General features: G+C 64.0%; 45 protein-coding genes and 1 pseudogene (2 of these 46 cut by a window edge). 31 read left to right on the forward strand and 15 right to left on the reverse strand.

From position 1 onward, the window contains the following. Together P7C00_RS19760 and P7C00_RS19765 are read left to right on the forward strand one after the other, a co-directional pair. Window positions 1-532: the 3' end of an NfrA family protein gene (locus tag P7C00_RS19760; RefSeq protein ID WP_404937173.1), read on the forward strand. Its footprint begins 2,633 nt before the window's first position; only the last 532 of its 3,165 coding nucleotides appear in the window; the start codon falls outside the window, past its left edge; its stop codon occupies window positions 530-532. Then, entirely contained in the window at window positions 532-1,401 is an 870-nt protein-coding gene (locus P7C00_RS19765) for a DUF4434 family protein (protein ID WP_404937174.1), read from the forward strand. The genes P7C00_RS19760 and P7C00_RS19765 overlap by 1 nt, the downstream gene beginning before the upstream one ends. A 13-nt stretch (window positions 1,402-1,414) precedes the next feature. Here the strand turns inward: P7C00_RS19765 and P7C00_RS19770 are convergent, their stop codons facing one another. The 3 genes from P7C00_RS19770 to P7C00_RS19780 all read right to left on the reverse strand — a co-directional run bounded on the left by P7C00_RS19770 (window position 1,415) and on the right by P7C00_RS19780 (window position 4,655). Continuing rightward, window positions 1,415-2,977: a TerC family protein gene (locus tag P7C00_RS19770; protein WP_404937175.1), complete on the reverse strand. Its 1,563-nt coding sequence runs from the start codon at window positions 2,975-2,977 to the stop codon at window positions 1,415-1,417. A 343-nt stretch (window positions 2,978-3,320) separates the two neighbouring features. Further along, window positions 3,321-3,698 (reverse strand): VOC family protein, encoded by a 378-nt coding sequence (locus tag P7C00_RS19775; RefSeq protein ID WP_404937176.1) that lies wholly within the window; start codon window positions 3,696-3,698, stop codon window positions 3,321-3,323. A 75-nt stretch (window positions 3,699-3,773) separates the two neighbouring features. Beyond that, window positions 3,774-4,655 (reverse strand): LysR family transcriptional regulator, encoded by an 882-nt coding sequence (locus P7C00_RS19780; protein WP_185073525.1) that lies wholly within the window; start codon window positions 4,653-4,655, stop codon window positions 3,774-3,776. Between the two features lie 104 nt (window positions 4,656-4,759). Here P7C00_RS19780 and P7C00_RS19785 point away from each other — a divergent pair, with 104 nt between their 5' ends. The 8 genes from P7C00_RS19785 (at window position 4,760) to P7C00_RS19820 (ending at window position 17,286) form a co-directional block, all read left to right on the forward strand. After that, window positions 4,760-5,257 carry a heme-binding protein gene (locus P7C00_RS19785; protein WP_404937177.1) on the forward strand — a complete coding sequence of 166 codons (498 nt, stop codon included), beginning with the start codon at window positions 4,760-4,762 and terminating at the stop codon, window positions 5,255-5,257. Further along, complete coding sequence (locus P7C00_RS19790) at window positions 5,254-6,867, forward strand: MFS transporter (protein WP_404937178.1); 1,614 nt, start codon at window positions 5,254-5,256, stop codon at window positions 6,865-6,867. Before P7C00_RS19785 ends, P7C00_RS19790 begins: the two co-directional genes overlap by 4 nt. Window positions 6,868-6,923: 56 nt before the next feature. After that, on the forward strand, window positions 6,924-7,988 hold the full coding sequence (locus P7C00_RS19795; protein ID WP_404937179.1) for an NAD(P)/FAD-dependent oxidoreductase: 1,065 nt from the start codon (window positions 6,924-6,926) through the stop codon (window positions 7,986-7,988). A gap of 86 nt (window positions 7,989-8,074) precedes the next feature. Then, window positions 8,075-9,817, forward strand: coding sequence for a ubiquinone-dependent pyruvate dehydrogenase (gene poxB / locus P7C00_RS19800; RefSeq protein ID WP_346636207.1), 1,743 nt, complete (start codon window positions 8,075-8,077; stop codon window positions 9,815-9,817). A 282-nt stretch (window positions 9,818-10,099) separates the two neighbouring features. Further along, entirely contained in the window at window positions 10,100-12,085 is a 1,986-nt protein-coding gene (locus tag P7C00_RS19805; RefSeq protein ID WP_404937180.1) for a type VI secretion system tip protein VgrG, read from the forward strand. A 26-nt stretch (window positions 12,086-12,111) separates the two neighbouring features. After that, on the forward strand, window positions 12,112-12,561 hold the full coding sequence (locus tag P7C00_RS19810) for a DUF1795 domain-containing protein (RefSeq protein ID WP_346636205.1): 450 nt from the start codon (window positions 12,112-12,114) through the stop codon (window positions 12,559-12,561). A 43-nt stretch (window positions 12,562-12,604) separates the two neighbouring features. Next, complete coding sequence (locus tag P7C00_RS19815; RefSeq protein ID WP_404937181.1) at window positions 12,605-16,774, forward strand: RHS repeat-associated core domain-containing protein; 4,170 nt, start codon at window positions 12,605-12,607, stop codon at window positions 16,772-16,774. A 2-nt stretch (window positions 16,775-16,776) separates the two neighbouring features. Beyond that, complete coding sequence (locus tag P7C00_RS19820; protein WP_404937182.1) at window positions 16,777-17,286, forward strand: hypothetical protein; 510 nt, start codon at window positions 16,777-16,779, stop codon at window positions 17,284-17,286. A 62-nt stretch (window positions 17,287-17,348) separates the two neighbouring features. On the opposite strand, the pseudogene P7C00_RS19825 reads toward P7C00_RS19820, so the two are convergent. Beyond that, window positions 17,349-17,504: pseudogene (locus P7C00_RS19825) on the reverse strand (IS630 family transposase); the annotation flags it as partial. 87 nt (window positions 17,505-17,591) lie between these two features. On the opposite strand from P7C00_RS19825, the gene P7C00_RS19830 reads away from it, so the two are divergent. The 5 genes from P7C00_RS19830 to P7C00_RS19850 all read left to right on the forward strand — a co-directional run bounded on the left by P7C00_RS19830 (window position 17,592) and on the right by P7C00_RS19850 (window position 23,945). Then, window positions 17,592-18,266, forward strand: a complete 675-nt coding sequence (locus P7C00_RS19830; protein WP_404937183.1) for an RHS repeat domain-containing protein — start codon at window positions 17,592-17,594, stop codon at window positions 18,264-18,266. A 153-nt stretch (window positions 18,267-18,419) separates the two neighbouring features. After that, window positions 18,420-18,938: a sigma-70 family RNA polymerase sigma factor gene (locus P7C00_RS19835; protein WP_346635366.1), complete on the forward strand. Its 519-nt coding sequence runs from the start codon at window positions 18,420-18,422 to the stop codon at window positions 18,936-18,938. Continuing rightward, window positions 18,931-19,929, forward strand: a complete 999-nt coding sequence (locus P7C00_RS19840; RefSeq protein ID WP_346635365.1) for a FecR domain-containing protein — start codon at window positions 18,931-18,933, stop codon at window positions 19,927-19,929. Before P7C00_RS19835 ends, P7C00_RS19840 begins: the two co-directional genes overlap by 8 nt. Window positions 19,930-20,047: 118 nt before the next feature. After that, window positions 20,048-22,843: a secretin and TonB N-terminal domain-containing protein gene (locus tag P7C00_RS19845; RefSeq protein WP_346635364.1), complete on the forward strand. Its 2,796-nt coding sequence runs from the start codon at window positions 20,048-20,050 to the stop codon at window positions 22,841-22,843. A 1-nt stretch (window position 22,844) separates the two neighbouring features. Next, entirely contained in the window at window positions 22,845-23,945 is a 1,101-nt protein-coding gene (locus P7C00_RS19850) for a cytochrome-c peroxidase (RefSeq protein WP_404937184.1), read from the forward strand. Between the two features lie 46 nt (window positions 23,946-23,991). Here the strand turns inward: P7C00_RS19850 and P7C00_RS19855 are convergent, their stop codons facing one another. Together P7C00_RS19855 and P7C00_RS19860 are read right to left on the reverse strand one after the other, a co-directional pair. Beyond that, window positions 23,992-25,146, reverse strand: a complete 1,155-nt coding sequence (locus tag P7C00_RS19855; RefSeq protein WP_404937185.1) for an L-lactate dehydrogenase — start codon at window positions 25,144-25,146, stop codon at window positions 23,992-23,994. Window positions 25,147-25,238: 92 nt separating this feature from the next. Further along, window positions 25,239-26,156: a LysR substrate-binding domain-containing protein gene (locus P7C00_RS19860; RefSeq protein WP_346635361.1), complete on the reverse strand. Its 918-nt coding sequence runs from the start codon at window positions 26,154-26,156 to the stop codon at window positions 25,239-25,241. Between the two features lie 228 nt (window positions 26,157-26,384). Here P7C00_RS19860 and P7C00_RS19865 point away from each other — a divergent pair, with 228 nt between their 5' ends. Further along, window positions 26,385-26,765, forward strand: coding sequence for a hypothetical protein (locus tag P7C00_RS19865; protein WP_404937186.1), 381 nt, complete (start codon window positions 26,385-26,387; stop codon window positions 26,763-26,765). An 83-nt stretch (window positions 26,766-26,848) separates the two neighbouring features. Continuing rightward, a complete protein-coding gene (locus P7C00_RS19870) occupies window positions 26,849-27,298 on the forward strand; it encodes a PTS sugar transporter subunit IIA (RefSeq protein WP_346635359.1) in 450 nt (149 codons plus the stop codon). 35 nt (window positions 27,299-27,333) lie between these two features. On the opposite strand, the gene P7C00_RS19875 is transcribed toward P7C00_RS19870, so the two are convergent. Together P7C00_RS19875 and P7C00_RS19880 are read right to left on the reverse strand one after the other, a co-directional pair. Beyond that, window positions 27,334-28,638, reverse strand: coding sequence for an NtaA/DmoA family FMN-dependent monooxygenase (locus P7C00_RS19875; protein ID WP_404937187.1), 1,305 nt, complete (start codon window positions 28,636-28,638; stop codon window positions 27,334-27,336). A gap of 75 nt (window positions 28,639-28,713) precedes the next feature. Then, window positions 28,714-30,807 (reverse strand): TonB-dependent receptor, encoded by a 2,094-nt coding sequence (locus P7C00_RS19880; RefSeq protein ID WP_404937188.1) that lies wholly within the window; start codon window positions 30,805-30,807, stop codon window positions 28,714-28,716. Window positions 30,808-31,079: 272 nt separating this feature from the next. On the opposite strand from P7C00_RS19880, the gene P7C00_RS19885 reads away from it, so the two are divergent. Beyond that, window positions 31,080-31,865, forward strand: a complete 786-nt coding sequence (locus tag P7C00_RS19885) for an IclR family transcriptional regulator (RefSeq protein ID WP_404940047.1) — start codon at window positions 31,080-31,082, stop codon at window positions 31,863-31,865. Here P7C00_RS19885 and P7C00_RS19890 read toward each other — a convergent pair. Further along, window positions 31,854-32,687: an ABC transporter ATP-binding protein gene (locus P7C00_RS19890; RefSeq protein ID WP_346635356.1), complete on the reverse strand. Its 834-nt coding sequence runs from the start codon at window positions 32,685-32,687 to the stop codon at window positions 31,854-31,856. The two genes, P7C00_RS19885 and P7C00_RS19890, sit on opposite strands and share 12 nt — an antisense overlap. Before the next feature lie 175 nt (window positions 32,688-32,862). Here P7C00_RS19890 and fepB point away from each other — a divergent pair, with 175 nt between their 5' ends. The 3 genes from fepB to P7C00_RS19905 are packed head-to-tail and all read left to right on the forward strand — an operon-like array spanning window position 32,863 to window position 35,846. Continuing rightward, a complete protein-coding gene (gene fepB, locus P7C00_RS19895; protein WP_404937189.1) occupies window positions 32,863-33,765 on the forward strand; it encodes a Fe2+-enterobactin ABC transporter substrate-binding protein in 903 nt (300 codons plus the stop codon). A 3-nt stretch (window positions 33,766-33,768) separates the two neighbouring features. Beyond that, window positions 33,769-34,818 carry an iron ABC transporter permease gene (locus P7C00_RS19900; protein WP_346635354.1) on the forward strand — a complete coding sequence of 350 codons (1,050 nt, stop codon included), beginning with the start codon at window positions 33,769-33,771 and terminating at the stop codon, window positions 34,816-34,818. Beyond that, window positions 34,815-35,846: a FecCD family ABC transporter permease gene (locus P7C00_RS19905; protein ID WP_404937190.1), complete on the forward strand. Its 1,032-nt coding sequence runs from the start codon at window positions 34,815-34,817 to the stop codon at window positions 35,844-35,846. The genes P7C00_RS19900 and P7C00_RS19905 overlap by 4 nt, the downstream gene beginning before the upstream one ends. Before the next feature lie 30 nt (window positions 35,847-35,876). Here P7C00_RS19905 and P7C00_RS19910 read toward each other — a convergent pair whose 3' ends face one another. Then, window positions 35,877-37,496 carry a serine hydrolase domain-containing protein gene (locus tag P7C00_RS19910; protein ID WP_404937191.1) on the reverse strand — a complete coding sequence of 540 codons (1,620 nt, stop codon included), beginning with the start codon at window positions 37,494-37,496 and terminating at the stop codon, window positions 35,877-35,879. A gap of 239 nt (window positions 37,497-37,735) precedes the next feature. On the opposite strand from P7C00_RS19910, the gene P7C00_RS19915 reads away from it, so the two are divergent. Beyond that, entirely contained in the window at window positions 37,736-38,518 is a 783-nt protein-coding gene (locus P7C00_RS19915; RefSeq protein WP_404937192.1) for an ATP-grasp domain-containing protein, read from the forward strand. 7 nt (window positions 38,519-38,525) lie between these two features. Here the strand turns inward: P7C00_RS19915 and P7C00_RS19920 are convergent, their stop codons facing one another. The 3 genes from P7C00_RS19920 to P7C00_RS19930 all read right to left on the reverse strand — a co-directional run bounded on the left by P7C00_RS19920 (window position 38,526) and on the right by P7C00_RS19930 (window position 40,629). After that, window positions 38,526-39,068, reverse strand: a complete 543-nt coding sequence (locus P7C00_RS19920) for a TetR/AcrR family transcriptional regulator (protein ID WP_346635350.1) — start codon at window positions 39,066-39,068, stop codon at window positions 38,526-38,528. After that, a complete protein-coding gene (locus P7C00_RS19925; protein WP_346635382.1) occupies window positions 39,061-39,609 on the reverse strand; it encodes a dihydrofolate reductase family protein in 549 nt (182 codons plus the stop codon). The genes P7C00_RS19920 and P7C00_RS19925 overlap by 8 nt, the downstream gene beginning before the upstream one ends. A gap of 114 nt (window positions 39,610-39,723) precedes the next feature. Continuing rightward, entirely contained in the window at window positions 39,724-40,629 is a 906-nt protein-coding gene (locus tag P7C00_RS19930; RefSeq protein ID WP_404937193.1) for a LysR family transcriptional regulator, read from the reverse strand. A 92-nt stretch (window positions 40,630-40,721) separates the two neighbouring features. Here P7C00_RS19930 and P7C00_RS19935 point away from each other — a divergent pair, with 92 nt between their 5' ends. Beyond that, entirely contained in the window at window positions 40,722-41,675 is a 954-nt protein-coding gene (locus tag P7C00_RS19935; protein WP_404937194.1) for an SDR family oxidoreductase, read from the forward strand. 7 nt (window positions 41,676-41,682) lie between these two features. Here the strand turns inward: P7C00_RS19935 and P7C00_RS19940 are convergent, their stop codons facing one another. Beyond that, on the reverse strand, window positions 41,683-44,751 hold the full coding sequence (locus P7C00_RS19940; protein WP_404937195.1) for an autotransporter outer membrane beta-barrel domain-containing protein: 3,069 nt from the start codon (window positions 44,749-44,751) through the stop codon (window positions 41,683-41,685). A gap of 215 nt (window positions 44,752-44,966) precedes the next feature. On the opposite strand from P7C00_RS19940, the gene P7C00_RS19945 reads away from it, so the two are divergent. Genes P7C00_RS19945 through P7C00_RS19960 form a run of 4 tightly spaced genes read left to right on the forward strand, consistent with a single transcriptional unit; the run spans window position 44,967 to window position 52,917 of the window. Then, window positions 44,967-47,789 (forward strand): ATP-binding protein, encoded by a 2,823-nt coding sequence (locus P7C00_RS19945; protein WP_404937196.1) that lies wholly within the window; start codon window positions 44,967-44,969, stop codon window positions 47,787-47,789. Further along, window positions 47,786-49,066 carry an EAL domain-containing response regulator gene (locus tag P7C00_RS19950; RefSeq protein WP_346635345.1) on the forward strand — a complete coding sequence of 427 codons (1,281 nt, stop codon included), beginning with the start codon at window positions 47,786-47,788 and terminating at the stop codon, window positions 49,064-49,066. The genes P7C00_RS19945 and P7C00_RS19950 overlap by 4 nt, the downstream gene beginning before the upstream one ends. 8 nt (window positions 49,067-49,074) lie before the next feature. Then, entirely contained in the window at window positions 49,075-52,206 is a 3,132-nt protein-coding gene (locus P7C00_RS19955; protein WP_404937197.1) for an ATP-binding protein, read from the forward strand. A gap of 57 nt (window positions 52,207-52,263) precedes the next feature. Next, on the forward strand, window positions 52,264-52,917 hold the full coding sequence (locus tag P7C00_RS19960; RefSeq protein ID WP_346635343.1) for a response regulator: 654 nt from the start codon (window positions 52,264-52,266) through the stop codon (window positions 52,915-52,917). 12 nt (window positions 52,918-52,929) lie between these two features. Here P7C00_RS19960 and P7C00_RS19965 read toward each other — a convergent pair whose 3' ends face one another. Next, window positions 52,930-53,418 (reverse strand): Lrp/AsnC family transcriptional regulator, encoded by a 489-nt coding sequence (locus P7C00_RS19965; protein WP_170004083.1) that lies wholly within the window; start codon window positions 53,416-53,418, stop codon window positions 52,930-52,932. A 133-nt stretch (window positions 53,419-53,551) separates the two neighbouring features. Between P7C00_RS19965 and P7C00_RS19970 the strand changes: the two genes are divergently transcribed. From P7C00_RS19970 to P7C00_RS19985, 4 genes are all read left to right on the forward strand, one after another. Next, the gene (locus P7C00_RS19970) at window positions 53,552-54,580 is read left to right on the forward strand and encodes a histone deacetylase family protein (protein ID WP_346635342.1); all 1,029 of its coding nucleotides are present in this window, start codon (window positions 53,552-53,554) and stop codon (window positions 54,578-54,580) included. Between the two features lie 57 nt (window positions 54,581-54,637). Continuing rightward, on the forward strand, window positions 54,638-55,699 hold the full coding sequence (locus P7C00_RS19975; protein ID WP_404937198.1) for an ornithine cyclodeaminase: 1,062 nt from the start codon (window positions 54,638-54,640) through the stop codon (window positions 55,697-55,699). 155 nt (window positions 55,700-55,854) lie between these two features. Continuing rightward, window positions 55,855-57,270, forward strand: a complete 1,416-nt coding sequence (locus tag P7C00_RS19980) for an amino acid permease (RefSeq protein ID WP_346635340.1) — start codon at window positions 55,855-55,857, stop codon at window positions 57,268-57,270. 130 nt (window positions 57,271-57,400) lie between these two features. Next, on the forward strand, window positions 57,401-57,671 hold the 5' end (the start) of the coding sequence (locus P7C00_RS19985) for a hypothetical protein (RefSeq protein WP_404937199.1). It continues 899 nt past the right edge of the window; only the first 271 of its 1,170 coding nucleotides appear in the window; its start codon is at window positions 57,401-57,403; its stop codon lies beyond the right edge, outside the window.

The raw sequence follows: 57,671 nt of genomic DNA on the forward strand, positions 1-57,671 counted from the left end.
GTTCGACGACCAGGACAACCACGGCCTGAGCCTGGGTCAGATGCTCGACCCCGTGCGCCTGCTGGACCAGCTCAACGACCATCGCAAACGCGGCCACACCAGCACCGACTACCTGCTGCGGGGCACCGCCTCGTTCCTCGACCAGGGCCAGTACCGCAATGACTGGCGGATCGACGAGAGCGACTGGGACGAGCGCTTCCTCTACCTGGACGCCGCCTGGTGGACCAAGGCAGGTGACCATCAATGGCTGTCGCGCTACCAACAGGGCCACGCCTGGAAACTGCCGGTCAGCACTGCCCAGACCCTGATGCCCTACGGGTTTCTCGAATTGGCCGCCCAGGACCCGCGCAACCACTGGCGCCAGGACCTGCGTACCGGGGTCGGCCTGCGCTGGCAGTACGGGTTCGACGATGACCAGTACAACGCCTATCGCAGCCGCCTGACGATACGCGCCGAATATCAACAATCCCTGGGAGGCAACCTGTACGAAGGGAGCAACGGCGTCCTGGTGGGCGTGGAGCTGAATTTCTGATGAAACGACTGACGTTGATCACCCTGTTGTACCTGGGCCTGAACCTCGGCGCCCAGGCCGAGGAGCGGCTGTTCTACCAGCCGCTGAACAGCGATGCGGCGCTGAGCCGCGAACAGTGGCGCGAGATCTGGCAGGCCAGCGCCCGCCAAGGCGTACGCACCCTGATCGTGCAGTGGACCGCCTACGGCGACTCGCACTTGGGCAATGCTCACGGCTGGCTCGCCGACAGCCTGCGCCAGGCTCGGGAACAAGGCCTGCAACTGGTCCTTGGGCTGTACATGGACCCGGCTTATTACCAGCGCATCGAGCAACTGGACAGCGCCGGTCTGGAAACCTATTGGCAAGCGCAGTTGGCCGGGTCCCTGGAGCGCCAGCACAGGCTGCGCAAAGACTGGAAGCTGCCGGTCAGCGGCTGGTACCTGCCCATGGAACTGGACGACCTGCGCTTCCAGGCCGCGGAGCGGCGTAGCACCTTGCAGCACCAACTCCAGGACTTCGCCCATCAGCTCGATGCGCCGCTGCACCTGAGCGCCTTCAGCGCCGGGCACCTGGCGCCCCGGGTCAATGGCGCCTGGCTCGGCGAACTGGCCGCCGGCGGCATACAGGTCTGGTGGCAGGACGGCGCCGGTACCGGGCGCCTGGCGCCGGGGGTGCGCGACAGCTACGCCGCCGCCCTGCCCTGCGGGGTCGGCATCGTCCGGGAGGCCTTCCGCCAGACCAGCGCCGAGGGCCAGCCGTTCCGTGCCGAACCGGCGGCGCCTGACGCCCGCCCCGGCGCCTGCCATGCCACCGCGGTGTTTTCCCTGCGTTACCGCCCGTGGGGCAAACCGCTACTGGATCAGTTGCTCATGACCAAGGCGGGCCAGTGAAAGCCCTCATCCGTCAGGCAGGCGCCTGGCGGGACAGCAGGACCTGGGTCACGCGGCGCTCTTCCACCGCCATCACCTGAATGCTCCAACCATCCCATTCCAAGCGGTCGCCCTTGACCGGCAGACGATCCAGCAGGCTCATTACCAGGCCGGCCAGGGTCTGGTAGTCCTCGGTAGGCTCGGCGCCAAAGCCGGTACGCTGGCGCACCTGGGGCAGGTTCAGGGCGCCATTGACCAGGAACCCACCCTCTTGCTCCACCACATCCGGCCCTTCGACCTCGCTGGCATCCGGCAGCTCGCCGGCAATGGATTCGAGAATGTCGGTCATGGTCAGGATGCCCATGAAGTCGCCAAATTCATTGATCACGAAGGCGATGTGCGTCGACGCCTTGCGCATCTGTTCCAGGGCGTTGAGGATCGAAAAACTGTCCAGCAGGTTGATGGTCTTGCGCGCCAGGTGCTCAAGGTTCGGCTCGTTGCCGGCCAGGTATTCCTTGAGCAATTCCTTCTTGTGCACGAAGCCCAGCGGCTCATCCACCGCACCATCGCGAATCAGCGGCAGGCGCGAATAGGACGAGTGCATCAGCTTGGTCCGGATGCTCTCCGGGCTGTCCGTCAGGTCGATGGAGTCGACCTCGGCCCGCACCGTCATCAGCGTACGGATCGGCCGCTCCGCCAACTGCAGTACGCCGCTGATCATCACCCGTTCGCGGCGGTCGAACAGCTCGCTGCTCGGCGCATCACCGTCCTCCAGCAAGTCGGCGATTTCCTCACCCACCTCTTCCGCCGCCAGCTTACGACCACCCAGCAGGCGCATCACCGCATAGGCCGTGCGCTCACGCATCGGGCGCAGGCCCTGCATGGACTTCTTGCGTCGGGCCCGGGCGATCTGGTTGAACACCTCGATCAGAATCGAGAAGCCGATGGCCGCGTACAGGTAGCCCTTGGGAATATGGAAGCCCAGGCCTTCGGCGGTCAGACTGAAGCCGATCATCATCAAGAAGCCCAGGCACAGCATGATCACCGTCGGGTGTTCGTTGACGAAACGGGTCAGCGGCTTGCTGGCGACGATCATCACGCCGATGGAAACCACCACCGCAATCATCATCACCGACAGATGTTCCACCATGCCCACGGCGGTAATCACCGCGTCCAGGGAGAACACTGCATCAAGCACCACGATCTGCGCCACGATCGGCCAGAACAAGGCGTAAGTGGCACTGCCGGCGCGCTGGCTGACATGGCCCTCCAGACGCTCATGCAACTCCATGGTGGCCTTGAACAGCAGAAACACACCACCGAACAGCATGATCAGGTCGCGGCCGGAAAAGCTCTTGTCGAACACCTCGAACAGCGGCTGGGTCAGGGTCACCATCCAGGAGATGCTGGCCAGCAGGCCCAGGCGCATCAGCAGTGCCAGGGACAGGCCGATCAAGCGGGCGCGGTCACGCTGCTCCGGCGGCAGCTTGTCGGCAAGGATGGCGATAAACACCAGGTTGTCGATGCCCAGCACCAGCTCCAGGACGATCAGGGTCAAAAGGCCAAGCCAGGCCGTGGGGTCTGCGATCCATTCCATAACGACTCAAGTTCTCCAGAACATTCAAACGGCCAGGCGCGACGAAGCGCCAAGGTGCAGGGCATGCGCAACCTTGGTGGCGGGCTGGTCAGGGCGGGAAGTGGCAAAAGCCGGGGAAGTACGGCCGGGAGAATGACTGCCTGAGCGTCTGCGTCTCAATGTGGCCGGAGGGCGCGAGAAGTCATGGGGCAAAGCGAAGGAAGAGCGCCGACTGGGGGGCTCCGAGAGCGTGTTCATGCAAGTCCTGAGTGAAAAAACGGACTTGGAGGTTACAGGGGCGGCGGCGCTTTCCCCCAGCGGGAAATCATTACAAAAGTTTATCCGTACCGCCCCCGTAGCCGCCCTACACCCGCTCGGCAATCTCGATGAGGTTCAGGTCCGGGTCCCGCAGGTACACCGAGCGGATCGGCCCTGTGGCTCCGGTGCGCAACACGGGGCCTTCGATGATCGGCCAGTTGACCCGCTGCAGATGGGCAATCACCTGCTCCAGGGGCACGCTGGCGATGAAGCACAGGTCCAGCGCGCCCGGTACCGGCAGGTGGGCCTTGGGTTCGAATTCCTGGCCACGCACATGCAGGTTGATCTTCTGCCGGCCGTACTTGAAGGCCTTGCGCCCGCCGGCAAAGGTCTCCAGTTGCATGCCCAGCACGCGGACGTAGAAGTCCTCGGCGGCAACCGGGTCGATGGTGGTCAGTACCAGGTGGTCAAGGTGGTCGATCATCGAAGGCGCAGCTCCTGAAGCTAGAAGAATGGCCCGGGAATTATGCAACCCGGACCGTCGCTTGAACATGCCGCTTCAGGCCTTGCTGCGGTACTCGCGCCGTACCTGTTCGATGTAGCGCACCACTGCCGGTGCCTGTTCAAAACGCCGGTGGATCAGCGACAGCCAGGACGTCGCCGAGCTGCCGCCAATCGGCCGGTACAACACATGGGGCAGGCTGATGTGGCCCACCACCGACTCCGGCACCACCGCCACGCCCTGCCCCAGGGACACCAGGGCCAGCACCGCTACCAGGCCGCCGGGCTGGGGCCCCAGTTTGGGGGCGTAGGCGCCCTGGGCCGCCACCTGCAAGGTGCCGCTGATCTGCTCCGGAAGAATGAAGGTTTCATTGAGCAGGTGTTCGGAGGCGATCTGCGGCAGGCGGCACAGCCAGGATTCATCGGACAGCGCCAGGACAAAGCCCTCGGCATCCAGGCGAATGGCCTCGACGCCTTCCGGCAGGGTCATGGGCGAGCGGATGTAGCCCACGTCCAGGCGGCCATCGGCAATCCGCGCCGGCAGCGTCGCCATTGGGCACTCGCGCACGTTGAGGCTGACGTCCGGGCAGTCGCGGCCAAAGCCCTGCACCTGCTTCTGCAACAGCCCGGAATACACCGCCGAGGCCACGTAGCCCAATTCGATATGGCCGATCTCACCGCGTCCGGCGCGCTGGGCGTTGCGCTGGGCGAACTCGAACTGGCGCACCGTGGCCTCGGCCTCCAGCAGCAGGGTGGCGCCGGCCTCAGTCAGGCTGACCTCACGCTGCTGACGCAGGAACAGCCGGGTGCCGAGGGCTTTTTCCATGTCCTGGATCTGTCGGCTGAGGGTTGGCGGGGCGATCCCCAATTGCTCGGCGGCGCGGGTGAAATTGCGCTGCCGGGCCACTGCCAGGAAGTAGCGAAAGTGACGAATTTCCATGATTGGCATTAGCTCAAAGGTAATGAACTGCTCGCCAGCGGCTAACAAAGACCGCTAAAGGCCGGGATAAGCTGAGCAAACCTTCACAGTAGAGAGCCTCTGCCATGCGCGTCAAACCCCTGTTTCTGGCAATGATCAGCTGCTGCGTGCTGCAGACCGCGGCAGCCGAGGAAAGCCGGCCTGTCGTTGCCCACAAGGCAATCCTCACCCTGGACAACGCCCAGCGCCTGCTCAGGGCCGCCCAGCAAACCGCCCAGGCCAAGGGCTGGCCCTGCGCCGTGGTGATCGTCGACGACGGCGGCTGGCCGATACTCGGCGCACGCATGGACGGCGCCCCGGTGGTGGCCGGAATCGAGCTGGCCCAAGGCAAGGCACGCACCTCGGCATTGTTCAAACGGCCTTCCGGGGACCTGGAAAACGCCGTCAATGGCGGCCGCCCCGCCGCCCTCAGCGCCGGCCTGCTGATGATGAAAGGCGCACAACCGATCATCGTCGACGGCCAGGTGATCGGCGCCATCGGGGTCAGCGCCGACACCCCGGCCCACGACGATGAAATCGCCCTGGCCGCCCTCGCCACCCTCAGTCGGCAGACCGCGCCATGAGCCGCGCCATCAACCCGCGCCTGACCCTGCTGACCGCATCCGGGGTCTGTTCGCTGATCGTTCTCGACACCAACATCGTCGCCGTGGCCCTGCCGAGCATCGCCCGCGACCTGGGGGCCAACTTCGCCGACATCGAATGGGTGGTCAGTGCCTACATGCTGGCCTTCGCCGCTCTGCTGCTGCCGGCGGGCAGCCTGGCAGACCGCTTCGGGCGCAAACGGACCCTGCTCTGCGGCCTCGGCCTGTTCATCCTCGCCTCCCTGGGCTGCGGCGCCGCGCCCAACGCCTTGCTGCTGGACGTCGCCAGGGCCCTCAAAGGCGTCGGCGCAGCGCTGTTGCTGACGTCGGCCCTGGCCTCCATCGGCCATACCTTCCATGACGAAGTGGAGCGGGCCAAGGCCTGGGCCTTCTGGGGTGCCTGCATGGGCATGGCCATGACCGCCGCGCCCACGGTCGGTGGCTTGATCACTGAATACTTCGGCTGGCGCTGGATCTTCTACTTCAACCTGCCGGTAGGCGCCCTGTTGCTGTGGAGCGTGCTGCGCAACGTACCGGAATCCCGGGATACCCAGGCAGCGCGCCTGGACCCCTGGGGCAGCCTGGCCTTCAGCGCCAGCCTGCTGTGCCTGATCTGGGGCCTGATCGAAGCCAACCGCATCGGCTGGAGCCACCCGGCCACCACCACACGGCTGTTGGCGGGCGTGGCGCTGCTGGGGCTGTTCGTGCTGATCGAGCGCCTGCAACGCCGGCCCATGGTCGACCTGCAGCTGTTTCGCCACCCGCGTTTCATCGGCGCCCTGCTGGGCATGTTCGCCTACGCCGGCTGTGCCCAAGTGATGATGACGTTGCTGCCCTTCTACCTGCAGAACGGTCTGGGCTTCTCCGCCATTGCCTCGGGCCTGGGCATGCTGCCCTTCGCCCTGACCATGCTGATCTGCCCCCGGATCGGCGCCCGCCTGGCCGGGCGCTACACCCCCGCCGCCCTGATGGCCGCCGGACTGACCCTGGTGGGCTGCGGCAACCTGCTCAGCGCCTGGGCGGTGCATGCCGGGGGCTATCTGAGCTTCGCGATGGCGATTGCCGTGACCGGTGCTGGAGCCGGCCTGCTCAACGGCGACACACAGAAAAACATCATGGCCTGCGTGCCCCGGGAACGCACCGGCATGGCCTCGGGCATGAGCACCACCATGCGCTTCAGCGCCATCATGCTGGCCATCGGCGTGTTCGGTGCATTACTGGCCAGCCATACCCAGCAACGGCTGCAAGGCAGCCTCAGCCAGGTGCCCGGGCCTTGGCTGGCCCAGGCGCCGGACATCGCCTCGCGGGTGGTGGCCGGGGATATGCAGGGCGCCTTGACGAGCCTGCCGGAAAGCGCCCGCGCCCTGATTGAACCCCTGGCCCTGCAAGCCTTTGTCGGCGGCTTCGGACTGGTGCTGACAGTGGCAGGCATTCTCGCCCTGCTTGGGGCCCTGGTGGTGGGCCGGCTGATGCGCAACCCCCTGCCCCATGGTGCTGAAAGCCCAATGAAACATGGGGTTGCCGGCTGGCCCCATGGGCCGCTGCCAAAACGGGCAGCGGCCCGCCGCTTGCAATTTCATAACATTCAATAAATTGCTGGCGCAATAAACGGCCGATTAAGGTACAGCCCTCAGCAGACGAGGTCAGCGTGAAGCCTTCAAATGTGATTGTGGTCGGTGCCGGCATTGTCGGTGCATCCATCGCTTACCACCTGGCCCGACAGGGCGCGCAGGTCACGGTGATCGAGCAAGCCACTCCAGGTTCCGGGGTCACCCGTCATTCCTTTGCCTGGATCAACCCCCACGGCGAGTTCCCGGCAGCCGCTCGGCCGCTGCGCTCCCTGGCGCTGGCGGACTACCGGCGCCTGCAGCAGGAGTTGCCCCGGTTGCCGATTCAATGGACGGGAGCACTGTCCTATGCCGAGGCCGGCCAGGACTCGACAGACACCGATGACCAAGAGCCGATGTCGTCCGCCCACTGGATCGACCGTGCCCGGATCGGGGCGCTTGAACCCAATCTGCAAGTGCTGCCGGAGCGAGCCCGGTACGCCCCCGGCGAAGGCAGTCTCGACCCGGTAGCCACCACCCTGGCCCTGCTCGAAGGGGCCCGCGCCCATGGCGCCCGGGTGCTCACCCAGACGCCGGTACAGGGGTTGCTGGTAGAGGGCCGGCGCGTGCTCGGCATCACCACTGCGGCCGGGCCTTGCCTTGCCGACCACGTCGTCCTGGCAGCGGGCTGCGCCACCCCTGAGCTGTTGGCGCCCCTGGGAATCGAGCTGCCAGTGCAGGCCTCGCCGTCGATCCTGATCCGCTTCGATGCCCCGCCCGGCCTGGTCAAGACCCTGGTTTCCAACAACCTGCTGGAGATTCGCGAAGCGGCGGACGGCAGCCTACTGGCGGCGGAAGACTACATCGACGACAGCGGCCCTCAAGGACCCGAAGCCATCGCGCAGCAAGCCATGGCCACAATCCGCCGTTTGTTCCGTGGCGCCGAAGAGATAGCCCTGCGCAGCGTTGAAGTTGGTCAGCGCCCGATGCCCCGCGACCAGTTGCCGATCATTGGCTCGAGCGAGCAGTACCAGGGCCTGTATCTGGCGGTGATGCATGCCGGAGTGACCCTGGCGCCCACCATCGGCCGCCTGATCAGCCAGGAGCTGCTGCTGGGCCAATGCTGTGCCGAGCTTGCCTCGTGCCGCCCGACACGTTTGGGCTGACACCACAGTCTTGCGGAATCATCCGCCCTTGCCTGCTGTCCTCTTTTGATCGCGACCACTTCTTGATCGGACAGCAGGAGCATTCCATGGCGAACATCAGCATTGCCCGACAACTGGCGAACACCCTCGAGCAGGCCGGGGTCAAGCGCATCTGGGGACTGACCGGCGACAGCCTCAACGGCCTCACCGACGCCCTGCACAGCATGCAGACCATTGAGTGGATGCACGTGCGCCACGAGGAAGTGGCGGCCTTCGCGGCCGGTGCCGAAGCCGCTGCCACCGGCAAGCTGGCGGTATGCGCCGGCAGTTGCGGGCCGGGCAACCTGCACTTGATCAATGGCCTGTTCGACTGCCATCGCAACCATGTACCGGTGCTGGCCATCGCCGCGCAGATCCCCTCCTCGGAGATCGGCCTCGACTACTTTCAGGAAACCCACCCTCAGGAGCTGTTCAAGGAGTGCAGCCACTTCGTCGAACTGCTGAGCAACCCGGCGCAGATGCCGCAGGTGCTGCACCGGGCCATGCGCAGCGCGATCCTCAATCGCGGCGTGGCGGTGGTGGTGATTCCCGGTGACGTGGCCCTGCAACAGGTGCCCGCCACCAGCAAGCCCTGGCCGACGCTGCACCCGCCGCGCACCCTGCCCGCCCCCCAGGACCTGGACCGACTGGTGGAGCTGCTGAGCCAGAGCAAGGCCGTGACTCTGCTCTGCGGCAGTGGCTGCGCCGGCGCCCATGATCAGGTCGTGGCTCTGGCTGATGCCCTCGGCGCCCCGGTGGTGCATGCCTTGCGCGGCAAGGAACACCTGGAATGGGACAACCCCTTCGACGTCGGCATGACCGGCCTGATCGGCTTCAGCTCCGGCTACCACGCCATGCTCAACTGCGACACCCTGGTGATGCTCGGCACCGACTTTCCCTATCGCCAGTTCTACCCCAGCGACGCCTGCGTGATACAGATCGACCGCAACCCCCAGGCCCTGGGCCGACGCGTCAGCCTGGACCTGGGCATCGCCGCCGACGTCGGCGAAACCCTCGCCGCCCTGCTGCCGCGCCTCCCCTACCAGGGCGATCGCGGCTTCCTCGAAGAATCGCTGCAGCACTACGCCAAGGCGCGCCAGGGCCTGGACGACCTGGCCCAGCCTTCAGCGCCCGGGCGACCGATCCACCCGCAATACCTCACCCGCCTGCTCAGCGAACTGGCCGACGACGATGCCATCTTCACCGCCGATGTCGGCACCCCCACGGTGTGGGCCGCACGCTACTTGAAGATGAACGGCAAACGCCGCCTGCTGGGCTCCTTCAACCACGGCTCCATGGCCAACGCCATGCCCCAGGCCATGGGCGCCCAGGCCGCCTTCCCTCGGCGCCAAGTGATCTCGCTGTCCGGCGACGGCGGTTTCAGCATGCTGATGGGGGATTTCATTTCCCTGGCCCAACTCAAGCTGCCGGTGAAGATCGTGGTCTACGACAACGCCTCCCTGGGCTTTGTGGCCATGGAGATGAAATCCGCCGGGTACCTGGACATCGGCACCGACCTGCACAACCCGGACTTTGCCGCCATGGCCAACGCCATGGGCATCCTCGGCCTGCGCGTGGAGAACTCCGAAGAGCTCGAAGGCGCCCTGCGCACCGCCCTGGCTCACGACGGCCCGGTGCTGGTGGACGTCATCACCGCCACCCAGGAACTGGCCATGCCGCCGGCAATCAAGCTGGAACAGGCCAAGGGCTTCAGCCTGTACATGCTCAAGGCCGTGATGAGCGGGCGTGGTGACGAGGTGGTGGAGCTGGCCAGGACCAATTGGTTGAAAGGCAAGTGGTTCAATCGTTAGGGCCAGGAAGCGCCATGTATGCCGCCAGGGTTTAACCGGCTAGTCATCGGTGCCCGCTTCGACTGATGCAGCCAGTGAGCTTGAGCGGGGTCATGACCTGAGTGGGTCAGTCATAACCTCGCTGCTTGCTGCGGAAAGCCAAGCCAGGTGCGGAAAATTCAACTGACTTTCCAGACTCGTCTCATATTAGCGTTTGCGCACCCTTTGCTAGGTTGAGCGCCACTTTGCACCCGGGCCAGGTACGGCACGGGTCTGGCCTCTCTCAAGCTTAAGGATGAGCCTATGTTCGCGCCGGCCGACACTGCGCATTTCGTGCTGTCCATCCCTTCTGTTCGCCACGACTTCAAGGTGCTGGCCTTCAAGGGCCGCGAAGCCATCAGCGAGCTGTATGCGATCCATATCGAGCTGGTTTCGGACAACCCCAACATCGATCTGGAAAGCCTGCTCAACCAACCGGCGTTCTTGCAGTTCGGCCTCAAGGGTGAAGGCATCCACGGCCTGATCGACGACATCGAAATCGGCGACAGCGGCAAGCGCATGACCCACTATCACCTGATCCTGCGCCCGCACCTTTACCAGTTGCAGCACCGCCACAACCAACGGGTCTACCAGAACCTGACGGTGCCGCAGATCATTGCCAAGGTGTTCAAGGAACACGGCATCCTCGCCGACCAATACCGCTTCAACATTGCCCCCAAGCCGTCGCTGCCCCGGGTGTATTGTGTGCAATACGGCGAGACGGATTTCCAGTTTCTACAACGTCTGTGCTTCGAAGACGGCATTCACTGGCACCACGAACACAGGCCCGACCAGCACCTGCTGGTGTTCTCCGACAATCAGACCGACTACCCGATCCTGGCCCATGCGCGCTATCAACAAGGCAGCGGCCTGGCTGCCGAAGACCCGGTGGTCAGTCATTTCGCGGTGCGCTTCAGCACCCGCACCAGCCAGGTGGTGCGCCGCGACTACGACCTGAAAAAGCCCGATCCACGCGGCGCGTCCAACGGCGCCAAGCTCGATCCGGTGCCCAGCACCCTGCACAGTTCCGCACAGAGCGAGGCAGCGCCGATCCTGGAGGACTATCGCTACCCGGGCCGCTACAACACCGGCGCAGTGGGCAAGCATCTGAGCCAGATCGCCCTTGAAGGCCACCGTGCCGACTACCAACTGGCCAAGGGTCAGGGCGATCTAGCGAGCTTTCGCTGCGGCCATCTGGTGACCCTGACCGCGCATCCGCGCAGCGAGTACAACCAGATGTGGCTGCTGGTCAGCGTTGAACACGAGGGGCGTCAGCCGCAGGTACTGGAAGAGTCGGTCACCGGCGACGACCGCCGCGGCGGCTTTACCCAGGGTTACCGCAACCACTTCAGCGCCATCCCCAGCGAGATCTTCTTTCGGCCGCAAGAGCCGGCCCCCAAGCCTCGCCTGAGCAGCCAGACCGCGTTGGTGACCGGCCCTGCGGGCGAGGAAATCTGGTGCGACGAACACTCAAGGATAAAGATTCAATTTCATTGGGACCGCGAAGGCCAACGCAATGAATTCTCCAGCTGCTGGGTGCGCGTGGCCACCAGTTGGGCCGGTGAAGGTTTTGGTCACGTGATCATCCCGCGGATCGGCATGGAAGTGCTGGTCAGCTTTATCGGCGGCGATCCCGAGCAGCCGCTGGTGACCGGTTGCGTACCGAACCAGCACACGCCGGTGCCCTACCCGCTGCCGGCGAACAAGACCCGCAGCGTGTTCAAAACCCGCAGCAGCCTGGGGGGCAAGGGGTCCAACGAGTTGCGCATCGAGGACCGCGCCGGCCAGGAGCAAATCTACATCCATGCCCAGCGCGATCAGGACTGCACCGTCAAGAACAATGAAAGCCATTGGGTCGGTGTCAACCGTGTGCACTCGGTCGGCCAGGACGAAACCATCACCGTCGGCCAGAACAGCCTGAGAACGGTCAAGGTCGACGACACCCTGCAAGTCGGCACCACCAAGAAGGACAGCATCGGCACCCAGTACTTGATCGAAGCCGGGGAAAAAATACGCCTGGTCTGCGGCCAGAGCGTTTTTGAAATGAAAGCCAGTGGGGAGATCAACCTTTATGGCTCGAAGTTCAACTTCTCGGTGACCGGCGACGCGCAGATCAATACCGGCGGTCAGCTCGACATCAATATGCCCGGCGGCGCCGCAACCACCGCCCCCGAAACGGATGGCGTCAAAGGCAACATCGATGCCGAAGTCGAGGCTGCCTTCTCTCCACCACCGGCACCCACCGCCTGACCTTCATTTCCCAAGAGCAAGCACCCATGGACTACCTGATCCAGGAAGGAAAACTCACGCTGCCCAGTGGCTTTCAAGATCGCAGCGTCAATATGTTCGTCCCGGGGGTAACCCTGCCCGCGCCCTTCAGCCTGACCCTGTCCCGGGACATCACTCTGCCCGGGGAAAGCCTGGCGGAGTATGTCGAGCGCCAGGTCGGCCTGATTGCCGCCAAGTTGCGCAAATACAAACGTCAGGACCTGCAAGAGGTCTGGCTTTCGACGCAGTCGCCGGTACCGGGCCTGCAAGTCGACGCCCATTACCAGAGCGACGGGCGTCCGGTGTACCAGCGGCAGGCCGGTTTCATCGTCTCGCCGCAGCGCGTGCTGGTGTTTTCGGCCACTAGCCAGCAGCCCTTTGACGACTCATTGAATCAGCTGTGGACAGACGTCCTGGCGAGCTTTGAGGCCCATCCTCCATCCCCGTCCAAGCCATAAGGCGCCTGCGCACTCAAGGAACGAGAGGCCTGGGAGGCCAAGCATGTTTGAAGCGGCACGGTTAAACGACGAACTGGCCCACAGCAACGCGCTGGTGGGGTTTCTGGTGGGGGCGGCGTTGGGGATCGCCTTGATTGCGGCCGTGGCCATACTCACCGTCGCCACCTGCGGATTTGGCACTGCCTTGCTGGCCGGGGTGCTTGCGGGTGTGGGAGGTATGGCACTGACCTCCGCGGGCGAAGCCATTGGGCGAATGTCCAAGGCCCCCGCCGGGGGCATCAGCAGCGGTTCGCCGGACGTATTCATCAATGGCCTGAATGCCGCACAAGTGCAGGATAGCCTGGGTATCTGCACCAAGCATCCGGCTCCTCCGATGGTGGCGGAGGGCTCGGCCAAGGTGTTTATCAACGGCCTGCCGGCGGCGCGCAAGGGCGACAAGCTGACCTGCGGCAGCGTCATCGACAGCGGCTCGGACAGCGTTTTTATCGGCGCCGAAAAAGAGCAGTACCTGGAGATCGAAGACGAGATTCCGCAGTGGCTGCGCACCACCGTCGATATCCTCATGGCCGTGGCCGGCGCCGCCGGCGGCCTACTGAAACTGGCGTTGACGGCCGGTAAAATTGGCCTGAAGGCCGTCGCCCCTTGTGCATTGAAATTTGCTGCCGGGTTTGTCGCGGGTGAACTGGCAGGACGCTTCGTCATTGGTCCGGCTATTGGCCGCGTGGCCGGTGCCCTGTTCGGCAATCCGGTGGACGCCATCAGCGGGCGCAAACTGCTTCTTGAAGAGAGCGAAACCGACTTCAGCCTGCCAGGACTGATGCCCATCACCTGGGCGCGCTTCTATGCCAGTGACCTTACCCACGAAGGCTTGCTCGGGCGCGGCTGGGTGCTGCCCTGGGAGCAAAACCTGCGCCTGGAAGACCAGCAACTGTACCTGCGCGACAACCAGGGGCGTGACCTGCCCTTGCCGCAACTGGAGCCCGGCGAGCGCGCCTACCTGACGGACGAACAACTGTTCGTGGTGCGCTCCGAAGGTGGGCACTATCTGCTGCAAAGCCTCGACAACACCTTCTTCTATTTCGGTGAGCTGGCCGACGACGGTCAGCCATCTCCCCTGCGGCGTATCGAAAACGCCCTCGGTCACTTTCTCAATTTCAGCTATGACGGTCAGCAGCGTCTGAGCGACTTGTGCGCCACGGGCGGCATTCGTCTGCACCTATGTTACGAGCAGCACGAACGACGCCTGAGCCGAGTCGAACGGGTCGTCGATAACCAGCCTGTCGAAACCCTGGTGCATTACCAATACGACGCCAACGGCCAACTGCGCCAAGTCATCAACCGCAACGGCGAACGGGTGCGAGGTTTTGCCTACGACCAGGGCCTGATGGTCGCCCACGAAAACGCCCTGGGCCTGCGCTGTCACTACCGCTGGGCGACCCTGAACGACGGTCAGCCCAGGGTCACCGAGCACTGGACCAGTGACGGTGAGCGCTACCTGTTCAGCTATGACCTGGCACAGCGTCAGACTCATATCAAAGACGTGCTCGGTCGTACTGCACGGATCGATTACAACGAAGGTCGGCGAGTTATCGCCAGCCGTGACTTTGGTGGCGAGCAGTACCGTTTCCAGCTTGATGAATCCGGCAACATGACCGGCCTGGAGTTGCCCGACGGCAGCACCTTGAGTTTTACCTACGACAAGCTCTCGCGACTGGAGGAAGAAACCGATCCCCTGGGCCGCTCGATCCGTTACAGCTATCACCTGGACACCGACCTGATCACCACCATCGAGCGTGCCGATGGCAGTTGCCAGCGCTGGAGCTATGACCGTCACGGTAACCTGCTCGACAGCACCGACCCTTTGGGTCAGGTGACCCAGTTCTTCAACACTGACGCCGGCCTGCCCCACACCCGCATCGACCCGCTGGGCAACAACACCCGACTATGGTGGAACGAACTGGGGCAGATCGAGCAATACCAGGACTGTTCCGGTCAACTGACGCGCTATGGCTACGACAGCCACCTGCACCTGGCGAGCATCACCGATGCCCTGAAGTGCACCACGCGTCTGACCCGCAAAGCCGATGGCGAAGTGCTGCGCGTCGACCATCCAGGCGGTAGCCATGACCAGTACCGTTACAACGCCCTTGGCCAGTTGCTCAGCCACACCAATGCCGATGGCCACACCACCAGCCTGGCGCGCACGCCCCGGGGCCTGCCCAGCCAACGCAAGGACGCCCGTGGCCAGCAGGTTCACTATCAATACGACAAAGCCCAGCGCCTGATCGCTCTGCTGAATGAAAACAAGGCCGCCTACCGCTTCAGCTACGACGCCAGCGATCGCCTGAAGGAAGAAGTGCGTATCGATGGCCTGCGCCGCCGCTTCAGCTATAGCCTCAACGGCCAACTGAGCCAGTTGGAAGAAATCGCCACCAGCCCGACCCTGGTCCAAGTCACTCGTCAGCAACAATTCGAACACGACGCCGCGGGGCGTCTGCTCAGCCGGGTCACGAGCGATGCTCGCCTGGATTATCACTACGACGACGCGGACCGTCTGATCGCCGTCGAACGCCTGCCAAGCAAGGTGGGCGACGCCCTGGGCATCCGCTCCGACCGCCTGGCCTTCAGCTATGACGCCGCCGACCAACTGCTGAGCGAAAGCAGCAGCACCGGCAATCTTGCCTACCACTACGACGCCCTGGGCAACCTCACCGGGCTGACCTTGCCCGACGCTCGCCAGCTCAACCAGCTCTATTACGGCAGCGGCCACCTGCACCAGATCAACCTCGATGGCCACCTGATCAGCGACTTCGAGCGCGACGCCCTGCACCGCGAAACCCTGCGTACCCAAGGCACACTCACCAGTCGCTACGGCTACGACAGCCAGGGGCGCAAAATGTGGCAAGCCGCGATCCGCCTGCCCCACGAGCAACTAAGCCAACTGCAGGAAAAAACCGACAGTCTGCTCGGCCTCCCACAACATCCCGCCACCGCCCTGCACCGCCGCTATCACTACAGCGACGGCGGTGAAGTGCAACGGATCGTCGACAAACAGCGCGGTATCACCGACTTCCACTACGACGCCAGCGGCCAACTACGCAGCCGCCAGCCGAACCACCCGCAACTGCACACCGAAGACTTTTCCTACGACCCGGCCGGCAACCTTTGCGGCAGCGGCAGTTGGCAATTCGATCGCATCCAGAACAACCGTCTGGTCGCCTTCAAAGACCTGCGCTTTACCTACGACGACTGGGGCAACCTCAGCGAAAAAAGCAGCACCAACGGCGCAACGCAACGCTTTACCTACGACTGCGAAAACCGCCTGATCCATGCCCAGACCTGGCACGGCGCGACCCTGCACAGCGAAGCGCGTTACCACTACGACGCCCTCGGGCGACGCATCGCTAAAGCCGTCACGCAAAGCGGCCAAACCCAAGACACGACGTTCCTCTGGCAAGGCCTGCGCCTGCTGCAAGAACAACAACCACAGCGCCACAGCACCTACGTCTACGAGCCGGACAGCTACGCGCCCCTGGCGCGCATCGACACAGATCCCAAGCTGCCCGAACACCCCGGCCAGGCCTACTACTTCCATACCGACCAGATCGGCACACCGCAGGAAATGACCGACGCCCAAGGGCATGTGGTGTGGCGCGCGTACTACAAAGCCTGGGGCGGATTGGAAGCGTTATCACCGAATGCGGTGGAACAGAATCTGCGCTTTCAGGGGCAGTACCACGACCGGGAAAGCGGGCTGTACTACAACACCTTCAGGTACTACGATCCGACGGTGGGACGGTTTACCACGCAGGACCCGATTGGGTTGGCGGGTGGGGAAAACCTGTATCGGTATGCGCCGAATGCGTTGGGGTGGGTTGATCCGTGGGGTTTATGTGCTTCCAAATCTACATCTAATTGGAAGAGCGTTAAAAAATACGGTCACACCTTTAACGAACATGGCGCAGGAGCAAAAAACACAAAACGATTAATGGATAGAGCTCGTGGAACAAATAACAATCAAGGGCAATGGCTTAATAATGAGCAGACTGCAGAGTTACTCAGCAATGTCAATGTTACTAAGCCAACGAAAATTCCTATCCCTGAGGGATTAGGGCAAGTCATAAAGCCAGATGGCAGTATTACTCAAGCTAAGCATGCCCTTGTCGTCCCTAGAGGAAATGAGATCAGAACTTCCTATCCTGTCTTGGAGTAATAATGTCGAATTTCAATATAGAGCTGAAGTTTTTTGACAAGCTAAAAAAAACTTCCCCATTCCGTAGATATAACGTTGAAGATGATGATGTGAGGTCCATTTTAATGGACGCCTGTAAAAAGCTGGAACTATCTGGATATTTTAGTATTTCTGGTTTCGGCCAAGAAAAATGGCCTGTTGACATAGGAACAGATTTGTCAGTTTTTCTCGAGCAAATGCCCGATGCTGTTCGGGCAATAAATTCGAGTCTTGCATTTGAAATTGATCTGTATGAGCAGGGGGTTGAGCGACTTATATCTTTCAGTCCTTCGAAGGAAAATTACGTAGCAGTCTGCACAAGCCAAACAAGTTGGCAGCCGAACCCAATGATCGAGAACATCCCTATAGTTCATCTAAAGCATTTGTTGATCAGCGTGATAAGTGAGTTTTCTCGAGCTCTAGAAAATGTATCACCTGAGCTAATGAAAAACTCGTGGATCAAGGATTGGTTGCAGAGCACAAAGCTAAATTAAATCAGCAGATATTAATGGTTTAGATATTTTAGTGCGATTAATAGGACTAATAGCCTGAGCGGTTAATCAATTAACTTATTTTTGATCGCACTCAGCTTTGCTTTATGTACCGAACTGATGATGCTCTCAGCCGTGTTGTTCCATTTAAAGGGCTTGGCTGAGTGCTCGTTATGAGCTTCGATAAATTCACGGATAGCCCTTTTCAAATCGGCCACGCTTTAGATATAGGCGTTTATGGTTCGTAAAGTAGCCATGGTTAATAGCCAATCCCCTGAAGGGGTTGTTTCAGACGCACACTAGGTGAAATGTGGCAAGCCGCGATCCGCCTGCCCCACGAGCAACTAAGCCAACTGCAGGAAAAAACCGACAGCCTGCTCGGCCTCCCACAACATCCCGCCACCGCCCTGCACCGCCGCTATCACTACAGCGACGGCGGTGAAGTACAAAGAATCGTCGACAAACAGCGCGGTATCACCGACTTCCACTACGACGCCAGCGGCCAACTGCGCAGCCGCCAGCCGAACCACCCGCAACTGCACACCGAAGACTTTTCCTACGACCCGGCCGGCAACCTTTGCGGCAGCGGCAGTTGGCAATTCGATCGCATCCAGAACAACCGCCTGGTCGCCTTCAAAGACCTGCGTTTTACCTACGACGACTGGGGCAACCTCAGCGAAAAAAGCTGCACCAACGGCGCAACGCAACGCTTTACCTACGACTGCGAAAACCGCCTGATCATGCCCAGACCCGGCACGGCGCGACCCTTCACAGCGAAGCCCGTTACCACTACGACGCCCTCGGGCGACGCATTGCTAAATGCCGTCACGCAAAGCGGCCAGACCCAAGACACGCCCCTCCTCTGGCAAGGCTTGCGCCTGCTGCAAGAACAACAACCACGCCCTGGGCAGCCTCACCAGTCGCTACGGCTACGACAATCAGCGGCGCAAAATGTGGCAAGCCGCGGTCCGCCTGCCCCATGAGCAACTGAGCCAACTGCAGAAAATGCCCTCAAGCAAGGCCATCCCAGCGCAAGACTTGCCCGGGAGGTACTTATCAGGGCTCACCCAAATGTATTTGATAATCATTTGTGATTAAGAATAGAATTCCGCCCCCCTGGCCTGATCCCGCCTTGAATGATCGCCGCCGTGTCTTATCTCAGCGATAAACTCGAGATCTACCTTTCCCATCGCACCGCGCTGGTCGACTATTCGGCGCCCATTGTCGGTTGCCGGGCGCAAGCCGAAGAAGTGGTCCAGGAGGCCTGGCTGCGCTTCTGCGGCCAGGCTGATAGTGCCGCCCAGCCGAGCAACCCGGTGGGCTACCTGTACCGTATCGTGCGCAACCTGTCCTTTGACCTACTGCGGCGCTCGACCCTGGAAAACCGTCATCCCGATGGCGCCGATCTGCTGAACGAACTGCCTTCGAGTACGCCGTCACCGGAACATCAGGCGTTGCACTGCGACCAGTTGCGCCTGCTGCAGGATGCCCTGACATTGCTGCCGGAGCGCACACGGCGGGCCTTTCACATGCATCGTCTGCAACACATGACCTTCCAGGAAATTGCCGTTGAGCTGAAGATCTCCACCAGCTTGGCGCACCAGCTGGTGCGTGACGCACTGACCCACTGTGCGGAGCACCTGGCCGATGACTGATACCCCCTTGCCTCAACCTGTATCCGGTTCACTGAAGGACGACCCGGTGTGGCAGGCGGCGATGGATTGGCTACTGCAATGCCACGCCGCGCCGGATGACGCCTTACTGCAACAGGCCCATGCGCGCTGGCTGGCCGCTGATGAGCGCCATGCCCGGGCCTGGTGCAAGGCCGAGAAAATCTGGTTGCTCACTGGCGGCCTGGAGCCGCTGGAGCCACCCGCGCCCCAGCCTTTGCCAACCCCGATCCAGGCCCGGCGCAACTGGCCGGGTCGGGCACTGAAGGCGTTTGCATTGGCGGCCTGTGTGCTGTTGTTGCTCGGACCTAGGCCTCCGACCGCCTATACCAGCCCAACCGGCGAGCATCGACAGCTGCTCTTGAGTGACGGCAGCCGTATCGAACTGGGCAGCGACAGCGCTATTGGAGTGGACTTCGAACCCGGTACGCGGGCGGTCACCCTACTCCGGGGACAGGCGTTCTTCGAGGTCAGCCACGATGCCGCGCGCCCGTTCACGGTACAGGCCGCGGACATCAAGGTCAGGGTCGTAGGGACCGCGTTCGACGTGGACCTCAGCCGCAACGCCGTGGTGGTGGCGGTGCAGAGCGGCGCAGTCCAGGTTCGCGATGGACGCGGCGAACTCGCGGTGCCGGCTCTGGGCCCGGGCGATAGCCTTCGCCTCGGCCTGGACCAGGGCCCGCCGCAACGCGGTCGGCTGTTGCCTGGCCAGGTTGCCTCCTGGCGCCAGTGGCAATTGCTGGTCAATGACCGGCCGCTCTCCGAGGTGATTGATGCGCTGCAGGACTATTACCCCGGTGTACTGCTATTGGCGGACCCTGCGCTGGGCGAGCGGCGTATCACCGCTTCGCTGAACCTGCGCTCGCCAGTCAGCGCGCTGCAGCTGGCGATCGCCCCACTGGGCGGGCGCCTCAGTCAATGGGGGCCGTACCTCACCCTGATCCGCGAAGAGCCGCAAGTACCGGTAAAACAATAAATTTCACAATTTTCTGGAAGTTCTCGATCGCCGTTCGTTTATTGCCCCGCTGAGTTAATCATAATTATTCTCATTAGCATGTGCGTATTATTCGCACTATCGGGGAGTCCACCAGAGCATGTCCATTTTCCCCCCACAGGGTCTTCAGGGTTGCCGGCGCAGTGCGCGGCTATTGTGGCTGTCAGTAGGGCTGGCGGTGTCCTTGCCGGCCTTGGCCAGTGACCTGCGCACACGGCATAGCATCGACATCGCGCGCCAGCCGTTAAGCACGGCGCTGATGGCGCTGGCACAGCAGACCGGTCTGCAGATCAGCGTCGAAAGCCAACTGCTGCTCAACCTGAACGCTCCGGCGGTACAGGGCGAGCTGAGCGCCGAGCAGGCGCTGGCAAAACTGCTCAAGGGCAGCCAGTTGGAGTGGATTTACGTCGGTGACGATGCGCTGATGGTGCAACGGGCGACTCGCCCGCGTACCGATCCGGTCCGCCTGGGCAATACCAAGGTCCCTGGCGAGTGGGTGCTGCCTCAGGGGGAGACTCGTATCGACCGCGCGACGATCGAAGCCATGCCGGCGGGCAATGGCGACATCACCAGCTTGCTGCGCAGCCATCCCAACGTGCAGTTCGACGATGCCCAGCTCAGCAGCAAGACCCCTGGGGAAATCGGCCCGGCCAACATCAGCATCAACGGGGCGCAGTTCTACCAGAATGCCTTCCTGATCGATGGCATCAACATGAACAATGACATCGATCCGGCCGAAGACCGGGTACAACTTCTGGACGCGGTACCGGGGCGCAGCCAGGGCCTGGCACTGGACACCGACCTGCTGGAGAACATCACGGTCCTGGACAGCAACGTGCCAGCGGCCTATGGCGGCTTCAACGGCGGCGTCATCGATGCGCAAACCCGTGCGCCAACCCAGGCACTGCACGGCAAGTTCTCGGTGCAGACCACCCGTTCCGCCTGGACTAAATATCACATCGACGAAAGCGAAGAGCTGCGCATGCAGAACTCCGGCTCTCCCGACGAGCAGCCCAAGTTCGACAAGGTCACCGTTCGCGGCACGCTGCAGGGCCACCTGACCGACAATTTCGGCCTGCTCGGCAGCTTCAGCCAGAAGCGCTCGACCATCCCGCTGGGTTTCTACTCCTACAACAATGTCGAGGAAATGGGCTTTCACGAGGAGAAGCAGAAGCGGCGCATCGACAACTACTTCCTCAAGTCGGTATGGAAAGCCAGCGATCAGCTCACTGTCGAGACCAGCGTGACCCATGCCCCAGAGGAGAGTCATTACTTGCGTGCCAACGTGGCCAACTCGGGTTATGACAACAAGGCCGGCGGCACCCAGTTGAACCTGCGCACAATATGGGATGGCGACCTGGCGCGCATCGAACAGAACCTGGCGTGGAGCGGCCAGGAACAGAGCCGCCAGTCGGATTCGGCCGACTACTGGACCTGGCGCAAGTCGACCACCAAGGACTGGGGCATCGGCAACAAGCCCACCGCCAATACCCTTGAAGGCGGTTGGGGGGATATCGAGCAGCAGCAACGTACCTGGCAGTACAAGCTCAATGCCGACTGGCGCAGCGTCGACTGGCTGGGCATGACTCACCGTCCGCAAACCGGCCTGGAATTCTCCCGCCAGTACGTGCGCTACGAGCGCCTGACCGACAGCAGCACCTATGTTGCCCCCGCGGCGACCACAACCTGCACCAACAGCGCCGGGGTTACCGACAGCGTCGCCTGCAACATGGGCCGGACCCTGAACGGCTGGGCGGGCCAGTACATGAAGAGCCGTACCCGCTACGCCACCGGCGAATTCGACTTCACCACCACCTCCTGGGGCAGCTGGTTGCAGGACGAGATCACCATCGGCCAACTGACCTTGCGCCCGGGCGTGCGCGTGGACAGCGACGACTACATGGACAAGACCACCTGGGCGCCGCGCTTCTCCCTCGAATATGACCTGTTCGGTGACCGCACCACCTTGCTCAATGCCGGCGTCAACCGTTACTACGGGCGCAGTGTCAGCAGCTGGCAGCTGCAAGACGGACGCAACCGCCTGCGCTTCAACGAAACCCGCGACAGCCTGGACAAACCCTGGGTGGTCAAGTCCAACGCCGCCAACCAGGTGCGTTTCAATCAGCTGGACATTCCCTACGACGATGAGCTGATGCTGGGCGTGGTGCAGCAATGGGCCGGGGTCGAATATGCCCTCAAGTATGTCAATCGCAAGGGCCGCGACCAGGTGGTGCAGGTGTCCGGAAAGACCTTGGGCGAGCCCTCCACGGACCCGACGCTGGCGAGCAACTACACCACCTACACCAACGACGGCAAGAGCGAGACCGACACCTACACCCTGACGGTGACGCCGTTGCAGCGCTGGACACTGCTGGGCACCCAGACCGGCGGGCAACTGGCGCTCAACTGGACCGACAGCAAGGCCTCCGCGCCGACCTACGTCGCTGCCGAAAACCTGTACTACCAGAACAACGTCATCCAGTACCAGGGCAGCTTCATCAATTATGACGACCGCCCGGCCAGCAACTTCAACCGGCCCTGGACGGCCCGCCTGACCACCATTACCCAGATCCCCCAAGCCAATCTGCAGTGGAGCAACTTCTGGCGCTACCGCGCCGGCTACAAGCGCATTGGCGACACGGGACGCAATGTGGACTACATGGGGACCTCGGTGGATGTCTGGGAAGAACAGAAATTCCAGGCAGCGCTGACCTGGGACACGCGCCTGGGCTGGCGCATTCCCACCGCCAAGGACCAGACAGTGTTCGTCAATGTCGACGTGTTCAACGTGCTCGACAAGAAGTCGGTCAATGCCAACCAGACGGTCAACAGCAACTCGGTCTCGACCTATGAGGTGGGCCGCCAGTACTGGCTCGAAGTCGGGTACGCGTTCTGAAATGCGCCGGTCCCTGAAGAGTCTTGTGGTCATGCTCGGCATGTTGTTGATGGTCGGGCTGGAACAGGTGCGTGCCTGCGCACTAAGCGAACCGGCTTGCCTGCGCGAAATGTACAGCCGGCCCTCCGCGCAGTGGCCGGCGCCGCAGGTGGATGCCGGGGTGGCCTGGCAAGAGCTGGGCCCCTTGCCCGAGCGGGCGCCGTCCCCGGAGTACAACCCTTACACACAGCAGAAGGCCGACCTTGGCCGCCAGCTGTTCTTCGACCCGCGCCTGTCGCGTTCGGGGCAGATCGCCTGCGCCTCCTGCCATGAGCCGGACCTGAGGTTCGCCGATGGGCGCCGGGTTTCATTCGGGCATGACCGTGCAGCGGGCCGGCGCAATGCGCCGAGCCTGGTGGCCAGCGGCCTGGCCGGGCATCTGTTCTGGGACGGGCGCGCCGACAGTCTGGAGATGCAGGCCCTGATGCCGGTCGTCGACCCGAAGGAGATGGCCTTCAGCGTCGCGGAGCTGGTGGCCCGGCTGCGTGACAGCACGGACTATCCGGCGCAGTTCGCCAAGGTATTTCCCGGACAGGCGCTGGGGGCCGAGCAAGTGGCGGCGGCATTGGCGACTTATCAGCGCAGCCTGCTGCAGGTTGCACAACGCACCCCCTTCGAGCGCTTTCTGCGAGGGCAGACGAAGGCCCTCAACGACCAGCAATTGCAGGGGCTGCACCTGTTTCGCACCAAGGCGCGCTGCATGAACTGCCACTTCGGTCCGGGGATGCAGGACGACCGTTTCCACAATGCAGGCCTGACCTTCTATGGGCGTCGTCGCGAAGACCTCGGGCGTTATGAGGTCACCGGGCTGGTGCAAGATATCGGGCGCTTTCGCACACCTTCACTGCGACTGGTGAGCCATACCGGCCCCTGGTTTCACAATGGGCTGGCCAGCAGCCTCGATCAGGTGCTGTTGTTCTACAACGCCGGCATGCCCATACCCGTCCCCAAGGGTGGACAGTTGCAAGACCCGCTGTTTCCCGTGACCTCAGCGCAATTCAAGGTATTGGAGCTGGACCGGAGCGAACTGAAGGCGCTGAAGGCTTTTCTGGAGGCCCTTTGAGAGGTTGGCAGCAGGCGGCTGCATGCCAGGCTGCGAGCCGCAATGCCTAGGGCAGAGGGTAGCTACCCGGCAACAGGATGTCGTGATCCAGATGCTGCACATCGGTGTGCCCACACAGGGCCAGGGTCAGGTCCATTTCTCTGGCGATGATCTCCAGGGCCTTGGCCACTCCAGCCTCACCCATCGCCCCCAGGCCATACAGATGTGCACGCCCGAGCATGACCCCCTGGGCGCCCAGCGCCAGGGACTTGATCACGTCCTGACCGCTGCGGATACCGCTGTCGAGCCAGACTTCGATCCGCTCGCCGACGGCCTCGACGATCGCCGGCAGCATGCTGATGCTGGAAGGCGCACCGTCCAGCTGCCGGCCGCCATGGTTGCTGACGATCAGGGCATCGGCGCCGCTGTCCGCCGCCAGGCGCGCATCCTCGACATCCAGAATGCCCTTGAGGATCAACCTGCCGCCCCAGCGTTTCTTGATCCATTGAATGTCGTCCCAGCTCAGGCGCGGGTCGAACTGCTGGTAAGTCCACTCAGCCAGCTGGCGCCTGTCATCCACGCCTTTGACATGCCCCATGATGTTGCCGAAATGGTGCCGACGGGTACTCAGCATCCCCTTGATCCAGCGCGGCTTGCCGAGGATATTCAAGAGACTGGAGGGGGTCAGTCGCGGTGGAATGCTCAGGCCGTTTTTCAGGTCTTTATGGCGCTGGCCGCTCAACTGCAGATCAAGGGTCAGGACCAGGGCATCACAACCGGCGGCCTTGGCCCGGTCAATCAGGCTGGCGACGAAACCGCGGTCGCGCATGACGTAGAGCTGGAACCAGAACGGCGCGGCAATGGCCTGGGCGATGTCCTCCAGGGAGCAAATGCTGACCGTCGACAAGGTGTAGCGAATGCCGGCGGCGGTGGCGGCGCGGGCGGCAAGAATCTCGCCGTCGGCGTGGATCATTCCTGCCAGGCCAGTGGGCGCGATGGCCAGCGGCATGGCCATGTCGATGCCCATTCGCCGAGCGCTGAGCGAGCGCTGCTCGACGTTGCGCGCCACCCGCTGGCGCAGCTTGATCGCGCTGAAGTCGGCCTGGTTGGCCTGGTAGGTGCTCTCGGTCCAGGAGCCGCCATCGACATAGTCATAGAACATTCGCGGCACCCGCCGCTGGGCCATTACACGCAAGTCTTCGATACAGGTGATGATGGGCATTGGCCCGCTCCCGATTGAGGTTCAGCGCGAGATTAACGGCCTGCCCGAGGCGTGACCGGGAAAAGATTTCGCGCTTATCGGGCGTAACTTTCCTACAGCGAATGCTTCAAGCGTGCCTGCGCCTCAAGCACGGTTTCATGACAGACCCGGGTCAACCAGGTGCTGAAGGCTTCCGCCGCCGGCGATGCCTGCCGAACCCGCAGTTGATAGTGAAATGAGGGCTCGCTGCGCACCTCGCCAATCGCCACCAGCTGCCCATCGGCCAGCCACGCCTGTGCCAGTGAGGGCCGCGCCAGAACCACACCCTGAGCCTTGGCCGCCGCCTCAAGCATCATTCCCAGGTCCAGCAGCGCCGGGCCCTGCCCCGGTTCGACGAGTTCCAGGCCGGCTTGCATGAACCAGGGCCGCCAGGGCTCCAGAGGTGAACGCAACAAGGGCAAGCGGGCGAAATCCCGCACCGGATCCAGGCCCGGGAAATGCGCCAGCAAGGCCGGTGCGGCCATGGGCAGCAGTTGTTCGTCGAGCAGCCGCTGACAAGGCGCGACCTCGGCGCTGTCGCCACTGATCAGCACGTCGCAGGCTCCACCATCGACACTGCCCATGGGCGCACTGAGCTGGATCTGCAGGTCGACGTCCGGATAGGCCAGGCTGTGCTCCTGCAGGCGCGGGATGAGGACCTGACGGGCGAAGGTCGGCGGGCAACTGACCGTCAGGTGTTGCTGGCGCTGCACCGGACGCTGATGCCCGGGGATTGCCAGCAACTGCGCGAGGATCGGGCTGACCTGCTCCAGGTAGACCTGCCCCTGTACGGTCAGCACCACACTGCCGCCCAGGCGCTCGAACAACGATACGCCCAGCAGTTGCTCCAGGCCTGCAACACGCTTGCGCAAGGCGCTCCCGGTGAGTGCCAGGGCATCGGCCGCGCGCTCGAAACTCTGCAACTGCGCGGCCGCCTGGAAGGCCAGCAGAGCATCCAGGGAAGGCAGGCGATAGTCCGTGAAGTTGTTCATGTCTGGGCTCCCGGGCGCACTGCGACGATGGTCCGGGCACAGTGCCCGGTACAGGGTTGCGCCAGTCTCTGGATCTTACCCAGCCTGCTGGCACCGGGGCGACGTCTGTGCAACGCCGTGAGAAAAAAACTCCCGTTGAGCGCGCCTTTTATTCCTCATGAGCTGCAGCCGTGCTGGCTAGGATGGCCCTCGCGATCTTTAAAACAACAACAAGAAGGAAGACCAGCCATGCTTAAAACTGCTCTCGCCAGCCTGACCCTGGCGCTGCTTTGCAGCACCGTCCAGGCCGATACGCTGACCGTGGTTTCCGTCGGCGGGCTGAACAAGCAAGCCCAGCAGCAGGCGTTCTACACCCCCTTCGAGCAGCAACACTCGATTAGCGTTCGGGCCGGCGAGTACAACGGCGAAATCGGCATGATCAAGGCCATGGTCGAGACCGGGAGTGTCGGCTGGGACGTGGTCGAAGTGGACCATGCCGAAATACAGCGCGGCTGCGACGAGGGGTTGTTCGAACGGCTGCCGGCCATGCCTGAGGTGGCCCAGAACGACTTTATCGAGGGCGCCCTGAGCGAATGTGGGGTGGGGGCCGGCGATCTAAAGAGTTCGTAAAGACTGCCCGGCCGCCACTGACCCGGCCAGGCAAATGCGCTTCAATTCTCCTTGAGCCAAGCCTGAAGCGCCCGGAGAAGCCCATGAGCAAGCTTGCCCGCTACCTGCAAGTCGAGGACATCCTTCTCGATGTCCATGTGTCGAACAAACAGTGCCTGTTCGAACAGGTTGGCCAGCATCTGCAAGAGACCCGACAGCTGCCCGGCGCTGGGGTCACGGCCAGTCTGTGGCGCCGGGAACTGGCCGCCAGCACCGCCATCGGCGACGGTGTGGCCGTGCCCCATGCGCGGCTCGCCGAGCTCGATAGCATCCATGCGTTGTACCTGCGGCCGCAGACCGCCATGGCCTTTGCCGCCCCCGACCAGCAGCCGGTGAGCGATATCCTCGTGCTGCTGGTGCCCGCCCCCGCCGATCAGCAACACCTGGAACTGCTGGCGGACACTGCCCGGCTGTTTTCCAATCCACGCTTTCGTCAGGCGCTGCTGCGCTGCCACGATGCGTCGCAGGTCAAGCAATTGGTTGACCATTGGTAGTCCGGGGACGTCCAGCGCGGACGCTCCCCTCTCCATCAGTGCTGTTCAAGGTGCTCCATGAAGGTGCTGCCGCTGTAGGCCTCGCGAAACAGCCCGGCCGCCACCAGTCGCGGTACCACCTGTTCAAGGAAGATATGCATCGAACGGATCGAGCCTCCGGGCGCGGCGATGAAGCCGTCCATGGCACCGGCCTCGGCCCAGTCGACGATCTGTTCGAAGGCATCTTCGGCGGTGCCGATCACTTGCCAGTGGGCGGCGGAAATCACTTCCGGGCGCAGCAGCAATTCATCCAGGCGCAAGGTCTCGCGCTCGATCAGACGCCGCAACAGGTTGGTATGGGTGCGGCTGCCGGGGTTGTGCACCGGGGCCGGCAAGTCTGCCGCGCTCACTGGGCGGTCCAGGGGCCAGTCACTGAGGTCCAGGCCGAGCATCTGCTTGATCGAGGCGAATTTGCGTCCGTTGTCCGGACGGCCGTGGGTCTGCATGAACAGCTCCCGGGCCTCTTCCCGGGTCGCGGCCAGATACAGGCTCAGGCCGGGCAGCAGGCGAATGTCTTCGGGCTTGCGACCGTGACGCCGGGCCCGCTGGGAGAGATCGCGGCGCAGCTCCAGGGCGGCGTCCTTGTCCGGGGTCGGGGCAAACACCAGATCGGCCACCGACGCGGCAAAGTCGCGGCCGGTGTCCGAGGCGCCGGCCTGGATCAACGGAATCCGCGCCTTGAACGCCGGCAGGTTGAGCGGACCGCGCACCCGAAAATGCTCACCGTCATGGTCCACCGGATGCACCTTGGCACGGTCGGCGTAACGGCCATGCTCACGGTCCAGCAGCAGCGCGTCGTTGGGGTAGCTGGCCCAGAGGTCATGCACCAGGCGGGTGAACTCCGCCGCCCGGGCATAACGCTGGTCCGCGCTGGGCATGGCCTCCAGGCCGAAGTTCTCGTGGCCCTGCAAGGCGGTGACGATGTTCCAGCCGGCGCGACCGTTGCTCACCCAGTGCAGCGACTGCAACTGGCGCGCCACCACATAGGGCGGGAAAAAGGTGGTGGAGACGGTGGATACCAGGCCGATGTGCGAAGTCTCCCGGGCGATGCACGCCAGCAGCACCGTGGGGTCGAGGCTGGCGAAACCCGAGCCGCTTTCCAGGCCGTCCATGTTCAGGCAACTGACGTCGGGGCGGAACACAAAATCCAGGTGTGCGGCCTCGGAGCGCTTGGCGATGTCCACGGCGAAGTCGGCGCTGTAGATACCCTCGATATTGCTGTCGGGCTGGCGCCAGGCATCTCCGCTGAGCCAGGTGGGGGCCAGGGACATGCCGATATGCAGGCGTTTGCGGTTACTCATCTGTTGCCAATCTCCTGTGTACGAATGAACGCCGACCGCGCCTCGGGCAGCAGCCGGCGATGGGTCCTCGGGGCCTCAGAACGCCCCTTTGACGCCGATGCCCAGGGTCCGTGGCTGGGTCATGCTGGCTTCGATGCCGCCAATGCCGCGGTTCTGCTGCATGTACGTGGGCGAGCGGTCGTCGAAGACGTTCTTGACGTAGCCATAGAGCTGCACCTGGTCGTTGAAGCGATAACTCATGCGTGCATCGGTGAGGGTGTAGGGCTTGATCGAATAGCTCGAGGTGTTGGCGACATCCGAGTAGTAACCGTCCAGGTAGCGCACCTGGGCGTTGAGGTTGAGGCGCTCGGTGATGTCCCAGCTGGGGCCGAAGCTCAGGGTGTAGCCCGGCGAACGGGCGAACTCGTTGTGGGCGTAGCCGGAGTTGCTGGAGATTTTGTCGATGCGGGTGCGCAGGGTCCCGGCACTGGCCTTGAGCCGCAGGTTGTCCAGCAGGCGGTAGTCGAAATCCAGTTCCAGGCCATAGGCGTGGGCCTTCTCGGCGTTGATGGTGTAGGACTGCGCCACCCCGGGGGAGATCACCACCGGGATGTTGTACTGGGCGTCCTTGAAGTCCATGTAGAACAGGTTGGTGTTGATCAGCAGGCGGTCATCGAGAAGGCTGGCGCGGCTGAACAGTTCATAGTTCCAGATCGACTCTTCCTTGAAGTAGGCCCATTGCCGGGTGCTCAGGTTCAGCGACACGCCACCCGGGTTGTAGCCACGGCTGATCAGGCCGCCCAGGGTCCAGTGCGGGGTGGCGGCGTAGGCCAGTGACACCTTGGGCAGAACGGTGGAGAAGGTCTTGTCATAGTTCAGCGCGCCGGGGGCCAGCACCGAGTTGCCGGTACGTTCGATGTGGTCCTGCTGGTAGCGCAGGCCGGTGCTCAGGGTCCAGAGATCGGTGAGGCGGTAATTGACCTCGCCGAAGATCCCCAGGTTGGTCTTGGTGTCGTCGAAGGCCGAGCGGCCCCTCAGGTTCAGGGTTTCGTCGGTGCGGGTGCGGGCGTAGTAGACCCCGCCCATGCCGCTGAGCAGGTCCTCTATCTCACCGAAAGTCAGGCGCGATTCGTTGGAGGCGTTCTTCTGGTGGATGTCGGCATCGCCCTCGCCCGCCGCGCCGGTGACCCGGTGCACCGATGACAACGAGTATTGGGCCTGGTTGAACAGCTTGAGGCCGTTGCCCAGCTCATAGGAGACATCCAGGATGCTGGTGTTGGTGTCCTGCTGCCAGGAGGGCATGGTGGTGGAGCTGTGTTCCAGCTTGTGGAACGGCGCCGAGGCGGCTTCCTGGGTCGGGCGGTTGCTGTCGTTGTGGGAAAAGGTGAACTTGCTCTCCAGCCCCGGAATGTCCGTAGGCAGCCACAGCAGCTTGGCCCGGGCGTTGAGGTTGCGAAAATCCTGGTCGGTCTTGCCGCCCTGGAATTTCGGGTTGTCGTAGTCGATGAAGGTATCGCGGGCCGAATAGTCCACCGCCAGGCGCCCGGCGAAGTCCTGGGCCAAAGGGCCGGACACGGCAACGGAACTGCGCCGCGAGTGGTAGCTGCCGATTTCAGCCTGGTAGGCCGCCTCGGGGGTGAAGGTCGGATCCTTGGTGTTGACGATGATCGCCCCGGCAATCGCATTGGCCCCTTGGGAGGTGGTCTGCGGGCCGCGAAAAACTTCGATGCTGTCCACATCCCAGACCGAGGTCGCGCCGAAGAACATCTCGTTGTAGTTCAGATAGTGCCCGTCGAGGTTGATGGTGGCCCGGGGCACCGTGCCGCCCCAGAACACGTTCTGCCCGTTGTTCGGCCCCTGGGTGTCCTGGCCACGAATGATCGGCGCCCCCACCGAATCGGTGTAGATCACGTTGGGGCTGCCGTTGATGACTTCCGAGACCGACCCATCGCCGGTCCGGGTCTGCTGGATATCGCGGTCGGTGATGATCGACACGGATGACGCCGTGTCCTTCAATTCACGGTCGAGTTTTTCACCGGTCACCACCAGTGCGTCCAATGCCAGGCCGCCCTTCGCCACGACGTGCTCCCGGGCCCGACTGTCTTCAGCCAGGGCCGGCGGGGTCGCCAGCAGGGTGGACAGGGTAAGAACGCCAATACCGTGGCTGAATGTGCGATACGTAAGGGCCATCAAAACTTCCTTCCAAATGAGAATGATCCTCTTTCAGGATTAGGCTATCACGTAGCCATCAAATTCCTCAATACGGAATACATTCTGCTAATTGGAATTACCTTCAGGTTCGGCCCGGGTACATTCGCCCGTCCCTGGCCGATGGCGAAACCGCTATCATGGCCGCCGCTAGTGCCAGCGCCACGCAGGCCGTAGCCTGCGCACCCCACGCGGCCAGACATTGCTGAGGAGACCCGCCGTTGAACACTTCGCACAACCCGTTGGACGACACCCTGGATGCCCCACCGGAAAAACGCTCCGGGGTCATCCAGTCGGTTTCCATTGCCGCGCGCTTTCTCAACACCCTGGCCAATGCCGAGGGCGAGCTGGCCCTGGGGGAAGTGGCCCGGCGTACCGGCACCGGGGGTTCCACCGCCCACCGTTACCTGCAGAGCCTGGTCAAGGAAGGATTGGCCAAGCAGGACCCGGTCAGCGGCCTCTATGACCTGGGGCCTGCGGCCCTGAGCATCGGCATCGGCGCACTGAAACGCATCGACGCCGTGGACATCGCCGCCCAGCATATGAAGACCCTGGCCCAGCGGCATGCCGCCAGCGGTGGCGTGGCGATCTGGACCGACCGTGGGCCGACCCTGGTGCGCTGGTATCGCAGTGCCTATTTCTCCATTAACCCCCTGGCCCTGGGGGACATCCTGCCCATCGACAACACCGCCTGCGGGCTGGTGTTCCAGGCCTTTCTGCCCAAGGCCGTCATCGACGCCGCACGCAAGCAGCAGCCGGCACACTTTCGCGGCACCCCGCCCAGCAGCGCGGTACTCGATCAAGTCCGTCAGAAGCATTGGGCCGAGCTCACCAGCCACCTGCTGTCCAACGTCACCGGCCAGGCATCGCCGGTGTTCGACGCCCAGCAGGAAATCGTCTGTGTGATGACCACCGTCACCGACCTGGGGCAACTGCAGGCGCCGGAAGATCGCGAGGCGCTGTTCCACGAAGCCGCTCTGGTCAACCAGGCCACCGGCGGCCAGCGAGTTCCTCAGGAACCGCTCCCTTCACGTCGCTGAGTCGTCACCCAGTGAATCAGGCGCGCCGGATGACGGCGCCTCGACCCGGCCCCTGGGCACCATCAAGGGGGTGCCGCTGACCGGGTCGGTGATGATCATCGAGGCAAGCCCGAACACCTGCTCCACCAACGCCTCGGTGAAGATCGTCGCCGGCGCCCCCTGGGCAACTACGGCCCCGTCCCGCAGCGCAATCAGGTGGCTGGCATAACGGCAGGCCTGGTTCAGGTCATGCAGCACCGCGACGATGGTGCGCCCCTGGCGGTTGAGTTCGGCCAGCAGTTCCAGCAGCTCGATCTGATGGACGATGTCCAGGTAGGTGGTGGGCTCGTCCAGCAGCAGGATCGGGGTTTCCTGGGCCAGCACCATGGCAATCCACACCCGCTGGCGCTGGCCGCCGGACAGTTCGTCCAGCAGTCGCTCGGCCAGCTCGCTGACCCGGGTCGCGGCCATCGCCCGGCGCACGGCCTGCTCATCCTCCAGCGACCATTGGCGCAGGAGCGACTGATGCGGGTAGCGCCCCCGCGCCACCAGATCGGCGACGGTGATGCCGTCCGGCGCCGTGGCGCTTTGCGGCAGCAGGCCCAGGCGCCTGGCCACCTCCCGGGCCGGCAGTTGGCGAATGTCCTTGCCATCGAGCAGCACCTGGCCCCTGGCCGGGGCCAGCAGCCGCGACAGCGCCGCCAGCAGGGTGGATTTGCCACAGGCATTGGGCCCGACGATGACGGTGAACGAGCCATCGGGAATGGCCAGGGAAAGGTCCTGGGAAATGATTCGCGCGTCGTGGCGCAAGGTCACGGCATCCGCGTGCAAACGATGAGTCATGGGCAGGTTTTCCTTGGAGCAGCAGGCGCTTGCAGTATTGCAATTGCGGAATGGATTCTACAATATGGAACACATTACATGAGAAGCATTATCATATAAGCCCTGCAGTCCAGGCCCTTCAGGCGAAATAGAAGGCGCCCCAGCCGCACTCCACCCACCGCCCAACGGATCGACGATGAACCCACGCCTTACTGTCCGGCTGCTCAGCGCAGCGGTCCTGGCCCTGTCCGCTCACCTTGCCTGGGCCACCCCGACCGCCCCGTCCCGTATCGTCTCCACCAGCCCCAGCGTCAGCGGAATCCTGCTGGCCATGGACGCGCCGCTGGTGGCCAGCGCCGCCACCACGGCCAGTCGCCTCACCGATCAGCAAGGGTTCTTTTCCCAATGGGCCAAGGTGGCCGAACAACGGGGCGTGCAGGTGCTGTACCGCAACCTGCAATTCGATATCGAAGCGGTGATCGCCAGTGACCCCGACCTGGTGGTGGTGTCCGCCACCGGCGCCGACAGCGTCATCGCCCAGCGTGCCGAACTCCAGGCCCAGGGCATCGAGACCCTGGTGGTGGACTACTCGAACCACAGCTGGCAGGACATCGCTACCGAGTTGGGCCAACGCACCGGCCTGGAACCACAGGCCCGGGCCGCCATCCAGCGCTTCGACCAATACGCCGCCGACACCGCCGCCCACATCACCCCGCCTCCCGGTCCGGTCAGCGTGGTGGGCTACAACATCGCCGGCAGCTATTCCATCGGCCGCCTCAACAGCCCCCAGGCCCGGCTCCTCACCGGCCTGGGCTTCAAGGTGGTAGAGCTGCCCGAGGCGCTGGCAGGGAAAGTCACCCGTGCCTCGGACTTCCAGTTCATTTCCCGGGAGAACCTGCCCGCAGCCATCAGCGGCGACAGCGTGTTCCTGCTCAGCGCCGACGAGAACGACGTGCAGGCGTTTCTCGCCGATCCGGTGCTCGCCAACCTGCCGGCGGTGATCCACAAGCGGGTCTACGCCCTGGGTCCGAGCTCGTTTCGCATCGACTACTACTCGGGGCGGCAGATGATCGACGCCGTCGCCGGGCACTTTCGTTAAACCATGAGCCTGTCTGCCCAAGGCCGCGGCATACCGCTGCGACTTGCCCGAGGCAACACGCCCCGTACCTGGGGCCTGCTGGCCGGGCTCGCGCTGCTGGTTCTGCTGGCCCTGCTGAGCCTGGCCGTCGGCTCGCGGGCCATTCCCCTGAGCGTGACCTGGGAGGCGCTGCACGCCGCCGACCTGCACAACGACCAGCACCTGATCCTGCGGGAACTGCGCCTGCCGCGCACCTTGATTGCCCTGCTGGCCGGAGCGGCCCTGGGCATGGCCGGCGCGGTGATGCAGGCCGTCACCCGCAACCCCCTGGCCGAACCGGGCCTGCTGGGGATCAATGCCGGTGCGGCCCTGGCGGTGATCATCGGCGTGGCGCTGCTGCACCTGACCAGCATGGCCGAGTACCTGTGGCTGGCGTTCTTCGGGGCCGGGCTGGCCGGCGTCGTGGTGTTTCTCCTGGGCCAGGCCCATGAGACCGGCACCAACCCGGTACGCCTGGTGCTGGCCGGGGCCGGGTTGTCGGTGATGCTCACTTCGCTGACCGGCATCATCGTGCTCAACAGTCCGCCCGAGGTCTTCGACCACTTCCGCCACTGGGCCTCGGGCTCGCTGTCCGGCAGCGGCTTCGCCCTGCTGCATGTTCCGGCCATGGCCATCGCCCTCGGCCTGTGCATCGCCCTGGGCGTCGCCGCCAACCTCAATGCCCTGGCGCTGGGCAAGGACCTGGGGCAGGCCCTGGGGGTGAACCTGCGCCTGACCTGGCTGCTGTCCTGCCTGGCGGTGATGTTGCTGGCCGGCGCGGCCACCGCCGTGGCCGGGCCCATAGGTTTCGTCGGTCTGGTGGCGCCGCACCTGGCGCGAATGCTGGTGGGCCCGGACTATCGCTGGATCCTGCCCTACTCGGCAGTGCTCGCGGCGAGCCTGCTGCTGGGGGCCGACGTACTGGGCCGAGTGCTGGCGGCACCGGAGGAAATCGCCGCCGGGATCATCACCCTGCTGCTGGGCGGCCCGTGCTTCATTGTCCTGGTCAGGCGCTTTCGCCTGAGCCGCCTGTGATGGGCCCTCATGCCCTGCGTCTGGGCCCCTTGTCCCTGCGCTGGCGGCCACGCACGGTGTTGGTCTGCGGCGTCCTGATCCTCGCCACGCTGCTGCTCTGGGCCCTGTTGCTGGGCACCGGCAGCCTGGCCCTGCCCCCGGATCAGGTGCTGGCCAGTCTCCTGGGTTACGCTCAGGACTCCACTGCCCAGCGGGTGATTCATCGGGTGCGCCTGCCCCGGGCGCTCACCGCCACCCTGGTGGGCGCAGCCCTGGGCATGGCCGGGGCGATCTTCCAGTCGATCTCGCGCAACGCCCTGGGTTCGCCGGACGTGATCGGCTTCACCACCGGTGCTGCCAGCGGCGCCATCGTGCAGATCATGCTGTGGGATTGCGGCCCCCTGGCAACGTCCCTGGCAGCAGTGGGCGCTGGCCTCTGTACTGCGCTGTTAGTGCTGCTCCTGGCGCGCAAAGGCCACAGCAGCGGCGGCTACCGCCTGGTGCTGGTGGGCATTGGCGTGGGCGCCAGTCTGTCCGGCTTGAACAGCATCCTGCTGGTCAGCGGCAACCTCGACCAGGCGATGTTCGCCCAGCTGTGGCTGGCCGGTTCACTGAACACCCGCACCTGGTCCCACGTACTGCCCGCGGCCCTGGGCCTTGCGGCCATTGTGCCCATAGCCCTGTACCACGCCCGGCGCATCAACCTGCTGGAAATGGGCGACGCCACCGCCACCCAACTGGGAATCGCGGTGGAGCGCACCCGGCTGATCATGGTCCTGGCGGCCGTCGGCCTGACCGCCATCGCCACCGCGGCGGCCGGGCCCATCGCCTTTATCGCCCTGGCCGGCCCGCAACTGGCCCGGCGCCTGACCCATTGCGCCGAAGTGCCGCTGGTGTCGGGGGCGCTGATGGGCGCGGTCCTGTTGCTGACCGCGGACCTGCTCAGCCAGCGCCTGGCCTGGTACGCGAACCTGCCGATCGGCCTGATGACCGGGCTGCTGGGGGGCTTTTACCTGCTGTGGTTGCTGGTGCACAGCCGGCGGATCTGAGGGGTTCGTGGCTCACGGCGGCACTGGCCACTATTGCCCCGTCACCTTCCTGAACCGCAGGTTGCGCGCCACGCTGCTGGTCAACACCTCACCCTCCTCGGCAAAGCTGATCACCCCCAGTTCACCGGCGCGAAAGCGCTCCGTCGTCAGCGGCTGCAAAGGGTAGCTGTGCTGGCCGATACGTACGTAAAGCTTGCCTTGCCGGGGGTAGACCTTGAGCTGTCCGGGGCTGGTTTGCAGCGCGTAGAGGCCGACATAACGACGGATGTCCTCGGGTTTCCAGGCCGGCGCCAGGACATAGGTCGAGGCCGGGTTGTTGCCAACGATCCGTGCCCCCGGTGCCGCCGCCAGATAGATCGGGATGCCATCGTTGTCCGCCGCCATCAGTTGATCGCTCTGGCGAAGCAACGGCAGGACCTCGTGAAAGGTGTCCAGGACAAACTCATCGCCGGTGCGTTGCAGCTGGAACTGATGACCGAGATCATCCAGGTAGGTGCCGGCCACCAAGGTATTCAAGAACGCCTTGGGCAGCGCCTTGATGCTCGGCGGCGGCGCTGGAATGTCCGTGTACCGGGGTAACCAGGACGGGCCCAGCATGACATCCAGCAAGCGGTGCCCGCGCTCCGACGCGTCCCCTTCCGTGCTGTTGCACAGGACCACAGTGGCTACATCCAGCTTCGGGTACCAGGCCACATCGGTGCTGAAACCGGCCCAACTGCCGCTGTGGGACACCTCTTGCAAGCCCCGATAACTGCGGTTGGCCAGGCCCATGCCGTAATAGCCCGGGTCACCGTCGTTGAAGGGCTCGGTCTGGCGCATCTTCTCCACCAGCGCCGTGCCCCCGACCCGCCCCGTGGACAGGTTGCGCAACCACAGCATCAGGTCTGCCACATTGCTGTGCACCTGACCGTCGCCGGTCTGTTCCCAGCGGGCATCCACGGCTTCGGGGCCCTTGGACGACTCGCCCTGTTCATAGCCCTGGGCCAGGTTCGGCAACTGCACCGGGTACTGATCGACAATGCTCGAGCGACTCATGCCCAGAGGCTGGAACAGATGGGCTCGACTGTAGTCCTTGAGGGGCATGCCGGCGGCTCGCTCGGCGATGCTCGACAACAGCACATAACCGCTGTTGCTGTAGCTGAACTCGCTGCCGGGGGGAAACATCAGAGCGTTCTGTTTGAACAGCAGATCCAGGGCCTGTTGCTGGGTAAAGCGCTGGTTCAGGGCAATCCCCGCCAACTCCGCCAGCAGCATGTAGTCCTGCAGGCCCGAGGTGTGGTGCAGCAGATGACGGATCTGAATGCCCTCGGCATAGGCCGGCAGTTCCGGCACAAAGCGCCGGATCGAGTCATCCAGATCCAGGCGGCCTTGGGCTTCGAGCTCAAGGATGGCAAAACCGGTGAACTGCTTGGACACCGAGGCCAGGTTGAACAGGGTGTCGGCCTGGATCGCCCGGCCGGTGGCCAGGTCGGCAGCGCCGTACCCTGCGCTCCAGATCGTTTTGGCGCCGCGCATCACCCCGGCGGCGCAACCGGGCTGGTCCGGCTTGATGTCGTCGAACACCTTGTGAAACGCCGCAGGCGCGGTGGCATGGGCCAGGGGCATCGCGCCCAAGGTGCAGATCAGCAAGGTGGCAAGCATGCAACGCATGGGTTTTTCCTCTGGTCACGTCGATCCTTCAGGCTCCTCGGGAGCCGCCCCAGTATCCCCATGGCAAGCGTTGGAATCTGTCTGCAGTCAGTGATTTTCTGTGAATAAACGTGCACAGATGTGAGACGCGGCGGGCCCAGGAAGAAAGCCTGCACAAATGCCGTTATCATCGACCGCTCGTACGCCATCCTCACCCGCGTCCCTTGACCCGGCCCCCCTTTCACCCGATGGAACCTGCCATGCACCTGCTGTATCCCAGCGACCCGTTCGACCCCAAACGCCCGGACGAGCATTACCTGGACGAATATGAGGCGGTGCTGGCCGCTGGCCTGAACGCCTCGCTGTTCTCTTTCGAGGATTTCGAAAGCGGCCGCTTCAAGGCTTCCCCGGCCCTGCCAGGCGACGAGCCGGTGCTCTACCGCGGCTGGATGCTGACGCCCGAAGGCTACGGCGCGTTGCTCGAGCACTTGCACGCCAAGGACGCCAAGGAATTCACCTCCCTGGCCCACTACCGACACTGCCATCACCTGCCAGAGTGGTATCCGCTGCTGGCCCGGTACACCAGCGAGACCCGGGTACTGGCGCCCGACGCCGACTTTATCCAGGCACTGGCAGACCTGAACTGGCCGGGCTATTTCATCAAGGACTACGTCAAGTCACTGAACACCGGCAGCGGCAGCCTGGTGGCTTCGCCGGCAGACATAGCCCCATTGGTAGAGCGCATGCGTCAGTATCGCGGGCAGATCGAGGGAGGCATCTGTGTCCGGCGCCGGGAGGACTACCTGGAGGACAGCGAACGGCGCTACTTCGTGCTCAACGGCAAGGCCCATGCGGCACAAGGCGAGGTGCCGGCACTGGTGAACGAGTGCGCCGCGCTGATCGACAGCCGGTTTTTTTCGCTGGATGTGGTTTTGCGGGCCGACGGCGTGCTGCGTCTGGTGGAACTGGGGGACGGTCAGGTATCGGACCGCAAGGAGTGGTCGGCGCAGCGCTTCGCCGCCATGCTCGGCGCTGCCGACTGAGCACTGCTCAGCGCAGCAAGCGCCGCAACCCCGCCTCAAAAGCACCCTCAAGCCCCGGCGCGCCCTCCCCGGCCAGAGCCAGTGCCAGGGCGTGGCCGTGGGTGTAGTCCACCAGCAGGTCGAACAGCACCGGGTCATCGTCGAGTTGCCGTACGGCATCACGCAGGCGCTCACTGAAGGCAGCCAGGGCGCCATCGAACAGCTGCGGATCGCTGAGCACGCACAGGGTAAGGGCCGGATGTCGACGGACCCGCGCCATGTAATGGCCGAGCAACACCTGGACCCGTTGCAGCGCTGGCAGGTCCTCCTGCGGTTCCGGCAGTGGCACGCCGTGCACCCGCTCCACCAGCAGGCGCATCAGGTTGTGCTGGTCGCCCACGTGATAGGCCACCGACATCGGGGTGATCCCCAACTGTCGCGCCAGGGCCCGGCCGCCGAATCCCTCGGGGCCCAGTTCCTCCAGCAATCTCAGGCCGGCCTGCAGAACCTGATCGAGATTCAGCGAACGACCGGCAGCAGGACGACCGCTACGCTTGGCGCGTTCACTCATCGGGGCGGCTCCCCTCGACGCGATAGCAGGTGCTGACCAACCCATCGGGATACTGCCGCGAGGCGATACAGTGCAGTCGCAGGTCGCCTTCAAGCCCACCAAACAAGGGCCGCCCACTGCCGATCAGCACCGGCACCCGGGTCAGGGTCAGCTCCTGGATCAGCCCCGCCTGCAAAAAGGCCCGGATCACCGCACCGCCATCGATATAGGCCCGTGTCCAGCCTTCGCCCCGCAACTGCGCCACCAACTCCGCGGGCTGCGCGGCGCTGATGCGCAGCTTGTCCCGCAGGTGCTGCGGCACATCCTCAGCCGCAAGGCTGCGGCTCATGACCACCACCGGCTTGTGGAACGGCCAGGACTCGAAACCCAGAACGCTTTCATAGGTCCCGCGCCCCATGACGATGCCATCCACCGAGGCCATGAAAGCCGCGTAGCCATAGTCCTCGCCGGACTCGCCACTGGGCAGCCAGTCGATGGCACCATCGTTGCGAGCGATAAAACCGTCCACCGAAGTGGCGATGAAGACCTTGCCGAATGCCATAGCCATTGCCTTGAGAAAAAACATACGGCGTATGATAAACCACTTTGGGGAGTATCGGACAATCAATAGGCCGCTCGACGGGCGGCACGTCTTGCGCGCAACGCTGCCCTGCCCTCAGTCTGCCCCGGCGTAGGCCACCAACCCATGCACCAGTGCGGCGAAGGTCACCGCGCAACGGGGGCTGTTGCGCAGGTCCTCATGCATCGCCACCCAGGTCTCCAGCCGCACCGAAAACTCCTGCGCCAGAACCCGTACCAGGCGCGGATCGGCGCTGGCCAGACGGACCTGGCACGCGCCAATGCCAAACCCCGCGCGCAACGCCGCCAGTTGCGCCAGATCGCTGTCGCTGCGCCAGGCGAAACGGGCGCGGGAGAGCAGCGGATACTGCTGTTGCAGACGGCGGATAAAGGCGGTTTCCCGATCGAACCCGATCAAGGCATGCTGCTCCAGCTGCTCCAGGGAAGCCGGCGTGCCCTGGCTCGCCAGATAATCCCGATGGGCATGCAAGCCCACTTCGATGTCCGCCACCCGGCGGACCAACAGCGCCTCCTGGGTCGGGCGAAACATCCGTACCGCGATGTCCGCCTCCCGTTGCAACAAGTCATCCGCACGGTTGGACAGCACCAGTTCGATCACCAGTTGCGGATGCTGCTGACGCAAGGTGGCGAGAATCGGCGGCAACACCTCGACGCCGATGATTTCGCTGGCCGAGATGCGCACGCAGCCCTGCACGCCCGCGCCCTGGCTGCTGGCGACCCGGCGCAACGCCGCGTCTCCCGCCGCCACTTGCAACAGATAAGGCTTGAGCTCCAGAGCCGCTTCGGTGGCGGCATAGCCATCGAAGGAACGGATGAACAATTTCAGGCCCAAGGCCGACTCGAGCTGGTCGATATGCCGCCCGACCGTGGGCTGGGTCAGGCCCATGGCACGGCCGGCAGCAGAGAGTGAGCCGGTCTCCAGGACGGCGAGAAAGCTCCGGTACCAGTCCCAGTTGGGCGGATGGTCAGTCAGGGTATGCATTTATGTATAGAAACCATCAACAAGTGGGCAATTTCCATTTAGCCGAGGATTTCGCACCCTGCAAGCTCTCTTCAACAAAAAGGAAGCCTGTCATGCCACAAATAGCCTTGTTCGGCGCCGTCGGTGCCATCGGCCAAAGCATTGCCAGTGCCCTGCACAGCCAGGGGCAAACCTATCGTGTGGTGGGCCGCAGCGAGGCCGGCCTGGCCCAGGCCTTCGACGCCGACCCACTGGCCGAACGCGTCACCTGGGACCCGGACGTGCCCGCGTCGATCGCCGCCGCAGCGGCCGGAATCGACACCCTGATCTATCTGGTAGGGGTCGACTACTGGCAGTTCGAACTGCACCCGCAACTGATGCGCAAGACCCTGGAAGGGGCGATCGCTGCCGGGGTGCGCAAGGTCCTGCTGATCGGCACTGTTTACCCCTACGGCATGGCCCAGACCCATCCGGTGCGCGAAGACCATCCGCGCCAGCCCAACAGCTTCAAGGGGCGCATGCGCAAGGCCCAGGAAGACCTGCTGTTGCAGGCCCATGCCAGTGGCCGTATCCAGGCGGCGGTACTGCGCCTGCCGGACTTCTACGGTCCCGGGGTCGACAAAAGCCTGCTGCACGGCGCCTTTCAGGCGGCGGTTAAGGGCGGCACCGCGAACCTGGTGGGGCCCCTGGATCGCCCCCACGAGTTCGTCTTCGTGCCGGATGTGGGCCCGGTGGTCTGCCGTTTGATCGACCAGCCCGACGCCTTCGGCAGGACCTGGCACCTGGCAGGCGCCGGGGTCACCAGCCAGCGCGACCTGCTGGCCCTGATCCGCCAGCACGGCGGCGCGCCCTTCAAGCAGCGGGTGATCGGCAAGCCCCTGCTGCGCCTGCTGGGGCTGTTCGATCCGCTGCTGCGGGAGATGGTGGAGATGCACTACCTGATCAGCTCGCCGCTGATCCTCGATGACTCGGCCCTGCAAGGCTTGATCGGGCCCATCGCCAAGACGTCCTATGCCGAAGGCGTGCGCCGGACCTTGCAGGCGGCGCACAACGCACAACAGCCGTGAAGTCGCCTCAGAAGCTCAAGCGGTAACCGACATTGGCCGCCCAGGGCCGGTCGATGTTCGAACCTTCACTCGTCTCGACCTCGGCATACACCTGATGGTTGCGGGTCAGTTCCCCGGTGATTCCGGCACCGGCATACCAGCCGCCACCGCTGCCATCGGGACGGCTGCCGATGCCGTTGGTACGCACCTTGTTCTGCGCCGAAAGATCCTCGATCCAGCCGGCCTTGAGGTAGGGCTGCAGGCGCGTGCCATTGTCCAGCTGCAGGTTGCGGCCAACCCGGGCGCCGCTGCGGACCTGGGTCGACAAGCCATCACCGGGCTCCACTTGCAGTCCGTTGTCCAGGCGGTAGTTGTCCGAACGGGCGTAGAGCATGGAGACCTGCACCTGGGGCTCGACGAACCAGCGGTCGCCGAGATCGATCTGTTTGCCGGCCTCCACCGACAGCCCCGCGCCCTTGCTGCGCGCGTGCCCGGAGACCTTGGCGCCGTCGGTGCCCCACACGTCCAGGCGGGTGGACCAGCGGTTCAGAGTCAGCAAGGTATCGGTGTACCAGCCCGAATCATCCAGGTAGGTGGCGTAGCCGCCCAGGTGATAGCTGTCGAGCTTGCCGCTGCCTTCGCGCTTGAAGTCGCGGTCGGTCTGGCTGTATCCGGCGAGCGCACCCACCACGAGTTGACCGCCCTGAGTATCGATCCGCGTATCGATCCCCAGTTGAGTGCCTTGCACCTGCTGGGAAAAGTTGCGCCCCACGCCGTTATCCAGGGACTGCTGCTGACCGAAGCCGCGGACCCACACCCCCTGGCGCTGCGCGCCTTCACGCAGCTCGCCGACCCGCTGCACCAGCGTCGCCCGCTCGGCGTCCCAAGTGGCCCGCAAGCTGGCGATGGCGCTGCTGTTGATGGCCGCGCTGGCACCGGTGGACAGGTTGTCCGGCCCCGGCGTCGGCTGGCTGCGGCCCACATTGACCAGATTCCAGTTGCCCTGGGTATCGGCCTGCAGTCCATAACGGTAGGTCCCGGCGTCCACCATAGCGCCCTGGTTGGCCAGGCTGAACGAACCCGGGCCGCCGGCGCTCTGCACCAGGGTCAGGCGTTGCCCCTCGGCCCCGGGTTCGGACCCGGAGTTGCGGACCAGGATGCTGTTGTCGCCAGTCACCTGGCCACCGACGATCAGGCGGTCGCCCTGCTGCCGCCCCAGGTCGGTGTTCATGATGTAGTGGCCATCGCCCGTCAGGTCGCCGGTCACTTGCAATTGCTTGAAGGCCCCTGCCAGTCCCGGGTCGGCGAATTCCACCACCCCATGGTTGGCCAGGCGACTGAGCACCGAATCACCGCGCAAGGTCCAGGCGCTGCTGTCGTCCAGGGACAGTTGGGTGTCACGCCCGCCCCCCAGGATTGCCCCCTCCAGGCTGGAGTGATCGGCCAGGGACAGCTGCAGGCTGCCGCCGTCCACCCGCACGTCTCCCGACAGATGGGACCTGACCGCCTCCAGGTTCACCGCCTCCGCCAACACCCCACTGGTGCGGTCGGTGATCCACAACGCGGTGCCCGGCTGACCGCCGCTGCGGCCGGTCAGGGTGCTGTCGGTGAAGCGCGTGTTCAAGCCGCCACCGTTGACCAGAATGCCTGCTCCGTCCTGGGTCTGGATGTGGCTGGCGGTGACCTGAACCTCATTCACCACACCGGCGCTGGTGGCGTAACTGACAATGCCGTTGGCGTTGGCGCCGCCGGTGCTCAGGGTCGAGCCCTGGAGCAGGGAGTTGGCGTTGTTGCTGATGGCCAGGCCATGGGCCTCTCCACCGGAGGTCAGCACATCGCTGTCGATCGACTGCACACTGGCGCCCCGGCCAGACGCGAACAGGCCATAGCCCAAGTCGCCGTGGGTGACGACGCGACTGTCGTTGAGGGTGATCTTGGCCCCCCCTATCCGCGCCAGGGCGCCCACCGCGCCACGGCCCGACGTCTCGATCAGGGCCCCGCGGACGTTGAACACCGCCCCCGGGCTGTTCGGGGTATCCGCTGATGCGTACAGGGCATGGGAACTGTTGCCCTGGGTGATGACGGCACCGCCGTCCATGGTGAACACACCGGCGCGGTTGTCGACGCCCACCGCCGCAGCCCCCTTGGTTTCCAGACGGGTGTCCTTGGCGTCCACCCGGGTGTTGCTCCCCGGCATCCAGATCGCCGTGCCGTAGTCACCCAGGGTGGTGATCTGCACGTTATCCAGATCGGCCGTGGCCAGGTCGGCATTGACGTTGATGCCGTTGCCATTTTGCGAGGTGATCTGACTGTCGCTCACCACCGCAGTGCCACCGGGCACCTGATAGAGCGAACTCAGGGTAATGCCATCGCCCTTGGCGTTGATGGTGCCGTTGCGAAAGGTCAAGGCGGCGCTGGTCACACCAATGCCACGGCCATTGCTGGACGTGACATCGACCCCATTGGCACTGATGGACGAGCCGACGCCTTCAGCGGACATCGCCCCGATGAAGCTTTGGGAGTCAACGCTGACCCGCTCCAGCTCGACGGACGCGCCGTCGGAGGCGCGCACAACGACGGCAGAACCGGTCGAGCTGTTGCTCAGGGCCATGTCCGCAGCCTTGATGCTGGAGCCCTTGCCACTGGCAGACAGCGCCTCGGCCTGGTTGCCGGCGGTGCTGATCGAGCCTCCGGACAACAGCGCCTGGCCGCCGACGGTGACCGTCACGCCGCGACTCTGGTGACCGCTGGTGGTGATCTGCGCATTGTTCAACGTCAGGCTACTGCCGGCGCCGCTGACCACCGCGCCCGTGGCGAAATCGGAACCACCGGTGGTGATCTTCACATCCGACAAGCTGGCCTGGCCGCCGGCCTCCACTTGCACCCCTACCACCGAACTGCTGGAGCTGCCCGCCGTGACCTTGATCTGGTAGTCACTGCCCTGCAACTGGTTCTGCGCACCACTCACCCGTACCGCCGGGCCGCTGCCGGAATGTTCGACGTTGGCCCCGTCCAGGGTCAGGGATTGCCCACCAGGCGAGGACAGATCGATCGTGTCGTAGTCGGCCGCCACAGCGGACAGGGGGGAAAGTGTCATCAACGACAGCGCCGAACTGACCGCTACGCTTATCGTGTTCTTAACCAGAGTCATAAACTTTCAAGCCTTTGCGTTAAAACACAAGAGGCCCGCATGTTCGAGTCAAGAGACCAACTAACAAATAAGAATCTTCTTAAAGACCGGGCATTAAGAATATTCTGAAGAAGCCAAAAGATAGTTCTATTTACCATGGGCCGATGCACACACAAGCCCACTTGCCACCCGTAACCAGTCACTTTGCCGGGGCCCATATTCCGGTGGTACTGCTACGTCTGTTCATGTACAGCCTGCTGTCCTGCATCCTGATCATTGCGGGCTTTGTGGTGCACTGGTCACTGAATGAAACCCTCTCCAACTATCGACGGCAGATGAATGCCGCGGCATTTAACGCCCAGCAGTTCTTCAATCAGCGAGAGAGCCTGCTAAAGGCCATTTCCTCTTCAGCCGTAGGCACTAGCGAAGAACGCCTTACTTCAGACAGCAGGAACTTTCTCGCAAGTAATAACCAGTTACGCCTATTGCCACTGGGCAATAAGCCCCCAGCATCGAACTGGGCCCTGGTGCTCACTGCGCGTGATTTGGAGGAAGTCGACAGCACCCACAGCCGCCTGCTGTACCTGGCGCCGGAGCAGGACCTGATCCGCACCCTCTACGACCCAGCGGGCGCCCATGCCATCGAGTCGGTCCCCAGGGCCATCGACGACCCCTGGCTCAAGCACCTCGACCAGCGCGCCGCACAGAACCTGCTGTACCAGCACCCCGGGGCCCGAACCCTATGGTCCTGGGCCGCCAGCGGCCGGCAAAAACAGGTGTATCTGCTGCGCCCGGTGGACGAGCGCAACGCCGCCGATGGCTGGCTCGGCCTGGAGCTCAACGACATCGACCTGGCCCTCGATCCCCTGGGGCTGCACCAGGGTAAATACGTGCTCTATGACGCCGCCGGTGCGGTCGTGCTGCACAGCGCCGCCTGGCAGGTCCCCGAGAGCCTGTCGCAATTTCGGGCCGACGAAGACTCCTTCGGCCTGCACCGGTTGCGGGGGCTGCCGGACTACATAGTGCTCAACAAGTCGGTGGGCAACGCTGGCTGGCGCCTGGTGTACTACGCACCGGTCAGCCAACTGCTGCAGGACACCTCGGGCCCTCTGTACAGCAGCGCATTGCTGACCCTGCTGCTGTTCGCGGCGATCTTCCTCGGGGCGCGCTACATCCGCCTGCGCCTGGTGGAGCCTGCGATACGCCACTACAGCGCCTTGAACGACAGCGTCTCGCTCAATCGCCGCTTTATCGAGGTGGCACCGGTGGGCCTGTGCCTGATGCGTCGGGACAACGGCCGGCTGATCCTTTCCAATGCGGCGGGCCGGTGTTGGCTGGCCTCGACGCCCGAATGGCGCGAGCGAATCCTCGACACACCCCATGATCAGGTGCAAACCATCGACCACGCCCTGGCGGACGGCAGGTTCATCCAGCTGACGTGCGCCCCTACCGGCTACAACGGCGTGGCGGCGGTGCTGTGCTGCATCAGTGACGTCACCGACTTCAAGCTGGCCGAACAGTCGCTGCTGCAGGCCAAAGGTCTGTCGGACCAGGCCAACCGCGAGAAGACCCTGTTTCTGAGCACCCTCAGCCACGAAATCCGCACCCCCATGTACGGCATCCTCGGCTCCCTGGAAATGCTCCGTACCACGGCCCTCAGTCCCGAGCAGAACGACTACCTGGAAGCCACCCAGCAAGCCTCCTCGGTGCTGATGCGAACCATCAACGACACCCTCGACATGTCGTTGATCGAGTCCGGGCGGCTGACCCTCAACTGCGCACCGTTCTCGGCGGTGCGACTGGTGGAAGAGGTCGCCTTCAGCTACTCGGCCAGGGCCCGCAGCAAGGGTCTGCGGCTGTATGTGACTCTGGACCCGGACACGCCGGAGCAGGTCATCGGCGACGGCGGACGCATTCGTCAGATCCTCAACAATCTGGTGAGCAATGCCATCAAGTTCACCGAATCCGGCCAGGTGGTCATGCGCTTGCACTGCGAACTGCCTCCGGGCCAGCCACCCAGGCTGCGCTTCCAGGTGACGGACACCGGACCGGGGATCGATCCGCAGTTTCAGGCCAGCCTGTTCGAACCCTACTATCGGGTGCCCGACTGGCTGGGCCAGAAAGCCTCTGGCACCGGGCTGGGCCTGGCCATCTGCGAACGGCTGGCGTTCATGATGCAAGGCCGGCTCGCAGCCATCAGCGAACCGGGGCTGGGTTCCAGTTTCAGTTTCAGCCTGGACCTGGAGCCGTGCGCCATCGTCAGCGAAGCCGAGGCGCCGCGCCTGGGGGTGATCCCGGTGTACGTGCACGGCGATGTGCGGGAGGTGACCCTCAACCTCTGCCAATGGTTGCGCCGCTGGGGCGCCCTGGCGCTGCCCTACTCCGCGGACCGCAACCCGCAGGCGCGCCAGGCGGTGCTGGTGGAGGCCTTCTTCGGCACCTGCCGGGCCATCAACTGGGGCGGCCCTCGGGTGATCATGCACGCCCCTGGCCTGGGCCCGCCGCAGCCTCAGGCCGGCGACAGCTGGGTGGCCCGCACCTTCAGCCTCGACAGCCTGCGCAACGCCGTGGCCCAGGCCCAGGCCGGGATTGTCAGCGAAGGTCGTTTTGCCTCACCCCAGGCCCTGGCCCCAAACCTGGACCTCAAACTGCTGGCGGTGGATGACAGCCCGCTGTCGCTGCAAGTGCTGTTCCAGCAGGGCCGCTACCTGGGCAACCGGGTGGTGGCCTGCAGCAGCGCCGTCGAAGCCCTGAAACGTGGCGACCTGCTGTCCTTCGATGGGGTCCTCACCGATTTGCAGATGGCACACATGGACGGTCTGTCGTTCGCTCGCACCCTGCGCAAACAGGGCTTTTGCGGCCCCATCATCGGCATTACCGGTGAACTCTCGCCCTTGCTGCGTGGCCGTTGCGAAGCCGCCGGGATCCGTCACCTGCTGATCAAGCCGGTGCCTCTGGACGCCCTTAGCGAAGTGCTTCAATCAATCAAGAGGAAAGTCACGTGAGCCTGCCCAAGCCGCTGCGAGTGCTGGTGCTGGACGATCATCCGCTCCACTGTCTGCAAGTCAGTCAACTGTTGCAGGAAGCCGGGTTCGGCCCCGTGGACACGGCCTTCGACGGGCGCCAGGCGCTGGCCATGCTGCACCGCCAGGTCTACGACCTGGTGCTGCTGGACCTGCACATGCCGGAAATGGATGGCGTGCAGTTCATCCATGCCCTGACCGGCGTTGAGCGGGTACCGATTCTGGCGATCGTGTCCTCCTGCTCCCGCCGACTGATGAACAGCGTCAGCCTGATGGCCAAGGAAAAGGGCCTGGCGGTGCTGGGCACCTTCTCCAAGCCCCTGCAAGCCAGGCATGTCGAGCAAATCAGCGCCATCATCGGGGCCGGCCAGGGCCCTGCCCTGCCACTGCCCCCGGAGCATGAGCCGGTGTTCGAACGCGAAGTCCTGGAACGGGCCATCGCCCGTCGTGAACTGCGCGCACGGTTCCAACCCCGGCGCGCCCTGGACAGTGGCCGGATCGTCGGCGCCGAAGCCCTGGTGCGTTGGCACAATCCGTCCTTCGGCCTGTTGATGCCCGATTCCTTCCTGGCCTCCATCAGCCGCTGCCGGCTGGATCACGCCCTGTTGTTGCTGATGCTCGACGACGCCATCCAGGCGCAACGGCACTGGCAGCGCCTGGGCCATCGCCTCACGGTCTCGGTAAACCTGCCCACCGGCCTGCTGGAGGACCCCGGCCTGCCGGACCAGTTGCAACGCATCACCCTGGCGGCCGGGCTGGCCACCCGCGATATCTGCTTCGAGTTGCTGGAAACCGAGCGGCCGTTGTCCCCCGGCCAGTACCACATGGGCGCCAGCCGCCTGCGCCTGAAAGGTTTCGGCCTGGCCCAGGACGACTTCGGCATGGGCTACAGTTCGATGTACGCGCTGATTTCCACGCCTTTTACCGAACTGAAGATCGATCGCCACTTTGTCCACGGCGCCGCAGCCGATGAGGCCCGGGCCGCAGCCCTGGTGGCGGCGGTGCAACTGGGCCGGCAGTTGGGCCTTGAAGTGGTCGCCGAAGGCGTAGAATCGGCCCGTGACCTGGAGTTTCTACGCTTGATTGGCTGCGACAGCGCCCAGGGTTACCTTATTTCCGCGGCATTGGAGCTGGACGCTTTTACACAACTGCTGGGATGCAGTGTCACACCGCCCTTTTCGCCACCCACCCGGCCTGTCTCTCCCAACCCATGCCAGATATCCCGCTACGACGCATCGCCCAAAACTTCCGACGGCTGAATGTCGTCATGTTCGTCATTCTGCCCTTGCTGCTGATCATGGGCGGCGCCCTGTTCTGGGGGGGCCAGCGGATCATCCGTCAGGAGCAGGAACGGATGGCCGTGGATTTCCAGTTGCTGACCCGCTACATGGGCGAGCAGCAAGCCCTGCTCCGGCGCCTGGCCGGAGAACCCATACTCGAAGACAACAATGCAACCCAAGGCTCACCGCAGGTTTTCCACCTCATGCACCAACAGCAGGCACTGGGCGCCACACTGTTCCAGGGCCGCCTGTCGTCGGTGGAAGTCCCGTTCACCCTGGTGTGCGAAGACATGACCCAGTGTCCCCTGGACAGCCCCCGGGCCGTTGGCCTGGGTCGCTACCTGGCGGATCTCTATTCGAGTTTCTGGGTGCGTTCGAGTTATCCGGCCTCGGCCCTGCTGCTGGTGGATGCCGGTGTCGGCAGCACCTATACCGTGCCCACCGTCGGCAGCAGCCAGCCGCGGCTGTCCGCCGCCCTGGCGATGGCCAGCATCAAGGCCATACGCACCAGCGCCACGGATCACAACGAGATCCGCTGGATTCACCTCAAGGACTTTCCGGAACAGATGCTGGCCTTTATCCCGCTGCACGGCCTGTCCCTGGGCAACGGCGTGGGCAAGACCTATGCTGCCACCCTCACCTACCGGGACCGCATCAACGTCTTTTCCCGACCACTGCAGCGCAACTTCTACGATGCCTTCTGGCTGCAAAGCCAGCACGACGGCCTGTTGCTGGGGGAGCTCCCGCCGCCCACGCAGCTGACCCGGGAGGTCAACCTGCGCAGCGACGGCCTGGTGTTCCGGATCAGTGACGAGAGTGCCATCTGGACCGGCTACTACCTGCTCACCTACAGGACCCTGTTCCTCGGGCATAGCTGGCCCTTGGTGGGCGTCTTGCTGCTGCTGTTGCTCAGCCCTCTGGCCGGCCGCAGCTACGCACGCTGGTACCAGCGCCGGGTAATAGTGCCGGCGCAACGGGCCCACACCGAGCTGGTGGAAAACGACCAATTCAGCCGCACCCTGCTGGAAACCACCCCGGTGGCCCTGTGCGTGCTCAGCCGCGAACACAGTCGGATCGTCTTCGCCAACAACCTGGCCTTGAAGTGGTTCGATACCCAGGTCGGGCAAAGCCTGCAGGACAGCGGGCTGGAACACGAACTGCTGGAGCGGATCACCCAGGCCCGGGGCCCGGGAGAAGTGGAGAACTATCAGAGCCACGACGGCCGCTCGTTCTACATCGCCTATGCGCCCACCCGCTACCGCAATCAGGAGGTCCTGATCTGTGCCTTCGCCGACCTCAGCGTCCGGGCCCAGATGGAGCAACAACTGACCCAGGCCAAGCAGGCCGCCGACAAGGCCAACGGTGCCAAGTCGGTGTTCCTCGCCACCATGAGCCATGAGATCCGCACACCGCTCTACGGTGTCCTCGGCTCACTGGAACTGATGGGGCTGACCGACCTGGACCGGGAGCAGCGCCAGTTGCTCGAACGCATCCAGGTGTCCTCGGCGCTCTTGCTGCAGATCATCAGCGACATCCTCGACATCACCCGGATCGAGTCCGGCCAGCTGTCCCTCGGCGATCAGCCCTTCGATCCCCGGGCGCTGGTGCAGCGCTGCACTGCGGCCTTTATCGACAGTGCCCGGAACAAGGGGCTGCTGCTGTTCTCCTGGGTCGACCCGACACTGCCCCAGGCCCTGCTCGGCGACCCCGGGCGGATCAGCCAGATCCTCACCAACCTGATCAGCAATGCGATCAAGTTCACCCATTCCGGGCAGGTGATCGTCCGCGCCCGGGCCGAACCCGGCAGTGACGGCCGGACACGGCTATCGCTGCAAGTGGCGGACACCGGCATCGGCATCGGCCAGGAGGAACAGCAGCAACTGTTCATCCCCTTCTATCAGATCGATACCCACTCCCACACCGTGCACGGCGCGGGCCTGGGCCTGTCGATCTGCGCCAAACTGGCCGCGCTGATGGGGAGCCGGATCCACCTCACCAGCGAACTGGGCCTGGGCAGCAGTTTCTCCCTGCAATTGGATCTGCCGGTGGCCAGCGAGCCCCTCGCCGAACGCCAGCCGGAGCTCAGCGGCGCCCGGGTCTATGTCCAGAGCCCCCACCATGAACTCAGCAGCAACCTGTGCCAGTGGCTGGAAAAATGGGGCGCCCGAGCCAGCCCCCTGGAAGGCTCGAACCCCGCGCCCCAGGCCCCGGGCATTGTCCTGTGCCTACTGGACGACAGCCCCGACACGGCCCCGCAGCAGGCCAGCGGCTTGATCCGCATCGACCTGGGAGGCCATTACCAGGGCCCCGGCGCGAACCTTGCCCAAGCCTGTGATTTCAGTGCCATCGGCCGGCTGATCGAACGCAGCCTGGGGCGTCCCGCCGACACCCCCAGCGAGCAGGCCGAGGAACTCAGCGCCCTGCCGGCCCTGGGACTGAACGTGCTGGTGGCCGAGGACAACCCCATCAACCAGGCGACCCTGAGCCATCAACTGCAGCAACTGGGCTGCCGCAGCACCCTGGCCGCCGATGGCGCCGAAGCCCTGGACCTGTGGCGCGTGGGCGACTACGACCTGTTGCTGACCGACGTCAACATGCCGCGCATGAACGGTTACGAACTCACTTGCATCCTGCGGGCCTCAGGGGATGACCGCCCCATCATCGGCATCACCGCCAATGCCATGTGTGACGAGGAGACCCGGTGCCAGGCCGCCGGCATGGACGCCTGGCTGGTCAAGCCGGTGCCCTTGCAGACCCTGCGGGCCAGCCTGCTGCGGCTCACCCAGCTCGACCCGCAGGAAGACGAGGCTTCGCCCTCCACCCTGCGCCAGCCCCCGGAACCTGCGAGCCTATCGAGCAACCTGCGACAGATATTCATCAGCACCATGGCGGTGGACCTCGAACAATTGCGCCAGGCCATCGACAGACAGGATTACCCACACATCTTCCACCTGCTGCATCGGATCCGCGGGTCCCTGGCGGTGACCGGCTACGACACCTTGATTCAACAGCTGGAAGCCTTGGGACATAGCCTGCGACAAGCCGGTTTGACGCCCACCACGCGCGCGAATAGCCTGACGCTGCTGCACGCCTTGCAGGACATCAGCCAGCCCGACTGAGCTCTCGCTGCACTCGCATCTCTGCGCATTTCCTATAGAAAATGGATCGTGTCCACCATGAAAAAAATCCGAGTTGCCCTGGCCGACGATCATCCCCTGGTGCTCGCTGCCGTCAGCGACCTGTTGCACAAGACACCCAAGTACGAGGTGGTGGCCGCCGTCACCACCCCCAGCGCGCTGATCCAGCAACTCTCGGACGACCCGCGGATCGACGTGGTGATTACCGATTACTTCATGGAGGGCGACGAGAAGTTCGGCGACGGCATCCGTCTGGTGACCTACCTGATCCGCCACTTTCCACGGGTCCAGGTGCTGGTGTTGACCATGATGTCCAACCCGATGATCGTCGCGGCGCTGTACGACATTGGTGTGCGCTCGGTCCTGCTCAAGCGCCACGACATGAGCGAGCTGCTGTGCGCCTTGAAGAACGTCCGCCTGGGACGCATCCATTACCCGCCAAGCCTTGAACAGAACGAGCTTCTGAGCAGCCCGGTGCGCTCCATGGCCGACGGCTTGAGCAGCCTCACGCCCAAGGAATACGAGGTGCTGCGGCACTTCGTGCGGGGCGAATCGATGATGCAGATCGCCGCCAACCTCAAGCGCAGTGTCAAGACCGTCAGCGCACAGAAGATCTCGGCGATCCGCAAACTCAACCTGGACAGCGACCAGGCCCTGGTCGCGTTCTGCCTGGAGTCCGGAGAGTTCCAGTAACCCGGGTTCGATTCAACGGGCCGGTGCCGGGGCAATCGCCAGGCGGCTGGTGGCCTTGATCTCCCGCAGCGCCAGGCTCGACTGGATCGAGGCGATGCCCGGCTGGCGCCTGAGCACCTGCTCGACAAAATCGCTGTAGCTGTCCAGGTCCTGGGCCAGCACCTGCAACAGGTAGTCGGCGTCACCGGTGATCTTGTGGCAGGCCTGGACCTCGGGCAGCCGCATGATCACCGCCTCGAAGTCATCCGGCGTCTGGTCGGAGTGGGTGGCAAAACGCACATGCACGAAGGCCATGATGTCCAGCCCCAGCAGGCGCCGGTCGAGGTTGGCCTGGTAATCCTTGATCACCCCTTCCTCTTCCATGCGTTTGCGTCGGCGCCAGCAGGGGGTGAGGCTCAGGGACAGGCGCTCACTGAGTTCGGCATTGGAAATGCTCGCGTCCTGCTGCAGCAGGGCGAGGATTGCCAGGTCGGTTTCGTCCAGGGACACCCTTCGAGTCATTTTTTTCACAATCAGCCTCCCAATGGAAAAATATTACCCAAAACTCTAATTCCATCAGAACAAAAAGCAAAGAAGTCGCAGGCATGCCGGAACAAACTATTTGCACCGGACAACCACAATGGATGCGTTCAGCATGCTTACCGTCTTCAGCGAATCCCACCGCCTGCACCACGGCACCGAGTTGAAGGATGGGGTGCTCAAGCCCTCCTTCGAGCAACCCAGCCGGGCCGATACGGTCCGCGACCGGGTCAGGCACGTGGGGCTTGGCGACATCATCGTCCCCCGCAGTTTCGACCGCTCCTGCTACGTCGCCGCCCACAGCGAACGCTACGTGACCTTCCTGGAAAGCGCCTGGAGCGAATGGCACGCCACTGGCCGCAGCCACGACGCCCTGCCCCTGGTGTGGCCGGTACGCGACCTGGCCAACCAGCAGGTGCCGGAGTTCATCGACGGCAAGCTGGGCTTCTTCGCCATGGATGCCGGCTCGCCCATCACCGCCACCACCTGGAATGCCGTGCGCACCAGCGCCGATATCGCCCTCACCGGCCTGGCGCTGATCGACGAAGGCCACGACAGTGCCTTTGCCCTGTGCCGTCCGCCGGGCCATCACGCGGCCCGGGAATACATGGGGGGCTACTGCTACCTGAACAACGCCGCCATTGCCGCGCAACACGCCGTGACCCGGGGCGCGAAGCGCGTGGCGGTGCTGGACGTGGACTTCCACCACGGCAACGGCACCCAGAACATTTTCTACGAGCGTGATGACGTGCTGTTCGTCTCGCTGCACGGCGATCCGGCGGTGTCCTACCCCTATTACTCGGGGTTCGCCGCAGAGCGTGGGGCCGGGGCCGGCGAAGGCTGCAACCTGAACTTCCCACTGCCCCGAGGCACCACCTGGCAGCGCTACCGGGAAGCACTGATCCAGGCCTGTGCCCGGCTTCGCGAGTTCTCCCCGGAGCTACTGGTGGTGTCCCTGGGCGTCGACACCTTCAAGGACGATCCCATCAGCCACTTCCTTCTGGAAAGCGAGGATTTCCTCGGCATGGGCCAGGTCATCGCCAGCGTGGGCGTACCCACCTTGTTCGTCATGGAGGGCGGTTACATGGTGGATGAGATCGGCATCAACGCGGTCAATGTGCTCCACGGCCATGCCAACCGCTAATGCGCCAGCGTCGCACCGCCCAGCAGTTTTCAACGTTCTGACCGAGAGGGAAAAGACATGACCTTGTTCATCGATGTGGATCACGCAGCGGACCTGTATTCACGCCTGGGCATAGCCCGGGCGATCCGGGAAATGGCCGGCTACATCCAGGCCGACTACCAGCGCTGGCAAGCCTTCGAGAAATCCCCGCGCACCGCCAACCACTCCGCCACCGGGGTCATCGAGCTGATGCCCGCCGACGATGGTCAGCAATACGCGTTCAAGTACGTCAACGGCCACCCCGGCAATCCCGCCCGGCACCTGCTGACGGTGATGGCTTTCGGCGTGCTGGCCCAGGTCGACAGCGGCTACCCGGTGCTGCTCAGCGAGCTGACCCTGACCACCGCGGTACGCACCGCCGCCACTTCAGCCCTGGTGGCGCAATCCCTGGCGCGCCAGGACGCCCGCCGCATGGCGCTGATCGGCAACGGCGCCCAGAGTGAATTCCAGGCCATCGCCTTCCATGAAATGCTCGGCATCAACGAGCTGCGGATCTTCGATATCGACGTCGAAGCGTCCCATAAGCTCAAGCTCAACCTGCAGGCCTGGCCGGGACTCGAGGTGCGCATCGCCGACTCGGTAGCCGATGCGGTCAAGGGCGCGGACATCGTGACCACGGTCACCGCGGACAAGGCCTACGCCACCATCCTCACCCCCGAACTGATCGAGCCGGGCATGCACCTCAACGCCGTAGGCGGCGATTGCCCGGGCAAGACCGAGCTGCACGCGGACATCCTGCGCAACGCCCGGGTGATCGTCGAATTCGAACCCCAGACCCGCATCGAAGGCGATATCCAGCAGATGCCGGCACACTTCCCGGTCATCGAGTACTTCCGCATTGCCCAGGGCCTGGCTCCGGGCCGCGAGCACGAGGCCCAAGTCACGGTGTTCGACTCGGTGGGTTTCGCCCTGGAAGACTTCGCGTCCCTGCGCTACCTGCATGACCTGGCACGCCAGCACGGCATCGGCGAGCAGATCCAGCTGGTGCCTACGCCGGCCAATATCAAGGACCTGTACCAGTTGCTCCAACCGCGCCCCGCCCCCCTGGCGACGGCACCGCGACGGATCGCCGCCGGCTGAAAGAGCGCTCCCGTGGCCCATGAACAGGGAACCGGCCTCGTGCCCCTGTTCACGGGCATTACCTGAACCGGCTGCACCACAACAATCACAGACCGCAGCCCCCTACGACCTTCCACTGCCAAAACTCGACAACTATAAAATCAAGAGGTTTTGTGATGAATCCAGATACCTTCGGGGCCTGCGAGCACCCGACGCTGCAACGCACCCTGCATAACCGTCATATCCAGCTCATGGCCATGGGTGGCGCCATCGGCACCGGGCTGTTCATGGGCTCGGGCAAGATCATCGCCATGTCCGGCACCTCGATCATCCTGATCTACATGATCATCGGCCTGTTCGTGTACCTGGTGATGCGCGCCATGGGCGAGCTGCTGCTGTCCAACCTGAACTTCAAGAGCTTTGCCGATTTCGCCGGTGCCTACCTGGGCCCCCAGGCGGCGTTCTTCCTCGGCTGGTCCTACTGGCTGAGCTGGAGTGTGGCGGTGGTGGGCGACGCTGTGGTGGTGGGCGGCTTCTTCCAGTACTGGTTCCCCGATGTACCGGCCTGGATTCCCGCCATCGCCATGATGCTGACCCTGTTCGCCCTCAACGTGCTGACGGTGAAACTGTTCGGCGAGGTGGAGTTCTGGTTCGCCATCATCAAGATCATCGCCGTGGTCACCCTGATCGCGGTGAGTCTGGTGCTGATCGCCAGCGCCTTTGTCTCACCTTCCGGGGTGAGCGCCTCCCTGAGCCACCTGCTGGACCGCCAAGCCGCCTTTCCCAACGGCCTGCTGGGCTTCTTCGCCGGTTTCCAGATGGCAATCTTCTCCTTTGCCGGCACCGAGCTGATCGGCACCGCGGCAGCGGAGACCCGCGACCCGCGCCGGACCCTGCCCAGGGCCATCAACGCGATTCCGCTGCGCATCATCCTGTTCTACGTGCTGGCTCTGGCGTGCATCATCGCCGTGACCTCCTGGCAGCAGGTATCGCCGAGCAAAAGCCCGTTCGTGGAGTTGTTCCTGATCGCCGGCTTCCCGGCCGCGGCGGGCATCGTCAACTTCGTGGTACTGACCTCGGCGGCGTCCTCGGCCAACAGCGGCGTGTTCTCCGCCAGCCGCATGCTCTTCGGCCTGGCGGACCAGGGCAACGCGCCACGCTTGTTCAAACGCCTGTCGGGGCATAGCGTGCCGGTGATCAGCCTGGCCTTCACCAGCCTGCTGATGCTGCTGGGGGTGCTGTTGCTGTACGTGGTTCCAGAGGTGATGACCGCCTTCACCCTGGTGTCGACGGTGTCGGCGATCCTGGTGATCTTCACCTGGTCGACCATCCTCGCGTCCTACATCGCCTACCGCAAAAAGCACCCTGAACTGCACGCCGCTTCCCAATACAAGATGCCCGGCGGCGTGCCCATGGCCTGGTTCGCCCTGGCGTTCCTGCTGTTCGTCCTGGCGTTGCTGGCCCTGCGCCCGGACACCCGCCTGGCCCTGTGCGTGATGCCGGCGTGGTTCGTCTGGCTGGCCATTGCCTATCGCCTGACAGCCGGGCGCAAGGGGCGGCTCCCTGTGCAAGCGGCGGCGCAATACCGCTGAGGCGCGAGCCTGAAGGACTGGGCCAGGGACCGGCCCTGTCGGAGCCTGGTCCTGCGTGCAAAAGCATCGACAGAGCCCCCCTCGTCTTGCTCTACTCCCGCCGCCATCGCCGTTGCCAGGGAGTGCCCACATGCAAGTCGCAGGACCCACCTTCGAAGAGGTGTTCAGGAAAAACCTCAAACGCGTCCTCAACTACTGGAGCCAGATCGGCACCGCCATCGGCCTGAGCGCCGCCGCGCTGGGGTTGTTCAGCCTGTACATGTACACCCGGGCCATCGGCCGCACCGACCTGTTCATGGCCTCCATCGATGCTAGATCGGCGTTGGTGGTCTGGCTGGTCATGGTGCTGTTTCTCATGCTGATCTACTTGCTGCTGCTTACGGTCACCACCCTGCTGTTCG

Origin of the sequence: Pseudomonas sp. JDS08PS003, assembly GCF_045013505.1 — a bacterium.
Classification (GTDB): domain Bacteria; phylum Pseudomonadota; class Gammaproteobacteria; order Pseudomonadales; family Pseudomonadaceae; genus Aquipseudomonas; species Aquipseudomonas protegens_B.

What these genes read in the sequence shown, in the direction of transcription:
- P7C00_RS19880 (WP_404937188.1), bottom strand. Translation starts at nt 30,807, where the DNA reads ATGGCCCTTACGTATCGCACATTCAGCCACGGTATTGGCGTTCTTACC.
- P7C00_RS19855 (WP_404937185.1), bottom strand. Translation starts at nt 25,146, where the DNA reads ATGCCCATCATCACCTGTATCGAAGACTTGCGTGTAATGGCCCAGCGG.
- P7C00_RS19770 (WP_404937175.1), bottom strand. Translation starts at nt 2,977, where the DNA reads ATGGAATGGATCGCAGACCCCACGGCCTGGCTTGGCCTTTTGACCCTG.
- fepB (WP_404937189.1), top strand. Translation starts at nt 32,863, where the DNA reads ATGAACCCACGCCTTACTGTCCGGCTGCTCAGCGCAGCGGTCCTGGCC.
- P7C00_RS19930 (WP_404937193.1), bottom strand. Translation starts at nt 40,629, where the DNA reads ATGCATACCCTGACTGACCATCCGCCCAACTGGGACTGGTACCGGAGC.
- P7C00_RS19980 (WP_346635340.1), top strand. Translation starts at nt 55,855, where the DNA reads ATGAATCCAGATACCTTCGGGGCCTGCGAGCACCCGACGCTGCAACGC.
- P7C00_RS19815 (WP_404937181.1), top strand. Translation starts at nt 12,605, where the DNA reads ATGTTTGAAGCGGCACGGTTAAACGACGAACTGGCCCACAGCAACGCG.
- P7C00_RS19805 (WP_404937180.1), top strand. Translation starts at nt 10,100, where the DNA reads ATGTTCGCGCCGGCCGACACTGCGCATTTCGTGCTGTCCATCCCTTCT.
- P7C00_RS19940 (WP_404937195.1), bottom strand. Translation starts at nt 44,751, where the DNA reads ATGACACTTTCCCCCCTGTCCGCTGTGGCGGCCGACTACGACACGATC.
- P7C00_RS19910 (WP_404937191.1), bottom strand. Translation starts at nt 37,496, where the DNA reads ATGCGTTGCATGCTTGCCACCTTGCTGATCTGCACCTTGGGCGCGATG.
- P7C00_RS19970 (WP_346635342.1), top strand. Translation starts at nt 53,552, where the DNA reads ATGCTTACCGTCTTCAGCGAATCCCACCGCCTGCACCACGGCACCGAG.
- P7C00_RS19820 (WP_404937182.1), top strand. Translation starts at nt 16,777, where the DNA reads ATGTCGAATTTCAATATAGAGCTGAAGTTTTTTGACAAGCTAAAAAAA.
- P7C00_RS19850 (WP_404937184.1), top strand. Translation starts at nt 22,845, where the DNA reads ATGCGCCGGTCCCTGAAGAGTCTTGTGGTCATGCTCGGCATGTTGTTG.
- poxB (WP_346636207.1), top strand. Translation starts at nt 8,075, where the DNA reads ATGGCGAACATCAGCATTGCCCGACAACTGGCGAACACCCTCGAGCAG.
- P7C00_RS19870 (WP_346635359.1), top strand. Translation starts at nt 26,849, where the DNA reads ATGAGCAAGCTTGCCCGCTACCTGCAAGTCGAGGACATCCTTCTCGAT.
- P7C00_RS19920 (WP_346635350.1), bottom strand. Translation starts at nt 39,068, where the DNA reads ATGAGTGAACGCGCCAAGCGTAGCGGTCGTCCTGCTGCCGGTCGTTCG.
- P7C00_RS19775 (WP_404937176.1), bottom strand. Translation starts at nt 3,698, where the DNA reads ATGATCGACCACCTTGACCACCTGGTACTGACCACCATCGACCCGGTT.
- P7C00_RS19915 (WP_404937192.1), top strand. Translation starts at nt 37,736, where the DNA reads ATGCACCTGCTGTATCCCAGCGACCCGTTCGACCCCAAACGCCCGGAC.
- P7C00_RS19955 (WP_404937197.1), top strand. Translation starts at nt 49,075, where the DNA reads ATGTTCGTCATTCTGCCCTTGCTGCTGATCATGGGCGGCGCCCTGTTC.
- P7C00_RS19890 (WP_346635356.1), bottom strand. Translation starts at nt 32,687, where the DNA reads ATGACTCATCGTTTGCACGCGGATGCCGTGACCTTGCGCCACGACGCG.
- P7C00_RS19975 (WP_404937198.1), top strand. Translation starts at nt 54,638, where the DNA reads ATGACCTTGTTCATCGATGTGGATCACGCAGCGGACCTGTATTCACGC.
- P7C00_RS19780 (WP_185073525.1), bottom strand. Translation starts at nt 4,655, where the DNA reads ATGGAAATTCGTCACTTTCGCTACTTCCTGGCAGTGGCCCGGCAGCGC.
- P7C00_RS19810 (WP_346636205.1), top strand. Translation starts at nt 12,112, where the DNA reads ATGGACTACCTGATCCAGGAAGGAAAACTCACGCTGCCCAGTGGCTTT.
- P7C00_RS19875 (WP_404937187.1), bottom strand. Translation starts at nt 28,638, where the DNA reads ATGAGTAACCGCAAACGCCTGCATATCGGCATGTCCCTGGCCCCCACC.
- P7C00_RS19965 (WP_170004083.1), bottom strand. Translation starts at nt 53,418, where the DNA reads ATGACTCGAAGGGTGTCCCTGGACGAAACCGACCTGGCAATCCTCGCC.
- P7C00_RS19860 (WP_346635361.1), bottom strand. Translation starts at nt 26,156, where the DNA reads ATGAACAACTTCACGGACTATCGCCTGCCTTCCCTGGATGCTCTGCTG.
- P7C00_RS19840 (WP_346635365.1), top strand. Translation starts at nt 18,931, where the DNA reads ATGACTGATACCCCCTTGCCTCAACCTGTATCCGGTTCACTGAAGGAC.
- P7C00_RS19865 (WP_404937186.1), top strand. Translation starts at nt 26,385, where the DNA reads ATGCTTAAAACTGCTCTCGCCAGCCTGACCCTGGCGCTGCTTTGCAGC.
- P7C00_RS19845 (WP_346635364.1), top strand. Translation starts at nt 20,048, where the DNA reads ATGTCCATTTTCCCCCCACAGGGTCTTCAGGGTTGCCGGCGCAGTGCG.
- P7C00_RS19830 (WP_404937183.1), top strand. Translation starts at nt 17,592, where the DNA reads ATGTGGCAAGCCGCGATCCGCCTGCCCCACGAGCAACTAAGCCAACTG.
- P7C00_RS19900 (WP_346635354.1), top strand. Translation starts at nt 33,769, where the DNA reads ATGAGCCTGTCTGCCCAAGGCCGCGGCATACCGCTGCGACTTGCCCGA.
- P7C00_RS19935 (WP_404937194.1), top strand. Translation starts at nt 40,722, where the DNA reads ATGCCACAAATAGCCTTGTTCGGCGCCGTCGGTGCCATCGGCCAAAGC.
- P7C00_RS19790 (WP_404937178.1), top strand. Translation starts at nt 5,254, where the DNA reads ATGAGCCGCGCCATCAACCCGCGCCTGACCCTGCTGACCGCATCCGGG.
- P7C00_RS19835 (WP_346635366.1), top strand. Translation starts at nt 18,420, where the DNA reads ATGATCGCCGCCGTGTCTTATCTCAGCGATAAACTCGAGATCTACCTT.
- P7C00_RS19925 (WP_346635382.1), bottom strand. Translation starts at nt 39,609, where the DNA reads ATGGCATTCGGCAAGGTCTTCATCGCCACTTCGGTGGACGGTTTTATC.
- P7C00_RS19765 (WP_404937174.1), top strand. Translation starts at nt 532, where the DNA reads ATGAAACGACTGACGTTGATCACCCTGTTGTACCTGGGCCTGAACCTC.
- P7C00_RS19785 (WP_404937177.1), top strand. Translation starts at nt 4,760, where the DNA reads ATGCGCGTCAAACCCCTGTTTCTGGCAATGATCAGCTGCTGCGTGCTG.
- P7C00_RS19960 (WP_346635343.1), top strand. Translation starts at nt 52,264, where the DNA reads ATGAAAAAAATCCGAGTTGCCCTGGCCGACGATCATCCCCTGGTGCTC.